The sequence below is a fragment of the Roseococcus sp. SDR genome, from assembly GCF_019083995.1.
Classification (GTDB): domain Bacteria; phylum Pseudomonadota; class Alphaproteobacteria; order Acetobacterales; family Acetobacteraceae; genus Roseococcus.
Genome location: NZ_JAHRCU010000004.1, coordinates 166,515 through 222,566, shown reverse-complemented (window position 1 = coordinate 222,566; position 56,052 = coordinate 166,515). Strand labels below are relative to the sequence as shown.

50 protein-coding genes (2 of these 50 running past the window's edge) are annotated in these 56,052 nt (G+C 70.3%); 21 read left to right on the top strand and 29 right to left on the bottom strand.

Annotation, left to right across the window (positions count from 1 at the left end; translation table 11 throughout):
• Positions 1-125, top strand: partial view of a glycosyl hydrolase family 8 gene (locus KTR66_RS06885; RefSeq protein WP_213611754.1) — the final stretch only. It extends 334 nt beyond the left edge of the window; only the last 125 of its 459 coding nucleotides appear in the window; its start codon lies beyond the left edge, outside the window; the stop codon is at positions 123-125.
• 4 nt (positions 126-129) lie between these two features.
• Here the strand turns inward: KTR66_RS06885 and KTR66_RS06880 are convergent, their stop codons facing one another.
• Positions 130-900, bottom strand: coding sequence for an exodeoxyribonuclease III (locus KTR66_RS06880; RefSeq protein ID WP_213611752.1), 771 nt, complete (start codon positions 898-900; stop codon positions 130-132).
• Between the two features lie 282 nt (positions 901-1,182).
• Positions 1,183-1,533, bottom strand: a complete 351-nt coding sequence (locus tag KTR66_RS06875; protein ID WP_213611750.1) for an iron-sulfur cluster assembly accessory protein — start codon at positions 1,531-1,533, stop codon at positions 1,183-1,185.
• A gap of 77 nt (positions 1,534-1,610) precedes the next feature.
• Here KTR66_RS06875 and KTR66_RS06870 point away from each other — a divergent pair, with 77 nt between their 5' ends.
• The 7 genes from KTR66_RS06870 to KTR66_RS06840 all read left to right on the top strand — a co-directional run bounded on the left by KTR66_RS06870 (position 1,611) and on the right by KTR66_RS06840 (position 7,753).
• A complete protein-coding gene (locus KTR66_RS06870) occupies positions 1,611-2,759 on the top strand; it encodes a deoxyguanosinetriphosphate triphosphohydrolase (protein WP_213611748.1) in 1,149 nt (382 codons plus the stop codon).
• A 293-nt stretch (positions 2,760-3,052) separates the two neighbouring features.
• Positions 3,053-4,033, top strand: a complete 981-nt coding sequence (locus tag KTR66_RS06865) for a tripartite tricarboxylate transporter substrate binding protein (protein ID WP_213611746.1) — start codon at positions 3,053-3,055, stop codon at positions 4,031-4,033.
• Between the two features lie 63 nt (positions 4,034-4,096).
• Positions 4,097-4,402: a hypothetical protein gene (locus KTR66_RS06860; RefSeq protein WP_213611744.1), complete on the top strand. Its 306-nt coding sequence runs from the start codon at positions 4,097-4,099 to the stop codon at positions 4,400-4,402.
• Between the two features lie 166 nt (positions 4,403-4,568).
• Positions 4,569-5,681, top strand: a complete 1,113-nt coding sequence (locus tag KTR66_RS06855; RefSeq protein ID WP_213611742.1) for an S-(hydroxymethyl)glutathione dehydrogenase/class III alcohol dehydrogenase — start codon at positions 4,569-4,571, stop codon at positions 5,679-5,681.
• 8 nt (positions 5,682-5,689) lie between these two features.
• Positions 5,690-6,316 (top strand): tyrosine-protein phosphatase, encoded by a 627-nt coding sequence (locus tag KTR66_RS06850; protein ID WP_213611740.1) that lies wholly within the window; start codon positions 5,690-5,692, stop codon positions 6,314-6,316.
• Between the two features lie 164 nt (positions 6,317-6,480).
• Positions 6,481-7,020, top strand: a complete 540-nt coding sequence (locus tag KTR66_RS06845; protein ID WP_213611738.1) for a hypothetical protein — start codon at positions 6,481-6,483, stop codon at positions 7,018-7,020.
• 208 nt (positions 7,021-7,228) lie between these two features.
• Entirely contained in the window at positions 7,229-7,753 is a 525-nt protein-coding gene (locus KTR66_RS06840) for a hypothetical protein (RefSeq protein WP_213611736.1), read from the top strand.
• Between the two features lie 79 nt (positions 7,754-7,832).
• On the opposite strand, the gene glgX is transcribed toward KTR66_RS06840, so the two are convergent.
• The 6 genes from glgX to KTR66_RS06810 form a co-directional block, all read right to left on the bottom strand.
• On the bottom strand, positions 7,833-11,720 hold the full coding sequence (gene glgX, locus KTR66_RS06835; RefSeq protein WP_249731927.1) for a glycogen debranching protein GlgX: 3,888 nt from the start codon (positions 11,718-11,720) through the stop codon (positions 7,833-7,835).
• A complete protein-coding gene (gene glgA / locus KTR66_RS06830) occupies positions 11,704-13,137 on the bottom strand; it encodes a glycogen synthase GlgA (protein WP_213611734.1) in 1,434 nt (477 codons plus the stop codon). The genes glgX and glgA overlap by 17 nt, the downstream gene beginning before the upstream one ends.
• The gene (gene glgC, locus KTR66_RS06825) at positions 13,134-14,414 is read right to left on the bottom strand and encodes a glucose-1-phosphate adenylyltransferase (RefSeq protein WP_213611733.1); all 1,281 of its coding nucleotides are present in this window, start codon (positions 14,412-14,414) and stop codon (positions 13,134-13,136) included. Before glgC ends, glgA begins: the two co-directional genes overlap by 4 nt.
• The gene (gene glgB, locus KTR66_RS06820) at positions 14,404-16,638 is read right to left on the bottom strand and encodes a 1,4-alpha-glucan branching protein GlgB (RefSeq protein WP_213611732.1); all 2,235 of its coding nucleotides are present in this window, start codon (positions 16,636-16,638) and stop codon (positions 14,404-14,406) included. The genes glgC and glgB overlap by 11 nt, the downstream gene beginning before the upstream one ends.
• A 5-nt stretch (positions 16,639-16,643) precedes the next feature.
• A complete protein-coding gene (locus tag KTR66_RS06815) occupies positions 16,644-19,052 on the bottom strand; it encodes a glycogen/starch/alpha-glucan phosphorylase (protein WP_213611832.1) in 2,409 nt (802 codons plus the stop codon).
• A 134-nt stretch (positions 19,053-19,186) separates the two neighbouring features.
• On the bottom strand, positions 19,187-20,104 hold the full coding sequence (locus tag KTR66_RS06810) for a PfkB family carbohydrate kinase (protein WP_213611731.1): 918 nt from the start codon (positions 20,102-20,104) through the stop codon (positions 19,187-19,189).
• Positions 20,105-20,238: 134 nt separating this feature from the next.
• On the opposite strand from KTR66_RS06810, the gene KTR66_RS06805 reads away from it, so the two are divergent.
• Genes KTR66_RS06805 through KTR66_RS06795 form a run of 3 tightly spaced genes read left to right on the top strand, consistent with a single transcriptional unit; the run spans position 20,239 to position 22,897 of the window.
• Entirely contained in the window at positions 20,239-21,261 is a 1,023-nt protein-coding gene (locus KTR66_RS06805) for a GDP-mannose 4,6-dehydratase (RefSeq protein WP_213611730.1), read from the top strand.
• Positions 21,262-21,284: 23 nt separating this feature from the next.
• Entirely contained in the window at positions 21,285-22,004 is a 720-nt protein-coding gene (locus tag KTR66_RS06800; RefSeq protein WP_213611729.1) for a sugar phosphate nucleotidyltransferase, read from the top strand.
• A complete protein-coding gene (locus KTR66_RS06795; RefSeq protein ID WP_213611727.1) occupies positions 22,001-22,897 on the top strand; it encodes an NAD-dependent epimerase/dehydratase family protein in 897 nt (298 codons plus the stop codon). The genes KTR66_RS06800 and KTR66_RS06795 overlap by 4 nt, the downstream gene beginning before the upstream one ends.
• 4 nt (positions 22,898-22,901) lie before the next feature.
• Here KTR66_RS06795 and KTR66_RS06790 read toward each other — a convergent pair whose 3' ends face one another.
• Genes KTR66_RS06790 through KTR66_RS06780 form a run of 3 tightly spaced genes read right to left on the bottom strand, consistent with a single transcriptional unit; the run spans position 22,902 to position 27,218 of the window.
• Complete coding sequence (locus KTR66_RS06790) at positions 22,902-23,639, bottom strand: glycosyltransferase family A protein (protein WP_213611722.1); 738 nt, start codon at positions 23,637-23,639, stop codon at positions 22,902-22,904.
• Positions 23,636-25,072, bottom strand: coding sequence for a hypothetical protein (locus KTR66_RS06785; RefSeq protein ID WP_213611720.1), 1,437 nt, complete (start codon positions 25,070-25,072; stop codon positions 23,636-23,638). Before KTR66_RS06785 ends, KTR66_RS06790 begins: the two co-directional genes overlap by 4 nt.
• A complete protein-coding gene (locus KTR66_RS06780; RefSeq protein WP_213611718.1) occupies positions 25,065-27,218 on the bottom strand; it encodes a glycosyltransferase in 2,154 nt (717 codons plus the stop codon). Before KTR66_RS06780 ends, KTR66_RS06785 begins: the two co-directional genes overlap by 8 nt.
• A 365-nt stretch (positions 27,219-27,583) precedes the next feature.
• Here KTR66_RS06780 and KTR66_RS06775 point away from each other — a divergent pair, with 365 nt between their 5' ends.
• The 4 genes from KTR66_RS06775 (at position 27,584) to KTR66_RS06760 (ending at position 31,802) form a co-directional block, all read left to right on the top strand.
• Positions 27,584-28,690, top strand: a complete 1,107-nt coding sequence (locus KTR66_RS06775; protein WP_213611716.1) for a DegT/DnrJ/EryC1/StrS aminotransferase family protein — start codon at positions 27,584-27,586, stop codon at positions 28,688-28,690.
• A complete protein-coding gene (locus tag KTR66_RS06770; protein ID WP_213611714.1) occupies positions 28,687-29,967 on the top strand; it encodes a glycosyltransferase family 2 protein in 1,281 nt (426 codons plus the stop codon). The genes KTR66_RS06775 and KTR66_RS06770 overlap by 4 nt, the downstream gene beginning before the upstream one ends.
• A gap of 72 nt (positions 29,968-30,039) precedes the next feature.
• Positions 30,040-31,155: a glycosyltransferase gene (locus KTR66_RS06765; RefSeq protein WP_213611712.1), complete on the top strand. Its 1,116-nt coding sequence runs from the start codon at positions 30,040-30,042 to the stop codon at positions 31,153-31,155.
• Positions 31,152-31,802: an acetyltransferase gene (locus KTR66_RS06760; protein ID WP_213611710.1), complete on the top strand. Its 651-nt coding sequence runs from the start codon at positions 31,152-31,154 to the stop codon at positions 31,800-31,802. The genes KTR66_RS06765 and KTR66_RS06760 overlap by 4 nt, the downstream gene beginning before the upstream one ends.
• 6 nt (positions 31,803-31,808) lie before the next feature.
• On the opposite strand, the gene KTR66_RS06755 is transcribed toward KTR66_RS06760, so the two are convergent.
• Positions 31,809-32,996 carry a glycosyltransferase family A protein gene (locus tag KTR66_RS06755; protein ID WP_213611708.1) on the bottom strand — a complete coding sequence of 396 codons (1,188 nt, stop codon included), beginning with the start codon at positions 32,994-32,996 and terminating at the stop codon, positions 31,809-31,811.
• Between the two features lie 138 nt (positions 32,997-33,134).
• On the opposite strand from KTR66_RS06755, the gene KTR66_RS06750 reads away from it, so the two are divergent.
• Positions 33,135-34,232, top strand: coding sequence for an acyltransferase (locus KTR66_RS06750; RefSeq protein ID WP_213611706.1), 1,098 nt, complete (start codon positions 33,135-33,137; stop codon positions 34,230-34,232).
• A gap of 4 nt (positions 34,233-34,236) precedes the next feature.
• On the opposite strand, the gene KTR66_RS06745 is transcribed toward KTR66_RS06750, so the two are convergent.
• The 5 genes from KTR66_RS06745 to KTR66_RS06725 are packed head-to-tail and all read right to left on the bottom strand — an operon-like array spanning position 34,237 to position 38,761.
• Positions 34,237-35,193: a GNAT family N-acetyltransferase gene (locus KTR66_RS06745; RefSeq protein WP_213611704.1), complete on the bottom strand. Its 957-nt coding sequence runs from the start codon at positions 35,191-35,193 to the stop codon at positions 34,237-34,239.
• A gap of 7 nt (positions 35,194-35,200) precedes the next feature.
• Entirely contained in the window at positions 35,201-36,121 is a 921-nt protein-coding gene (locus KTR66_RS06740; protein WP_213611702.1) for a hypothetical protein, read from the bottom strand.
• A complete protein-coding gene (locus tag KTR66_RS06735) occupies positions 36,118-36,816 on the bottom strand; it encodes an acetyltransferase (RefSeq protein ID WP_213611699.1) in 699 nt (232 codons plus the stop codon). The genes KTR66_RS06740 and KTR66_RS06735 overlap by 4 nt, the downstream gene beginning before the upstream one ends.
• The gene (locus KTR66_RS06730; protein WP_213611698.1) at positions 36,816-37,586 is read right to left on the bottom strand and encodes a bifunctional 2-polyprenyl-6-hydroxyphenol methylase/3-demethylubiquinol 3-O-methyltransferase UbiG; all 771 of its coding nucleotides are present in this window, start codon (positions 37,584-37,586) and stop codon (positions 36,816-36,818) included. The genes KTR66_RS06735 and KTR66_RS06730 overlap by 1 nt, the downstream gene beginning before the upstream one ends.
• Positions 37,587-37,624: 38 nt before the next feature.
• Positions 37,625-38,761, bottom strand: a complete 1,137-nt coding sequence (locus KTR66_RS06725) for an acyltransferase (protein WP_213611696.1) — start codon at positions 38,759-38,761, stop codon at positions 37,625-37,627.
• 169 nt (positions 38,762-38,930) lie between these two features.
• Here KTR66_RS06725 and KTR66_RS06720 point away from each other — a divergent pair, with 169 nt between their 5' ends.
• The 3 genes from KTR66_RS06720 to KTR66_RS06710 are packed head-to-tail and all read left to right on the top strand — an operon-like array spanning position 38,931 to position 41,417.
• Complete coding sequence (locus tag KTR66_RS06720; protein ID WP_213611694.1) at positions 38,931-39,872, top strand: alpha/beta hydrolase; 942 nt, start codon at positions 38,931-38,933, stop codon at positions 39,870-39,872.
• Positions 39,872-40,612: a glucose 1-dehydrogenase gene (locus tag KTR66_RS06715; protein WP_213611830.1), complete on the top strand. Its 741-nt coding sequence runs from the start codon at positions 39,872-39,874 to the stop codon at positions 40,610-40,612. Before KTR66_RS06720 ends, KTR66_RS06715 begins: the two co-directional genes overlap by 1 nt.
• Before the next feature lie 19 nt (positions 40,613-40,631).
• The gene (locus tag KTR66_RS06710) at positions 40,632-41,417 is read left to right on the top strand and encodes an SDR family NAD(P)-dependent oxidoreductase (RefSeq protein WP_213611692.1); all 786 of its coding nucleotides are present in this window, start codon (positions 40,632-40,634) and stop codon (positions 41,415-41,417) included.
• A 154-nt stretch (positions 41,418-41,571) separates the two neighbouring features.
• Here KTR66_RS06710 and KTR66_RS06705 read toward each other — a convergent pair whose 3' ends face one another.
• Genes KTR66_RS06705 through KTR66_RS06695 form a run of 3 tightly spaced genes read right to left on the bottom strand, consistent with a single transcriptional unit; the run spans position 41,572 to position 44,160 of the window.
• Entirely contained in the window at positions 41,572-43,206 is a 1,635-nt protein-coding gene (locus tag KTR66_RS06705) for an NAD(P)/FAD-dependent oxidoreductase (protein WP_213611690.1), read from the bottom strand.
• Positions 43,207-43,253: 47 nt separating this feature from the next.
• Positions 43,254-43,970, bottom strand: a complete 717-nt coding sequence (locus tag KTR66_RS06700) for a methyltransferase domain-containing protein (RefSeq protein WP_213611682.1) — start codon at positions 43,968-43,970, stop codon at positions 43,254-43,256.
• Complete coding sequence (locus KTR66_RS06695) at positions 43,963-44,160, bottom strand: DUF2007 domain-containing protein (protein ID WP_213611680.1); 198 nt, start codon at positions 44,158-44,160, stop codon at positions 43,963-43,965. The genes KTR66_RS06700 and KTR66_RS06695 overlap by 8 nt, the downstream gene beginning before the upstream one ends.
• A gap of 158 nt (positions 44,161-44,318) precedes the next feature.
• On the opposite strand from KTR66_RS06695, the gene KTR66_RS06690 reads away from it, so the two are divergent.
• Positions 44,319-45,314 carry a polyprenyl synthetase family protein gene (locus tag KTR66_RS06690; protein ID WP_213611828.1) on the top strand — a complete coding sequence of 332 codons (996 nt, stop codon included), beginning with the start codon at positions 44,319-44,321 and terminating at the stop codon, positions 45,312-45,314.
• A gap of 62 nt (positions 45,315-45,376) precedes the next feature.
• Positions 45,377-46,354, top strand: coding sequence for a tripartite tricarboxylate transporter substrate binding protein (locus KTR66_RS06685; protein WP_213611678.1), 978 nt, complete (start codon positions 45,377-45,379; stop codon positions 46,352-46,354).
• Here KTR66_RS06685 and KTR66_RS06680 read toward each other — a convergent pair.
• From KTR66_RS06680 to KTR66_RS06640, 9 genes are all read right to left on the bottom strand, one after another.
• On the bottom strand, positions 46,351-47,319 hold the full coding sequence (locus KTR66_RS06680; RefSeq protein WP_213611677.1) for a tripartite tricarboxylate transporter substrate binding protein: 969 nt from the start codon (positions 47,317-47,319) through the stop codon (positions 46,351-46,353). The two genes, KTR66_RS06685 and KTR66_RS06680, sit on opposite strands and share 4 nt — an antisense overlap.
• Before the next feature lie 48 nt (positions 47,320-47,367).
• Entirely contained in the window at positions 47,368-48,429 is a 1,062-nt protein-coding gene (locus KTR66_RS06675; RefSeq protein ID WP_213611674.1) for a ketopantoate reductase family protein, read from the bottom strand.
• A gap of 167 nt (positions 48,430-48,596) precedes the next feature.
• Positions 48,597-49,289 (bottom strand): urea ABC transporter ATP-binding subunit UrtE, encoded by a 693-nt coding sequence (urtE, locus tag KTR66_RS06670; protein ID WP_213611672.1) that lies wholly within the window; start codon positions 49,287-49,289, stop codon positions 48,597-48,599.
• 7 nt (positions 49,290-49,296) lie between these two features.
• Positions 49,297-50,061: an urea ABC transporter ATP-binding protein UrtD gene (gene urtD, locus KTR66_RS06665; protein ID WP_213611670.1), complete on the bottom strand. Its 765-nt coding sequence runs from the start codon at positions 50,059-50,061 to the stop codon at positions 49,297-49,299.
• Complete coding sequence (gene urtC / locus KTR66_RS06660; RefSeq protein ID WP_213611668.1) at positions 50,058-51,119, bottom strand: urea ABC transporter permease subunit UrtC; 1,062 nt, start codon at positions 51,117-51,119, stop codon at positions 50,058-50,060. The genes urtD and urtC overlap by 4 nt, the downstream gene beginning before the upstream one ends.
• A complete protein-coding gene (gene urtB, locus KTR66_RS06655; protein ID WP_249731898.1) occupies positions 51,116-52,651 on the bottom strand; it encodes an urea ABC transporter permease subunit UrtB in 1,536 nt (511 codons plus the stop codon). The genes urtC and urtB overlap by 4 nt, the downstream gene beginning before the upstream one ends.
• A 150-nt stretch (positions 52,652-52,801) precedes the next feature.
• A complete protein-coding gene (urtA, locus tag KTR66_RS06650) occupies positions 52,802-54,037 on the bottom strand; it encodes an urea ABC transporter substrate-binding protein (RefSeq protein WP_371819045.1) in 1,236 nt (411 codons plus the stop codon).
• A 287-nt stretch (positions 54,038-54,324) separates the two neighbouring features.
• Entirely contained in the window at positions 54,325-55,209 is an 885-nt protein-coding gene (locus tag KTR66_RS06645; protein WP_213611664.1) for a class I SAM-dependent methyltransferase, read from the bottom strand.
• Positions 55,202-56,052, bottom strand: the 3' portion of a protein-coding gene (locus tag KTR66_RS06640) for a glycosyltransferase family 4 protein (RefSeq protein ID WP_213611663.1). 184 nt of this gene lie beyond the right edge of the window; the window shows 851 of its 1,035 coding nt (coding positions 185-1,035); its start codon lies beyond the right edge, outside the window; its stop codon occupies positions 55,202-55,204. The genes KTR66_RS06645 and KTR66_RS06640 overlap by 8 nt, the downstream gene beginning before the upstream one ends.

Here is a 56,052-nt window from a genome sequence, read left to right as displayed (position 1 = left end):
CGGGGCAGGGGAACCTCACGCGCATGCCGCGGGTGGAAGCGGCGCAGGATTACTATTCCGCCGCGCTGATCCTCCAGGCGCGCCTCGCCTGGAACGACCTCTCGCTGAACCTCGCCGCGCCCTGAGAGGTCAGTCCGCGAGTTCGATCCAGACGGGCGCGTGGTCCGAAGGCTGGTCCTCCGCCCGCGCGGCGACATCCACCGCCGACGCGGTCAGCCGCTCGGCCAGCTCCGCCGAGAGCAGGGCATGGTCGATGCGCAGGCCGCGATTGGTCTCGAAGGCCGCGCCGTAATCCCAGTAGGTGTAGGGCGCATCCGCCGGGTGCAGCGCGCGCAGCGCATCGGTCAGGCCCAGATGCTCGAGCGCCCGCCAGCGGGCGCGGCTTTCCGGATGCACCAGCGCATCCATGGGCGGCAGGGCGCCGGGGGCGAGGTCGCGCTCGGTCGGGCAGACGTTGAAGTCGCCGAGGATCGCAAGCGGCGTGAAGGCGTCGAGCTCCGCAGCCGCCCAGGCGCGCAGGCGATCCATCCAGCGCCATTTATAGGCCATGCCCTCGGCGCCGCCGCTATTGCCGTTGGGCAGGTAGATGCCGGCCGCCGTGAGCCCCCCGGCGCGCACCGCGACGAAGCGCGCCTGCGCATCCTCGGCCTCGCCAGGCAGGGCCTCCGCGATCACTTCGAATTCGACGCGCCCCAGCACCGCCACGCCATTGCGCCCGCCGGGCTGCCCCACGGCATGCATGCGATAGCCGGTGCCGGCCAGCTCCAAAGCCGGGAATTCCTCGGTCTTGCACTTCAGTTCCTGGAGGAAGACGAGGTCCGGCTCATGCCGCGCCAGGAAGCGCGCCAGATGCGGCACGCGACGGCGGATCGAGTTCACGTTGAAGCTGGCGAGGCGCATATCCTCTTGTGGCCGGCCGCGGCGACGGGGGCAAGCATGGCCCTTTCCGTCGTCTTCAATGATGGGATGGCCTCATCCCATGAGGCAAAGCGTGAAATTTGAGGGGGATGGCAGGGCGCTCCTCCGCACTGGCTGCGCGGTCGAGCGGCGGTCTTTGGGTGGCCATGGCGCTGGCCTCCGCCTTCTGCAGCTTCGGCTTTGCAGCAGCGATCCTTCTGGGCCTCGTCCATGACAGCCCGGCCCTGACGACCGCCGTGCCGGCAACCTCCAGCGGGTTTGCCCTCAGGCGACCGCGAAGCTGACGCCGCAGCCGCAACCGCTCACCGCCTGCGGGTTGCGCACCACGAAATGCGAGCCGATCAGTGCTTCGTGCCAGTCAAGCTGCGAGCCATCGAGGAAGTCGAGCGAGACGGCGTCCACGAAGACGCGCGTGCCGCCTTGCGTCACGACCAGGTCATCCTCGCCCACCGCCTCTTCCAGGGCGAAGCCGTATTGCAGCCCGGAGCACCCGCCGGCCGAGACTGTCACGCGCAGGCCGGCCGCAGGGCGGCCTTCGCGCTCGGCGATGGCCGCGATCTCCTCGGCGGCGCGGGGGGTGACGTGGAAGGCGCGGGCGGGCTGGCCATCGGGCATGGGAAATCTCCTGCCTCCCAATCTAGGGCTGCGGGTTCAGGATTTCCACCACCGCCGGGGCCTGATACGGCTTGCCCATGCAACCTGTGCCAGCCCCGTGGGCGGTGTCCTCCTCGCGCGGCCGCCTCCATGCCGAGCCCGAGGATTCCCAGCGCAGCCCCTGGCAGCGAGACCGGGACCGCATCATCCACTCCCGCGCCTTCCGCCGGCTGCAATACAAGACGCAGGTCTTCGTCTTCCATGAGGGCGACCATTTCCGCACGCGACTGACGCACAGCATCGAGGTCGCGCAGATCGCCCGCAGCCTGGCCCGCCGCCTCGGCCTCGACGAGGACCTGGCCGAGGCGCTGGCGCTGGCCCATGACCTCGGCCATCCGCCCTTCGGCCATGCGGGCGAGGAGGCGCTGGATGCCGCCATGCGGCCCCATGGCGGCTTCGACCACAACGCGCAGAGCCTGAAGCACGTGACCCTGCTGGAGCGCCGCTATGCCGGCTTCGACGGCCTCAACCTGACCTGGGAGACGCTGGAAGGCCTCGCCAAGCACAATGGCCCGGTCCGCCGCCCGGCCCGCTACCTCGCGGAATACAACGCGCGGCATGACCTGGAACTGACGAGCCACGCGAGTGCCGAGGCGCAGGTCGCCGCGATCGCCGACGACATCGCCTACAACAACCATGATCTGGAGGATGGGATCCGCGCCGGCCTCTTCACCGTGGAGGAGGTGGCCGCGTTGCCCATGCCCGGCGCCGCCCTGGCCGATGCCCGCGCCGCCCATCCCGGGCTTCCGCCCGGCCGCGCCGCGCCCGAGATGGTGCGCCGGGTGATCTCCGCGATGATCAATGACGTGGCGGAGGAGACGGGGCGGCGCGTCGCGGCGCTGGCGCCGCGCTCAGCCGCCGATATCCGTGCCGCGGCGGCGCCCGTGGTGGCCTTCAGCCCGCGCATGGCGGAGGCCAATGCCGAGGTGCGTGGCTTTCTGTTCGAGCGGATGTACCGCCATTTCCGGGTGAACCGGGCCACGCAGAAATCCAAGCGCGCGCTGCAGATGCTGTTCCAACTGCTGCATGGCGGGACGCAGATGCTGCCCGATGAATGGAGGTGGCGGGCCGGCGAATCCGGCACGCCGGGCGCGGCGGAGGTGGTCTGCGACTACATCGCCGGCATGACGGACCGCTTCGCGCTGGAAGAGCACCGGCGCCTGACCGACCCCCATGTGGGCGGGTAGGCGAAGGGGGAGGAGAAATTCAGCGCGCGCCGCCGCGCATGTAGCGGCGCTCGGGCCGGTAGCCGATCCAGCGGCGGAATTTTTGCATCCAGGCGGCGAACATGGCGAAGGCTTCCTGTCGAACATCGCCGTTCTGGCCAGGGGATGCGGCGGCTCTTGGCCCGCTCCGGGGCGGTTTTGTGGCAAAATGGTAAAGAAGGGCCTGCCGGCCTGATCGGCCCCTCTCGCCCTTTGCGCGCGCCTGCCCCATGTTGCGTGACAGAAGATCAACAATCCGAGGAACCCCGACCGAGATGACGACCCGCCGCACCCTTCTGGCCGCCGGCCTCGCCGCGCCCGCCCTGGCACCTGCCGGCAGCCTCGCCCAATCCGCCTGGCCCGAGCGGCCGGTCCGCGTGATCGTGCCCTGGCCTCCGGGCGGCAGCACCGACGTGCTCTGCCGCATCATGTGCGAACGCCTGCAGGCCATCACCGGGCAGTCCTTCGTCATCGAGAACCGGCCGGGCGCGGGCGGCAATATCGGCGCCGATGCGGTGGCGAAGGCCACGCCCGATGGCTACACCATGGGGCCGCTGACGCTCACCGTCTGGTCCATCGCGCAGTTCCTCTACGCGCGCCTGCCCTTCGACACGGATCGCGATTTCCAGCCGGTCTCGCTGCATTGGGAACTGCCCAATGTCTTCGTGGTCTCCACCGCCCATACGCCGGCCCGCACGGCCCAGGAATTCGTCACCTTCGCCAAGGCGCGCCAGGGCGGCGTCTCCTACGGCTCCCCCGGCATCGGCACCACCGCGCATCTCTGCGGGTCGCTCTTCGTGGCGCGCAACGGGATTGACGGCGTCCATGTGCCCTTCCGCGGCGCGGCGCAGACCATTCCGGCCATGCTGTCGGGCGATGTGACCTTCGCGATCGACAACCTCGCCAGCTACGTGCCGGTGATCCAGGAGGGGCGCATGCGCGCGCTCGCCGTCACCAGCGCGACCCGCCATCCGGCCCTGCCGGACGTGCCGACCATGGCCGAGGCCGGCATCCCCAACTTCACCGTGCAATCCTGGTGCGCCTTCGGCATGCCCGCCGGTGTGCCCGCGCCCATCGTCGCCCGTGCCAGCGAACTCATGCAGCAGGTCGCCAACGAGCCGGCGACGAAGGAGCGTTTCCTGCGCACCGGCGCCCATGCGATCGGCTCCTCGCCCGACGGGGTGTGGGAACGCGCGCGGCGTGAGCGCCCGCTCTGGCAGGAGATGGTGCGGATCTCGGGCGCGCGCCTCGAGTAGCGCGCCGCGACGCTTGGCGGTGCGGCGCCGACTGTCCCATGATGTGGGACGGGAGGACGGGCCATGGAACGCATCGCCTTGCTGGCCATCGGGGTCGTGCTGCTGGCCGGCCCCGTGGCGGCCATCTGGTATTTCGCCATGGGCGCGCTGGGGATCACGCTGATGGTGGTCGTCATGGTCTTCGGCGGCGGTGCGCTGGCCGCGGGCTTCGGCTATGAGCCCCCACCGCCGCAGGTGGACCCCAATGCGCCGGCGGGCCCCGTGCCGCCACGCTATGACGGCGGCGGCGATACCGGCGCCGGCACGTCCGGTCACAGCGGTGGCGGAAGCGGCGGCAACGAGGGCGGTGGCGGCGGCGAGAGCGGTTGAGGGCCACATCTGGCGCCGTGTCCCGTCTCCAGGCACACTCGACCCCACGCCGAATCCGCGGCGAATAGCCGCGGCGCGCGGCGACCACCCGCTTCGCCAGCCCGCCATCCCTGCGGCGCGCGAGCCAAGCGCGCGGAGCGCGCGCCCGGCGCTTGAGGGCAAGAATATGAAATCACGCGCAGCCATCGCCTGGGCCGCTGGGCAGCCGCTCAGCATCGGCGAGGTGGAGATCGGCGGCCCCAAGGCGGGCGAGGTGCTGGTCGAGGTGATGGCCACCGGCATCTGCCACACCGACGCCTACACGCTCTCCGGCGCCGACCCGGAGGGGCTGTTCCCCGCCATCCTCGGCCATGAGGGGGCGGGCATCGTGCGTGAGGTGGGGGCCGGCGTCACCACGCTGAAGCCGGGCGACCACGTGATCCCGCTCTACACGCCCGAATGCCGGCAGTGCAAAACCTGCCTCAGCCAGCGCAGCAACCTCTGCACCGCCATCCGTGGCACCCAGGGCAAGGGCGTGATGCCGGACGGCACCAGCCGCTTCACCTGCGAGGGCACGCAGGTGATGCACTACATGGGCTGCAGCACCTTCGCGAACTTCACCGTCCTGCCCGAGATCGCGCTCGCCAAGGTCCGCCCCGACGCGCCCTTCGAGAAGATCTGCTATATCGGCTGCGGCGTCACCACGGGCATCGGCGCGGTCATCAACACGGCCAAGGTCTGGCCCGGTGCGACCGTCGCGGTTTTCGGCCTCGGCGGCATCGGGCTCAACGTGATCCAGGGCGCCCGGATGGTGGGCGCCGACAAGATCATCGGCGTGGACATCAACCCCGCGCGCGAGGAAATGGCCCGCCGCTTCGGCATGACGCATTTCGTGAACCCCGACGCGGTCGGCCGCGACAAGGTGATCCAGGCCATCCAGGACCTGACCGATGGCGGCGCCGATTTCAGCTTCGAATGCGTGGGCAACACCACGCTGATGCGCCAGGCCCTGGAATGCACGCATCGCGGCTGGGGCACCTCCATCATCATCGGCGTGGCGGCTTCGGGGCAGGAGATCAGCACGCGCCCCTTCCAGCTCGTCACCGGGCGCAACTGGCGCGGCACGGCCTTCGGCGGCGCCCGCGGCCGCACCGACGTGCCGAAGATCGTGGACTGGTACATGGAAGGGAAGATCGAGATCGACCCGCTCATCACCCACGTCATGCCGCTCGACAAGATCAACGACGCCTTCGACCTGATGCACAAGGGCGAGAGCATCCGCAGCGTCGTCGTTTATTGAGCGGCTCCATGGCCTGGCTGAACTCGCTCTTCGTGGATCACGCCTTCCTGCGCATCTCCTGGCGCAACTGGGGTGTCGTGGACAGCGGGCGTCTGTATCGCTCGAACCATCCGCTGCCCTGGCAGATCCGTGAGGCGGTCAAGCGCCATGGCATCCGCAGCATGATCAATCTGCGCGGCCACCGCACCACCTGCGGCTCGGATGCGCTGGGCCGGGCGGCGGCGGCGGAGCTCGGCCTCGTCCATGCCGACCAGCCCTTCGAAAGCCGGGGGGCGCCGCACAAGGACCGGCTGCTGAACCTGATCGCGCTCTATCGCAGCCTGCCGCAGCCCATCCTGATCCATTGCAAGTCGGGGGCGGACCGCACCGGGCTTGCGGCCGGCGTCTGGCATCTGCTGCAGGGCAGGGGGGCTGCGGCCGCCATGTCTGAGCTCTCGCTGCGCTATGGCCATATCGCGGCCGCGCGCACCGGCATCCTGGACGCCTTCTTCGCCGAATATGCCGAGGCCGAGGCGCGGGGGCTCGACTTCGAGACCTGGCTTGCCACGGAATATGATGAAGCGGCGCTGCGCGCGGGCTTCAAGCCGCAGCCCATCGCCGCCTGGTTCACCGATTCGGTGCTGCGCCGCGAATAGGCGGCGTTCCGCCTCGGCCCATCATGCTCTGGATCCTGCTGCGCTCCCTCTGGTCGCTTCGCCGGATCCAGCCTTTGGTGAGAGGATGATTCAGCGCCTCGGCGTTCCGCCTCGGCCCATCATGCTCTAGCCTCCGCCCGCCTCTTGCCGAAATGAGATCGCCGATGCGCCACCCACAGACCCGATGGACCCGCCTGCTGGCGCTCTCCGCCTTGCTCGTGAGCACCGCCTGCGCAGGCCATTACGGGGAGGAGCCGCTTTACGTGCTGCGCGATTCGATGGGCCGCTCGGTCGCGATGGCGGGCGCTTCGCAATTGGGCGGGGCGGCGCCTGGCACGAGGCTCAACGTGAACCTGGGCGGCGTCGAACAATCCGTGATGGTGGGCGAGCGCGTGGGGCTGGGCCCGGTCATCAGGTCGGGCACGGCCGGCGCCTCGCCCGTGCAGGCGGCGGACGCCTCGCCGGCGCAGTCGCTCCCCCCCGCATCGCCGGAGGCAACGGCCCCGGCTCCGGCCCTGCCGCCCGTGGCCGAGCTTCCGATCATGAGCGGCGTGACATCCGCGCCCCTCGACCCGCCATCGGCCGCGCCCGCCGGCGGCACCGCCGCGAATCGGCGCGCGCAGCGGGCCGTCGCTGCCGGCGAGAACCCCACAGGCCGCCGGCGCGGCCCGCCGCCACGCTCCGTCTCGCGCTCCGTGATGTAGCTTGGCGCGGCAACTGTGGCCCGAAAGTCGCGGTTGCGGCCAAATTGCAACGGTGACAGGGTGATACCGGCTTCCACCTTGATTCGGCGCTATTGCTGCCGCGGAACTTGGTGCTAGGCTTCCGCAAGGTTTGGGATGGTAGGCTGGAAGACCCTGCAGCTGGCCTTTTCCCGGAGATGAATTGCCAGGGGTTGGGATGATGAGAGAAATGAAGAAAGCCAACAAGTTCCTCGCGCTCGTCGCGGTTGCTGGCCTCGCCGCCTGTGCGCCCAGCGGCCCGCCGGAGGAAATGTTCCCGCTGGTCGACTCGACCGGGGCCACGGTCGCCATGGTGCGCGCCTCGGTCGTCCGCAACACGCCGCCCGGCACCGCCGTGCGCGCGAACATCAACGGCATGGACCAGCTCGTGACCCTCGGTCCGCGCGTCTCGGCCGGCGTCTCGGCCGGTACGGCCATCATCACCGGCACGGACGGCCAGGGCCGCCCGATCGTCGATCACATCGGCCCGGCGAGCGGCAGCTTCGCGCCCGAAGGCACGCCGGTCATCACCGGCACGGACGGCCAGGGCCGCCCGATCGTGACCTTCGTGCAGCCCGGCCAGCAGGCTCCGACGGGCACCGTTGCCGGTCCGCGCGGCAACCGCCGTGGCCCGGCCGTGGCCCCCGGCACGCTGCAGCCCGGCGTCTCGCCGGTTGTGAACCAGAACATCCCCGGCACCACCATCGGCCGGTAAGGAAACCAGGCGCGGTCCCTCGGGGCCGCGCCACGGCTCCGGGCCGCCTGTCCCTCGCGGGGCAGGCGGTTTTTTTCGTTCAGGGGGGGACGCGCCCGGCCACCGCCGCCAGGATCGCCCGCGCCAGCGGCAGCCCGCACAGCGCCGCCGCATCGGGCGCCATGCGGTGACGCCAATTGGGCCGCTCGCGATCCGTCCCCGGCAGGTTTACGCCCACGCGCTCGCCAGCCAGATCCTCCGCCTGGAGCAGCAGCATCAGGGAGGGGCTCGCCGCGACAAAGCCATGGATCGCCGCGGCCACCGATGCAGGCAGTGCCGCTTCCGCCGGCTCCGGCAGGCCAAGCGCCGCCAGCAGGGTGGAGCGCTCCGCCGCGCGCTCCGCCTGTGCCGCGGCGGCGCCGGCCGCATCGAGCAGCCCGAGCGCCCTGCGCTCCGCGATATCCGCCCCCTCCCACCAGCCGGCCAGCGTCGGGATGTCATGCGTGGCCACACAGGCGGCCGCCAATTCCGGATATTGCGGCGGCGGGCGGAACGCCGCGCCTTCCCGCTCGAACCAGAGCACCCGGTAAGAGAGGATGCGCGCTTCCTGCAGCGCCTCGCCCAACCCCTCCGGCACTGTTCCGAGATCCTCTCCCACCACGGTGCAGCGGGCGCGCTGGCTCTCCAGCGTGATCTCGCCCAGCGCCGCCTCGAAGGGCTGGGCGAGGTAGCATCCTTCGGCGGCGGTGGCGCCGTCCGGAACCAGGAAGAGGCGCTTCAACCCCAGCACATGGTCGATGCGCAGTGCCGCCGCGTGGCGCATATTCGCCCGGATGAGGGCCGCGAATCCGGCATGGCCCGAGGCTTCGGCGGCGAGCGGATCGGGCGGCGGAATGCCCCAGACCTGGCCGAGAGGCCCCAGTGGGTCGGGCGGCGCGCCGATGGAAAGCCCGGGCAGGAACTCCATATCGCCCGACCAAGCCTCCGCCCCATCCCCCGCCATGCCGACGGCAAGGTCGCGATAGAGCCCGGCGCCGGCCGCCGCCGCCTCCGCCATCTGGCGGTCCGCCAGGAACTGCAGCCAGGCGTGGAAGCCCACCGCCTCGGCCTCCGTCGCCTGCCAGGCGGCGATGCCCGCATCCCGCCCATGCCGCAGCCCGGCGGGCCAGCGCCGCGAATCGCTTGTGCCATGCCGCTCGGCCAGCGCGTTGAAGGTGGCGAAGCGGGCCAGCGCCGCGCCGCCCTCCGCGCGGAAGCGCAGGAAATCCGGGGTCATCCGGTCGAAGCGCGCCCAGGCGGCGGCCAGCACGCGGCGCTTGGCTGCCCAGGCTGCGGGGTAGTCCACATCACCCCCCTCGCGCAGCGCGGCGAAGAGCCCAGCCGCCCCCGCGGCCTCCGGCAGGCGCATGACATCGATCAGCAGCGGCTCCAGGAAGCGCCGGTCGGAGGGCTGATAGGGGCTGGCGCGCTCACGCTCCACCGGCATCAGCGCGTGCGGCGGGCTGATGCCGAGCCAGAGCGCTCCCGCCTGCGCCGCGCCGCGGGCGAGATCGGCGATGGCGGTGAAGTCGCCGATGCCCTGATCCGCCGCGTGGCGCAGCGCATAGCTCTGCGCCGTGATGCCGAAACGGGGCGCATGGATCGGCAGGAAGCACCGTGCGGGCGCGGCGGTGATGCGGCAGAGCGCGTCGCGCCAGCGCAATTCGTGCCGGCCTTCCGGCAGGGGCGGCAGGGTGATGTGCCCGGCTTCGACCTGCCCCTGGAAATCCCGCGCGCCGCCATCCTCCAGCGAGAGATGCAGCATGGCCCGTTCAGGCAGGCCGGGGCCGACGGGCAGGCGCATCGCCGCGCCCGCCCGGGCGGGGACATGCGGCGGAAGCAGCGGGCGCTGCATCCGCCGGGCGAGGCTGTCCCGCGCCTGCGCGGCGGTCTCGGCGGGGAGGCGAAGCGCGGCCAGCACCGCGCGCAGCGTCGCCTCCGGCACCTCATGCTCACGCCCGGTCAGGTCATGCCAATGCGGCGCGATGCCGGCGGCCGTGGCGAGCCGTCCGAGCAGCATCGCATCCGGCGCCTCGGTCCGGCGGGGCAGGGCGGGCTGCTCGGCCAGCAGCAGCACGCTGCGCGGCGGCAGCGCGTCAGAGGCTCCGGGGCGGCTGGCCGCCATCACCTGCCAGCGGAACCCCCAGCGCGCACGGGGCGGGCGGAGTTCCCGCGCCTCGTCTCCGCCATTGATCGCGATGGCCACGCGGTCCCCGCGCACCGCGAGCACGGCCACCAGCGCACGGGATCCGCCCCAATCTTCCGGACGCAGCGCATGGCCCTCGGGGTGTCGCCACTCCACATCGGGCAGGCCTGTCTCGGGGCATGGCTTGCCCGTCAGCGGTGTCGCGGCGTGCAGCGCCGCATGGGCCAGCCGCGCGGCGATCAGCACGGAGGTGAAATCCACCAGCTCCTGGTCAAGCTCTCGCCAGTCGAGCCAGGAGGTCGCGTTGTCCTGCGCATAGGCGTTGTTGTTGCCGCCCTGGCTGCGCCCGCCCTCATCGCCCATCGCCAGCATGGGCGTGCCGCGTGCGGTCAGCAGCGTGGCCAGCAGCGCGCGGATATCGGCCTGGCGGCGCTCCGCCAGCACCGGGTCCGGCCCCTCGGTGCCGTGGTTCCAGGAGAAATTCTCGCCCGCCCCGTCGCGCCCCTCCTCGCCATTGGCGAGGTTGTGGCGCCGCGCGTAGGTCACGAGGTCGGCGAGGGTGAAGCCGTCATGCGCGGTGATGAAGTTCACGCTGTCCGCGATGCGCTCCGGGAAGGCGTCGCTGGAGCCCGCGAGGCGGGTGGCGAGCGGCCCCAGCATCCCTGCATCGCCGCGCCAGAAGCGGCGAACATCGTCGCGGAATCGGTCATTCCACTCGCCCCAGCCAGCCGGAAAGCGACCGAGCTGATAGCCGTCGGGCCCGATATCCCAGGGCTCGGCGATGATCCGGCGATGGCGCAGCACCGGGTCCTGCCGGAGGGCGGCGAGCAGGGGGGCGTTGGGATCAAACCCGTGCGCGGTTCGGCCCAAGGTCGTCGCGAGGTCGAGCCGGAAGCCATCCACGCCCGCCTGCTCCGCCCAATGGCGCAGCGCATCCATGACGAGCCGCAGCGGCCAGGGGCGATCGAGCGCCAGCACATTGCCGCAGCCGCTTTCGTTATGGCCCATGCGATACCAATGCGGCTCGCCGAGGCCGCGCAGGCTGAGCGTGGGCCCCAACGCATCACCCTCGCCCGTGTGGTTGAACACCACATCGAGGATCACGCCGATGCCCGCCGCGCGCAGCGTGGCGACGGCGGCGCGCACCTCCGCCATGCCGCCGGGGGCGAGGCGTGGATCGGGCGCCAGGAAGGCGACGGGATTGTAGCCCCAGTAATTGGTCAGCCCGAGCGGCGGCAGATGCCGCTCATCCACCCAGGCGGCGACGGGCAGCAACTCGACATGCGTCACCCCCAGGCGTCGCAGATGCGCGATGGCAGCCGGATGCGCGAGGCCCGCGAAGGTGCCGCGCAGCGCCGCCGGGACCTCGGGGTGCAGGGCGGTGAAGCCCTTCACATGCATCTCGTAGATGATGGCGGGCCGGGCGGGCAGCGGGGTCCAGGGTTGGACGGGCAAGGGGGCCTGCACCAGCGCGCGGGTCACGTGCGGGCCGGAATCCCCGGCGCCGAAGGCCGTCGGGTGCAGCCTGAGCGGAGCTTCCAGCGCCCGCGCCCAGGGGTCGAGCAGCAGCTTGTCCGGATCGAAGCCGGGGCCTTCCGCCCGCAGGCCGTAAGCCGTGCCGGCCGCGATGCTGGGGATCACGCCATGGAAGACATCGCCCTGCCGATGCGGCAGCAGGGTCCGCGCCGCTTCGCAGGCGCCGTCGAAGCTGCAGAAGAAGAGCCGTTCCGCGCCCGGCGCCGGGATCGCCACCTCCACGCCATCGGCATGGAGGTGAACGCCAAGCTCAGCGGGCGCGGTCAGCGATCATGCCCCGGAAGAGCGCCGCGTAGCGCCCGGCGGAGCGCGCCCAGGAGACATCGCTCTCCATCGCATTGGCCTGGATGCGCGCCCATGTGCCCGCTTCGCGATAGAGCCCGATGGCGCGCGTGATGGCGGCGGCCAGCATCTCCTGGCTCACGGGCGCGAAGTTCAGCCCGGTGCCGGTGCCGGCGGCGACCGCCATCTCATTCGCGTCGATCACGGTGTCGGCAAGGCCGCCCACGCGCGCCACGATGGGCGGCGCGCCGTAGCGCAGCGCGCATAATTGCCCGAGGCCGCAGGGCTCGAAGCGCGAGGGCATGAGCATCGTATCCGCGCCCCCATAGCAGAGCCGGGCCAGGCCCTCGTCGAAGCCGATGAAGCTGCCCACGCGCCCGGGCTGCGCGCCGGTCGCGCCATGCACGCGCTCCTCCAGCGCCGCCTCGCCGCTGCCGAGGATGGCAAGCTGCGCGCCATTTTCCAGGATGGCCGGCAGCGCCTCCAGGATCAGGTCCATGCCCTTCTGCCAGGCCAGCCGCCCCACGAAGCAGAAAAGCGGCGCATCCGGCTCGATCGCGAGGCCCATGCGCGCCTGCAGCTCCGCCTTGTTCAACGCCCGCTGCGCGATGGAGCCGGCATCGTAGCGCGCGGCCAGATGCGGGTCCGTCGCCGGGTTCCATTCCTCGGTGTCGAGCCCGTTCAGGATGCCGCTGACATCGGAGCCCCGCCCACGCAGCAGGCCATCCAGGCCCATGCCCCAGGCGGGCGTGCGGATCTCGGCCGCATAGCCGGGCGAGACGGTGCTGATGCGGTCGCTGAACCAGAGGCCCGATTTCAGGTAGCCGACCTGGCCGAAATACTCGAGGCCGGCGGTCGCGAAAGCTGCGGACGGCAGGCCCAGCAGGCCGAAGAGATCGGCGCGGAACTGCCCCTGGAAGGCGAGGTTGTGGATGGTGAAGAGCGTGGGCACGCGGCTTTGCGCGAAGCGCAGATAGGCCGGCGCCAGCCCCGCCTGCCAGTCATGCGCGTGCAGTGCATCGAAGCCCATCGCATCGGCCGCATGCGCCGCCGCACGGCCCAGGGCCGCGAAGCGGATCGCATTATCCGGCCAGTCCATGCCCCCCGGCGCCAGATAGGGCGAGCCCGCGCGCGCGAAGAAATGCGGGGCGTCCAGCGCCAGGATGTCCCGTCCCGCCGCCTCGGCCCGCACCAGCCGCGCCGGCGCGCCGAACAGGTCCGCCAGCGGCTCCACCTGCTGCACGGGGCCGAGTGCGGCCATCACCGCCGGATAGCCCGGCAGCAGCGTGGTGACGGCGACACCCTCGGGTGCCAAGGCTGCCGGCAGCGCGCCCACCACATCGGCAAGCCCGCCCGTCTTGATGAAGGGAAACCCCTCGGAAGCGACGGCGAGGACCTTCATGCGAGCTTGTCGAGCATCGCCTGGGTGATCAGGCAGACGCCCTTCTCCGTGCGGCGGAAGCGGCGCGCATCCTCGACCGGGTCCTCGCCCACGACGAGGCCGGGCGGGATGCGCACATTGCGGTCCACCACCACCTTCGAGAGCCGCGCGCCCTGGCCCACATCCACGCGCGGCAGCAGCACGGCGCCCTCCACCCGCGCATAGGAGTGCAGGTGCACGCCGGTGAAGAGCAGCGAGCGCCGCGCCGAGGCGCCCGAGATGATGCAGCCGCCCGAGACGAGGGAGGAGATCGCCTCGCCCCGCCGGCCTTCCTGGTCATGCACGAACTTGGCCGGCGGCACGACCTCGCCATAGGTCCAGATGGGCCATTCCTGGTCGAAGAGGTCGAGCGGCGGCACCACGTCCGTGAGGTCGATATTCGCCTCCCAATAGGCGTCCACCGTGCCGACATCGCGCCAATAGGGCGTGAATTCCTGGGAGGAGCGCACGCAGGAGCGCTCGAAGCGATGCGCCGCGGCACGGCCGTGCCTCACGATGTAGGGGATGATGTCCTTGCCGAAGTCATGGCTGGACTCCGGGTCCGCCGCGTCGCGCTTCAGCTGCTCGATCAGGAAGCGGGTCTCGAAGACATAGATGCCCATGGAGGCCAGCGAGAGCTCCGGCCGGTCCGGAATGCCGGGCGGGTCGGCCGGCTTCTCGACGAAATCGGTGATCCAGGCCTCGGCGTTGACGGCCATCACGCCGAAGCCCTTGGCCTCCTCGCGTGGCACCGCCATGCAGGAGACGGTGACATCGGCCCCCTGGTCCACATGCTGCTGCAGCATGCGCTCGTAATCCATCTTGTAGATGTGGTCGCCGGCCAGCAGCACGATGTGGCGCGGCGCCAGATCCTCGATGATGTCGATGTTCTGGTACACCGCATCCGCGGTGCCCATGTACCAGTTGTTCTCCGAGACGCGCTGCGAGGCCGGCAGGATGTCGAAGCTCTCGTTGCGCTCGTGCCGCAGGAAGTTCCACCCGCGCTGCAGATGGCGGATCAGGCTGTGCGCCTTGTATTGCGTGGCGACGGCCACGCGGCGGATGCCCGAATTGATGGCGTTGGACAGCGCGAAATCCACGATGCGCGACTTGCCGCCGAAAAACACGGCGGGCTTCGCGCGCCGGTCCGTCAGCTCCATGAGGCGCGAGCCGCGGCCCCCGGCCAGCACGAAGGCCATGGCAGTGCGGGCCAAGGGGGCACTGCTTGGGGCGGCATTCTGCGCGCGATCAGGAGGCATGGGTTTTCCCGGACGTCGTTGCGACTGTGGTCGGTTTTGGCATTTCCCATGCCTCGGGCGCCAGATGGATTGTGCAGAGCGGCGGCAGGAAGACGCGGGCCGAGGCCGGCTGGCCGAAGGCCGGGACCGGCACCGCCTCCACGCGGCCGAGATTGCCCCGGCCCGAGCCGCCGAACTCCGCCGCGTCGCTGTTCAGCACCTCGAGCCAGCCGCCCGCCTGCGGCAGGCCGATCAGCACACCCTCGCGCGGGATGGGGGTGAAGTTGCAGAGCACGGCCACCGGCGGCCCGCCTTTGCCGTCGAAGCGCAGCCAGGTGAAGAGCGAGTGCTCCGCGTCGTTCGCATCGATCCAGCAGAAGCCCTCCGGCCGCGCATCGGCGGCATGCAGGGCAGGGGCCTCGCGGTGCAGGCGGTTCAGCTCCCGCACGAAGGCCTGCACCCCCTGGTGCGGCGCATATTGCAGCAGCCACCAATCCAGCTCCCGCGCCTCGGACCATTCGGCCCAGGGGGCGAATTCCTGGCCCATGAAGAGCAGCTTCTTGCCCGGATGCCCCCACATGAAGCCGAGATAGGCGCGCAGCCCCGCGAGCTTCTGCCAGGTGTCGCCCGGCATGCGCCCGCCGATCGTGCCCTTGCCATGCACCACCTCGTCATGGCTGAGCGGCAGGATGAAGCGCTCGTTGAAGGCATACATCAGGCCGAAATTCATCAGCTGGTGATGATGCACGCGGAACAGCGGGTCCTTCGCCACATAGCGCAGCGTGTCGTTCATCCAGCCCATGTTCCACTTGAAGGCGAAGCCGAGCCCGCCCTTGGAGACAGGCGCCGAGACGCCGCTCCAGTTCGTCGCCTCCTCCGCGATGATCATCGCCCCCGGCGCCTCCCGCGCCAGCATGGCGTTGGTGCGGCGCAGGAAACCCACCGCGTCGCGATTGTCGTTCCCGCCATCCTCGTTCGGCGCCCATTCGCCGGGGCCGCGCGAGTAGTCGAGGTGGATCATCGAGGAGACGGCATCCACCCGCAGCCCATCGGCGTGGTAGCGCTCCAGCCAGAACAGCGCGTTGGAGGCGAGGAAGGCCTGCACCTCCTTGCGGCCGTAATCATAGATCGCGGTCTGCCAGTCCGGGTGCCAGCCGCGCCGCGGGTCGGGATGTTCGTAGAGGCAGGTGCCGTCGAAGCGCGCGAGGCCATGCGCGTCATCCGGGAAATGCGCCGGCACCCAGTCGAGGATGACGCCGATCCCTGCCATATGCGCCGCATTGATGAAGCGCGCGAGGCCGGACGGGTGGCCCATCCGCGCGGTGACCGCATGCATGCCGATCGGCTGGTAACCCCAGGAGCCGTCGAAGGGGTGCTCCATGACGGGCATCAGCTCGATATGGGTGAAGCCCAGATCCGCGACATAGGGGATGAGGTCGGCAGCCAGTTCGTCCCAGTTCCAGAAACGGCCATCCGGGTGGCGCTTCCAGGAGGGGGCGTGGACCTCATAGATGGCCATGGGCGCGGCGCGCGGGTCGCGCTTCGCGCGCGCTTCCATCCAGGCCTCATCGGTCCAGGTGAAGTCGTCGATCCGGGCCACCACGCTGGCGTTCGCGGGGCGCAGTTCGGCGGCGAAGCCGAAAGGGTCGGCCTTGAGCGGCAGCAGCGCGCCATCCGGGCCGAGCAGCTCATACTTGTAGGCCGTGCCCTCGGTGATGCCGGGCAGGAAGATCTCCCAGATTCCGGAATCCACGCGTCGGCGCATCGGGTGCCAGCGCCCGTCCCAACGGTTGAACTCCCCCACCACCGAGACGCGGCGCGCATGCGGCGCCCAGACGGCGAAGCGCACGCCGGCCACCCCCTCCTGCGTGACGAGATGGGCCCCCAGCCGGTCATGCAGCCGGTGATGCGTGCCCTCGATCAGGAGATGGTCGTCGAGCGGGCCGAGGCCGGGGCCAAAGGCATAGGGGTCCAGCACCTCGCTTGTGGTGCCGCCCTCGGTGATCCGCAGCCGATAGGCCTCGCCCAGGCGGACGCCGGGAATGAACCCCTCGAAGAAGCCATTCGGATCGCGCGCTTCGAGCCGCTGGACGAGCCCGGTGAAGCTCGCCTCCACGCTGGCCGCCCCCGGCCGCAGCACGCGCAGGATCAGCCCGCCCGGTGCGCCATGCGGGCCCAGCACCGCGAAGGGATCGGCGTGCCGGCCGGCCAGCAGCGCCGCGACATCGCCTTCGCTGGCGTGCATCACCTCTATCCCGGTACAGGCACCCGCCAGATCTCCTGCGCGTATTCCGCGATGGTCCGATCGGACGAGAACCAGCCCATCTGGGCGGTATTGAGGATGGCGGATTTCTGCCAGGCGGACTGGTCCGCCCAGCGCCGCTCCACCTGGCGCTGCATGTCGAAATAGGCGTCGAAATCAGCGGTGACGAGGAAGTGGTCATGCTCGCGCAGCATGTGCACCAGCTCGCCATAACGGTGCGGATCATCGGAGGAGAAGACGCCCGAGGCGATGGATTCCAGCGCTTGCTGCAACCGCGGCGAGGCGTTGATGGAATCCTGCCCGCGCCAGCCCTCGCGCCGGCGGGCCGCCACCTGCTCCGTCGTCAGGCCGAAGATGAAAATGTTCTCCTGGCCCACATGCTCCAGGATCTCGACATTGGCGCCGTCCAGCGTGCCGATGGTGAGCGCCCCGTTCAGCGCGAGCTTCATGTTGCCGGTGCCCGAAGCCTCCATCCCCGCCGTCGAAATCTGCTCGGAGAGGTCGCAGGCCGGCACCAGCACTTCCGCCAGCGAGACATTGTAGTTCGGCAGGAACACCACCTTCAGCCGGTCCCGGATGGTGGGGTCACGGTTGATGGTGCGCGCCACGTCATGCGCGAGCTTGATGATGAGCTTGGCGCGGTGATAGCTCGCCGCCGCCTTGCCGGCGAAGATCTTCACGCGCGGCGCCCAGTTGTTGTGCGGCTGCGCGCGGATCTCGTTGTAGAGCGCCACCGTCTCCAGCAGGTTCAGCAGCTGGCGCTTGTATTCGTGGATGCGCTTGATCTGCACGTCGAAGAGTGCTGCCGGATCGATGCGGATGCCCATCTGCTGCCGCACGAGCTTGGCCAGCGCCTCCTTGTTCGTGCGCTTCACCTCGGCGAAGCGGCCCTGGAAGCCGGCATCGCCCGCATAGGGCTTGAGCGCCGTCAGCGCCTCCGGCCGGTCGAGGAACTCGGCCCCGATCGTCTCGGTCAGCAGCTCCGTCAGGCACGGGTTGCACTGCTGCAGCCAGCGCCGGAAGGTGATGCCGTTCGTCTTGTTCGTGATCCGCCCCGGATAGAGCCGGTTGAGGTCGTGGAAGACCGTCTTCTTCAAGAGGTCCGAGTGCAGGGCCGAGACGCCGTTCACCTTGTGCGAGCCGATGAAGGCCAGGTTGCCCATCCGCACCTTGCGGCCGTGATGCTCCTCGATCAGCGAGACGGAGGCGAGCAGGCCGAGATCGCCCGGATGCGCCGCCGCCACCGCATCGAGATGCACGGCGTTGATCATGTAGATGATCTGCATGTGGCGCGGCAGCAGCCGCTCCATCAGCGAGACGGGCCAGGTCTCCAGCGCCTCGGGCAGCAGGGTATGGTTGGTGTACGCGATGGTGCCCTGGCTGACGCGCCAGGCCTCGGGCCAGGGCAGCTTGTGGTCATCCAGCAGGATGCGCATCAGCTCCGCCACCACGATGGCGGGGTGCGTGTCGTTCAGCTGGATGGCGACGCGCTCGGGCAGGCTCTCGATGCCGCCATAGACGCGCAGATGCCGCCGGATCAGGTCCTGCAGCGCGGCCGAGCTGAAGAAGAATTCCTGCTTGAGGCGCAGCTCCTGCCCCTCGGGGCTGTCATCGGAAGGGTAGAGGAAGCGCGAGATCGCCTCGGCGCGGACGCGTTCGGAGAGCGCGCCGATATGGTCGCCGCGGTTGAAGACGTCGATCTTCAGCGGGTCGGCCGCGCGGGCGGACCACAGGCGCAGCGTGTTCACATGCTTGCCGCGCCAGCCCACGATGGGCGTGTCGTAAGCCACGGCCAGCACCGTCTCGGCCGGCTTCCAGACGTGATGCGTCTCGCCGTCATCATCCACGATCTCCTCGACCGTGCCGCCGAAGCCGATGCTGTGGCAAATCTCGGGCCGGGCGAATTCCCAGGGGTTCTGGAACTGCAGCCAGTCCTCCGGATATTCCTCCTGCCAGCCCTGGCGGATCACCTGCCGGAACAGGCCGTGATCGTAGCGGATGCCGTAGCCGAAGGCCGGGATGGAGAGGCTGGCCAGGCTGTCCATGAAGCAGGCGGCGAGCCGCCCCAGGCCGCCATTGCCGAGTGCGGCATCCGGCTCGCAGGCGGCGACCTTGAAGGCATCCACGTCGAGCGAGGCCAGCGCGGCCCGCACCTCGGCCATCAGCCCGAAATTCGTGATGTTGTCCCGCAGCAGCCGGCCGATCAGGAACTCGAGCGAGAGGTAATAGACCTGCTTCTGGCCGGTGTTGTAGGTGGCCCGCATGTCGTTCAGCCAGGGCTCGACCACGCGATCCCGGACGGCAAGCGCGGTCGCCATGAACCAGTCGCGATCCAGCGCGCCCGCCCGGCTTTTGCCGAGGTCGTAGGTCAGCTTGCGCAGGATGGCGTCGCGCATCGCCTGGCCATCGGGGCGCGGCGTCGTGATGTCCTCGGGGGGAAGCGGGGCGTCGTTCACGTGGGTCGCAATCCTGGTTCCGTGGGCGGGATCGAAGTTTTGCACGGATGCGCGCCCGGCCGGAAGCGGACATCTCAGCCGCTGGGATATTCCGCGATGAAGCGCTCCACCTCGGCCCGGTGGGCGGTCGCGGCATCGCGGGCGCGCAGGGCGCCCGAGGCGCTGGCTAGGCGCAGCGCGTCCTCCACCGCCATGCCCTCGGCCATGCCCAGCGCGAAGGCGCCGTGGAAGACATCGCCCGCGCCGGTCGTGTCCCGCGCCTCGATCCGGAAGGCCTTCATCTCGCGGGGCTGCGTTTCGCCGCGCATCAGCCAGAGCGTGCTGTCCTCGCCCCGCGTCACCGCCGCCATGCGCGTGACACCCTCCGAGACGGCGCGGCGCAGCGCCTCGGGGATGCGCTGGCCGGGCGCATAATTGTTGAGCCCCGTCGCCGAGAAGATCGCGTAGCGGACGCGGGGCACGAGATCGAGCAGCAGGCGTGTCTCGCTGCGCTCTCCATCCAGCACGGTTGGGATGTCTGCGGCTTCGGCCGCGGTGAGTGCCGCTGCCGCCCCCTCGGGCCAGCGCGGGTCGCAGAGGAAGGCGCGCGCCTCCCTCATCATGGCGAGCGGCAGCCAGGAGGGGTCGGTGCCAAGGCCCTCGCCGCGGAAGCCCAGGATGGCGCGCTCGCCGAAGCGGTCCACCAGCACGGCCGAGACCGGGCTGCGTGCGCCGGGGAAGACGTGCAGGCCGGTGAGGTCCACGCCCTCCTCCCGGAGCCCGTCGGTCAGCAGCTCCGCATTCGGGTCATCGCCCACGCGACCCCAGAAGGCGGCCCGCCCGCCGAGCCGCGCCACCGCGATGGCCGCATTGGCCGCCATGCCGCCGATCGAGAGCTTGTAGCCGCGCGCCTGGGCCTTGGCCGGCGGCTGCGGCACGTCATCCACGCGGAACACATGGTCCGCCACGACATTGCCGAGGCAGATCACCAGGGGCGGGGGGCTTTGCTGCATCGCAAGAGGCTAGCAGCGCACCGCCGGCCGCGTCACGGATTGTCGGTGTGGGAGGCTTCGCCACCACCACCGGCGGTTGGCCTTCCGGCGGCTTCGCGCTAAAGCGCCGTTACATTTTGCACCAGGAGATACACGTGAGCCACTTTGCCCAGCCCCCGGCCGCCGGCGCGACTCTGCGCGGCAAGCGCGTGCTGGTGACCGGCGCCGGAGGCTTCATCGGCAGCCACCTGGCTGAGCGCCTGGTCCGCGAAGGGGCGGAGGTGCACGCCATGGTGCACTACAACGCCCTCTCCAGCTGGGGGAATCTCGACCTCGTGGCGGCCGAGGTGAAGCCCGAACTGCGCGTGACGCTCGGCAACATCGAGGACAGCGACTACGTGGCCCGCGCCTGCAAGGGCATGGACGTGGTCTTCCATCTCGCCGCCCTCATCGCCATTCCCTATTCCTATGTCGCCCCCCGCAGCTATGTCCGCGCCAATGTCGAGGGCACGCTGAACGTGCTGGAGGCCGCGCGCCAACTGGGCGTGGGCCGCGTCATCCACACCAGCACGTCGGAGGTCTACGGCACCGCGCTGCGCGAACCGATTGACGAGGAGCACCCGCTGCAGGGCCAGTCGCCCTATTCGGCGAGCAAGATCGGCGCCGACAAGATCGCCGAGAGCTACTGGCGCAGCTTCGAGACCGAGGTGGTCACCCTGCGCCCCTTCAACACCTTCGGGCCCCGCCAGTCGGCCCGCGCCTTCATCCCCACCATCATCTCCCAGGCCTTCACGCGCGACGAGATCCGCCTGGGCTCGCTGGACCCGCTGCGCGACATGACCTTCGTCTCGGACACGGTGGCCGGCTACCTCGCGGCGGCCACCACGCCCGGCATCTCGGGCGAGACGATCAATCTCGGCACCGGCGCCACCTATTCCATCGGTGATTTCGCCGCACGCATCCTGAAGCTGATGGGCATGGACAAGCCCATCGTGCAGGAGGCCGCCCGCATGCGCCCGGCGCAGAGCGAGGTGGGAAAGCTCGTCTCTGACAACAGCAAGGCGAAGCGCCTCATGGGATGGTCGCCGCAGGTCTCGCTCGATGACGGCCTGAGCCAGACCATCGCGTTCGTCGGCGCGCATCGCCACCTGTTCCGCACCAACACCTATACGGTCTGAAGCAGGGCGCAGGGGAGACGACGATGCAGGTCCTGGTGATGGCGGGCGGCCGCGGCACGCGCCTCGGCCCCTATACGGCCACCTTCCCGAAGCCGCTGGTGCCGATCGGCGACATGCCGATCCTCGAATTGCTGCTGCGGCAGTTCAAGGCGGCCGGCGTGACCGAGGTGATCCTGGCCGTCAACCACCTGCACCACCTGCTGCGCGCCTTTTTCGGCGAGGGCGAGCGGCTCGGCATGAAGATCTCCTACAGCCTGGAAGATTCGCCGCTCGGCACCGCGGGGCCCATCGGCCTGGTGCGCGATGAGCTGCAGGAGACCTTCTTCGTCAGCAACGGGGACCTGCTGACCACGCTCGATTTCGCGACCATGCTGGCCGCCCATCGCGCGGCCGGGGCGGATGCGACCATCGCGAGCTTCCGGCGCGAGATGAAGTCGGAATTCGGCGTGCTCGAGACCGACGCCGAGATGCGCATGACGGGCTATCTTGAGAAGCCGGTGCAGACGCATCTCGTCAGCATGGGCCTCTACGTCCTGCAGCGCGATGCGGTGGTGCCGCATGTCACACCCGGCGCGCGGCTCGACATGCCCGACCTGATGCGCGCGCTGGTGGCCGAGGGGCGCAGCGTCCTCTGCCACGCGCCCGAATGCTTCTGGCTCGATATCGGCCGCCCCGACGACTACGCCCAGGCCCAGGCCCTGTTCGACACGGATCGCGGCCGCTTCCTGCCTGACGACCAGTGAGGGCGCTGGTCACCGGGGCCGGGGGCTTCGTGGGCCGGCATATGCTGGCCGAACTCGCCACCCGTGGCATCGAGGCGGTGACGCTCGGCCGCGGCGATCCGGCGGCTTCCATCCCAGGCCGGGCCTACCGCCTCCCCGACCTTGGCGACGAGGCCGCCATCGCCGGCGTGCTGCGCGAGATCCAGCCGGGCCTGATCTTCCACCTCGCCGGTACTGCCGCCGCCGAGCCGCTGGAGGAGGCCTATCGCGTCAATGTCCTCTTCGCCGCGCGCCTGCTGGCGGCCGCCCGCCGCCTGCCCGCGCCGCCGCGCATCCTGCTTGCCGGCAGCGCCGCCGAATACGGCCCGATGGAGGAGGCCCAATTGCCGGTGGCCGAGGACGCCGCCTGCCGCCCCGTCTCGGTCTATGGCATCACCAAGCTCGCGCAGACGCTGCATGGCCTCGCCGCCGCAGCGGACCTGCCGGTGGTGATCGCCCGGCTCTTCAACGTGATCGGCGGCGCCATGCCGGGGCATCTGGCACTCGGCGCCTTCGCCGCGCAGATCCGCGCCATGCCGGAGACGGGCGGCGTGCTGCGCACCGGCCCGCTGGCGCGCGAGCGCGACTTCGTGGAGGCCGCGCCCGCCGCCACCCTGCTGCTCGACCTGCTGCGTGACCCGCGCGCCGAGGGGCGCGTGGTGAACATCTGCTCCGGCGTGCCCACCAGCCTCGCCGATCTCACCGCAGCGCTGTTGCACGCCGCGCGCCGCCCCGTCGAGATCCAGGAGGCACCGGGCCGGGCCGGCAATTCCGACATGATCCGCCACTGGGGCTCGGCGGCGCTGCTGCAATCCTGGGGCTATCGCCTGGCGCCGCCCGATGCGGGGCGCGTCGCGGCGCAGCTTCTGGGCTGAGCCCTCAGCCGGCCTCTTCGGGCCGCAGCCAGCCGATCCGGTCGCGGAAGAGGCGGGAGGGCGTCATCAGCGACTGCGCGCTGATCGTCCGGCGCACCATGGAATCCGGCCGCACGCGAATCAGATGGGCCGTGTCGGGCACCACGCGATGGATCAGCCCGGCCGCCGTCGTCTCGCAGTTCCAGTTCCAATCCTCGTAGCCGAACTGCTGGTCGAGATTGGTCCGGCGATAGGGCACGCGCTCATAGACGCTGCGCTCGGCGAAGCTCGGGGAGGTCCAGTGGTTGCGCATGCCGAGCACGACCCAGTCCCCTTCCGCTTCCTCGCCATCCGGATGCGGCAGCCAGCTCGGCGCCACGTCCTGGCCGAAGAGCAGGCTCGCCTCCGGGTGCCAGACGGCCGGTTCGGCCGAGCGGATGGCGGCGCCATGGGCGCGCAGGATCCAGCCCGGACCCCAGAGGTCATCCCCATCGAGGAAGGTGACATAGCGGCCCTGCGCCTCGCGCACCCCCTCGTTGCGCGCGAGGCCGAGGTCGTTCACCTCGGTCTGGACCACGCGCACGCCGGGATGGCGGGCCAGGACGTCGAGCGTCGCCTGGTCCGTGCAGTCGGCCATGGCGATGATCTCGACGGCGAGGCCGGCCGCGCGCGCCTGCTCGGCGGCGTGCTTCATGCTGAGGAGCGAGGCCTGGGCGAGGACGCCCTCGCGATGCAGGTTCAGGATGGCGGTGACATCGGTCATCGGTCAGGCGGCTCCGCGCCGAGGAAGCCCTCCGCCGTGCGCCAGGCGTCGAGCGGCCGGAAATGCCCGCGCGCGCCCTCGGGCAGGCCGAAGCCGTCGGCCAGGGTATTGAGGGCGGCAAGGTCGGCCGCGTAGCTCAGGGAGACGAAGGGCAGGCTGCGGCGGAAATGGCGCCGCATCAGGTCGGCCACGTCGCGCATCGGCCCATCGGCCCAGGCGATGAAGAGCCGGGCATCCACCCGCAGATTCGCGCCATGGCGGGCGAACGCTTCGCCGCCCGCATGGCTGCCCCAGGCCATGATGGCCAAGGGCCGGAAGGCGTTCAGCAGGGCGGTGACCACCCGCGCGCGCCCTGCTTCGTCCAGCCCCGGGTTGATGGCCGGCAGCGAGCGCCAGGTGATGCCTGGCCGCAGGTGGCGCCCCACCGAGACCGCGCTGCCATCCGTCTCCAGGACCAGCAGGGTGGGGTCTTCCGGCAGGTCGGCCAGTTCGGGCACATCGTCCAGATGGCCGGCCAGCAGGATGCGGCGCGGCACCGTCTCGAGCGAGAGGAAGAGCGAGCGCCAGGCCAGTTCCGCCGGGCCCAGGGCGAGGGATGTGACGGGCAGCTGCTCCAGCGCCCCCGGCAGGTCGGCCAGGTCGGCTTCGATGCCGCCGACCAGCGCGATCATCGCCCGGGCTTCCGCGGCCACCCCGGGGCGGACGAAGCGCGATGGCATGTCCTTGGCCTGAAGGTCGGCCGCGCGCCGGCGCTCCGGCTGCGCCGCGAAGTGCCTCAGCGCGCCACGCCCATCGGGCAGGGCCAGTCGATGACGCGCCGCGTGGCGCCTGGGGTCGAAGCCCGGGGCCGGCTGGTAGCCTTTCGCCTCGCCCTCCAGCAGGTAGTGCAGAAGCGGGTTCATCCCGCGCCGGGCCACCTCGGGATACTGCGTGCCGTACCAGGCCACGTCGAAGAAGGGCGAGGGCGAGAGGCCGAGCGCGGCGCCGTGGTTCATGAAATGCGTGGGCGCGTCCATCCCGGGCGAATCCGCAAAGGGATAGGCGGCGAAGTACCATTTGTTGTGGAACAGCGGCGAGGCGTCGCGCCGCTCCGGCCGGCCGAAATGCAGGTAGTGGTGCAGCGGGTTGACGCCGGCGGCCGCGATGTCCGGATAGGTGCGGCAATACCAGGCGGTGTCGAAGAGCGGACCCGGATCGCGATGGGCGGTCAGGGCGTTCTCGCAGAAATCCTCGAAGACGGAGATGCCCTCGGCCATGGCCGCGCCATGGGTCGTGCGGTACCAGGCCGCATCGAACATCGCGTTCGGGTCGAGGCCCTCGTCCATGCCCTGCTCGGCGAAATGCAGCACGGGGTCGCCCATCGCCGCATCGCCATGCCGCACCCGGTACCAGTCCGGGTCCACCAGCAACTCCGCGATCTTCAGCCTATCCATGGGCCTTCTCCGGAGCGAGCAGCCCCGCCAGGGCCGCCTCGTACCCCGCCAGCATGGCCCGCCGGTCGAAACGCTCCTCCGCATGGCGGCGCGCCGCGCGGCGCATCTGATCGAGACCGGCCGGATCGCCCGCCGCGGCGGCGATTCGCGCGGCGAAGCCGGCAAGATCCTCCGCGTCGCAGAGCCAGCCGGTTTCTCCCTCGCGCAGCATGTCGGGCAGGCCCCCCAGCCGCGAGGCGAGGACGGGAACGCCCATGGCCGCGGCCTCCATCACCACGGTCGGCCGGCCGTCGAGGCGGGAGGGCAGGACCAGGAGGTCGAGCGCGCCCAGCACCGGCGCCACTTCGGGCACCTCGCCCAGAAGGTGGAAGCGGCCGGGCGGGAAACCGGCCTGGGCGATGGCAGCCTCGATCTCGGCGCGCTGCGGCCCCGTGCCGGTCATCACGAAGGTGACCGGCAGGCCTGCATCCACCCGGCGGGCGATCTCGATGAAGCCGAGCGGGTTCTTCTCCTCCGACCAGCGGCCCATGAAGCCGACGACCAGGCTCTCGGCAGGCACACCCAGCTGCGCCCGGAAACCTTCGCGCCCATCGCCCGGCCGCAGCGCATCGACATCCACGCCGCTCTCGATGAGGCGGATGCGCTCCTCGCTCTCGCCGGTCGCGAGCAGGTAGTCGCGCACCGCCCGGCTCTCGACCAGGTTGAGGTCGATCATTCGGCGCTGCCGCGCATTGTTCGCGACATGCCCCACGGTGTTGAACAGCAGGTCAAGCACCCGAAGCCCGGGCAGGGACTGCCGGAGGCGGGGCAGCAGGTCGTAGGTCAGGGCGCTTCCCACCACCCAGACGAGGTCGGGCGCGCGGGTCTCGGCCAGGTGCAGCAGGAAGTCGTCCTGGAACTCGGGCGGAACGGCGCGTGGCAGGTCGAAGATCTCGCGCGTGTGCTCGGCGAACCATGGCGTGCTGTCGCCCAGCGCCGGGTCCGGCATCAGGGTCGTCACGATGACGACACGCCAGTCCGCGGCCGTGAGATGGCCCACGACGGCGCTCAGAAGCCGCTCCGCGCCGCCCATCACGAGCCAGGGCAGGGCGAGAAGGAGCGTCGGCGGGCGAGGCCCGGCCGGGGAAATGGGCTTGCGGCGCCGGTGGGGCGTGCCCCGCCCGGCATGGGCGGAATTGGACACGCCACGCGTGGAGGCGAGCGGCCAGAGCAGATCCATGTTCGCGCGCTGAACGAGGATGCGCTGCTGCCAGGCGGGCAGCACGTCCTTTGCGTTGCTGAGGCTGGTCGGATGCACGCGATAGCGCAGCCAGGGCGCGCGCGGCAGGTTGCGGATGCGCGCGCCGAGCGCCGCGAGCCGGACCCAGAACAGCCAGTCCTCGTGCACATGCCCGATCGCGTCGCGCTCGATGTCGCGGAACCCGCCGCTCGCTTCCCAGAGCGCGCGGCGGAACACCGCGCAGGTCAGAACCTGGTTGCCCGCCAGAAGGTCCTGCAGCTCGGGGCGCTCGATCGGGAAGTACTCGCCCTGTCCCTCGCCCACCATGGTGAGCCCGCAGGAGACCACATCATAGCCCTGGCGATCGATCAGATAGACCGCATGTTCCAGATAGGACGGCGCCAGCGTGTCGTCGGCATCGAGGCAGCAGATCAGCGCGCCGCGCGCCTGGCTGATGCCGAAATTCCTGTTGGCGCCGGCCGGGTGGGGGCTGTCCTGGAAGAGGACGCGCACGCGCCCGCCCTCCAGCGCGCGTGCCGCCTCGCGCGAAGCGGCATCGGTGGAGCCGCCCTCCACGATGATGACCTCCAGGTCCTGGAAGGTCTGCCCGAGCACGGATTCGACGGCTGCCGCCAGAAAGCGCCCGTAATTGAAGGAGACGACGACCACGCTGACGCGCGGCGCCGTCGCCGGGTCGAAGGGCGGGCGGGGCCGATGGCCGGTCTCGGGCTTCAGCAGGCGTGTATTGCCGATGGCGTGGAAGAAGGACGCCGCATCGTCCAGCCCCTGCGGGTTCGAGGACGGGGCGAAGAGAGCGAAGCCGTCAGGCCCCGGCACGGCGCCGGCGTTCTGCACACGGCGGAGGAGGCGGCCGGCCAGCCGCCGCGCGCGCCGGAGGACGCCGCCCGCCAGCCAGCGGAGCCTCACGGCCAGGGCGGCAAAGGTTGAGACGCGGCGGAGGCTTTCCGATGCGGACGATGCCCCTGGCCTGTCTGACGATTCCATCACGCGGGCTTATGGCCGAGGCGCAGTGCGATCACAAGCGCGCAGGCCCGCCATTCCGGATCGGATATGGTGGGCGCCCGGTTGATTTCGGAACGGATTTGCCCGACACGCCACCGCAGAGAACGCGGCCCGGTTGCCGTCACGCCGGGGATCCCTCCGGATCAAGGACGCTCCTGCCAGGACGAGGAACAGCCTCACGTGAACACCCAGCCCCGCCACCCTTCGCGGCCCCCGCGGCAAGGCCGATCGATGGCCGCTCCCGACGCGGGGCGAGGGGAGGCGGCGCGATGAGCGGGCTCGCCGCGCCCATCGTCGTGCTGCGGCCCCTGCTGCCGACATCGGCGGAGGTGCTGCCCTTCCTGAACCGCATCGATGCGACGCGGATCTACAGCAATTACGGCCCGCTCTGCCTGGAGATGCAGCAGGGCATGGCGCGCTGGCTGGGTGCCAAGGCCGGCGTCGAGGGCGTGCGGGTGGTCACCGCCAGCAGCGGCACCACGGCGATCGAGATCGCGCTGCGCGCCCGCGCCCTGCCGGGGCGCCGCTTCTGCCTGATGCCCTCTTTCACCTTCATCGCCAGCGCGCATGCCGTCTGCAATGCGGGCCTCGAGCCGGTGCTGACCGATGTGGAAGAGGGGCGCTTCACCCTGACGCCCGCGCTGGCCGAGGCGGCAATGGCCGAACTGCCGGAGCCGCCCGCCGCCGTGCTCGTGGTCAGCGCCTTCGGCGCGCCGCCCGATGTCGCGGGTTGGGAGGCATTCGAGGCGAAGCACGGCATCCCCGTCGTCTTCGACGCCGCCGCCGCGGTCACCTCGCTGCGGCGCATTGGCCACCAGCCACTCGCCGTCAGCCTGCACGCCACCAAGGTCTTCGGCATCGGCGAGGGCGGGGCCGTGATCACGACCGACCATGCCCTGGCGGACCGGCTGGTGGCCAATACCGGCTTCGGCTTTGCCGGCACCGAGCGCGTCTCGGCCGAACGCGCCGGCAACTACCGCATCTCGGAATACGCGGCCGCGGTCGGCCTCGCCGTGCTCGCCGGCATCGACGCGAAGGAGCAGCGCCTGCTGCGGCTGGGCCAGCTCTATGCCGAGGCGCTGCGCAATTCGCCTTGCCGCCTGCAGCAGGGCGCGGGCACGGAATGGGCGACCATGACGCTCAACGTCGTCATCCCGCGCGACCGGCTGGAGGGCAGCCTCGCCCGCCTTGATGCTGACGGCATCCAATGGCGCCGCTGGTGGGGCCTCGGCACCCATCACCACCCAGCCTTCCGCGACCTGCGCCGCACAGCGCTGCCGGTGACCGAGGAACTCGCCCCCCGCGTGATCGGCCTGCCCTTCTACGAGGGCCTGACCGAGGGCGAGATCGCCCGCGTGGCGGAGGCCCTGCGGTGAGCGCGCCCAAGCTCTCCTTCATCGTCCTGTCCTACAACTACCAGGACTACATCCGGACGACGCTGCGCAGCATCCTCGACCAGACGGTCCAGGACTTCGAGGTGGTGGTGGTGGATGACTGCTCCACCGACGCCTCGCGCGATGTGATCCGCTCCTATGGCGATCCGCGCATCCGGCTGATCGAGAACGAGCGCAACCTGGGCGGTGCCGGCAGCTACAACGTCGCGGTGCAGGCCGCGCGCGGCGAATGGCTGGTCAATCTCGACGCCGATGACTGGATCGCGCCGCAGAAGTGCGAACGGCAGCTGGCCGCACTGGCCCGCGACCCCTCGATCGACATCCTGGGCGGCTGGATCTCGCTGGTGGATGAGACCGGCGGCCGGCATGCACGGGCCGAGGAGATCGAGCCGCTGATCAACCAGGACTGGCAGCTCAACCGCGTCGAGACATGGATCGGGCGCAACCCGCTCTGCCGCTCCTCGACCATGGTGCGGCGCGAGGCGCATCTGCGCATCGGCCTGGACGACACGGCCATGGTGCGCGCGCCGGACTACGAGCTCTGGACGCGCGCGCTGGCGCAGGGCTGCCGCTTCGGCCTGCTGCACGAGCCGGACACCTTCTATCGTTTGCAGTCGCGGGGCGTGACCCATGCCGACCCGGTCGGCACGCTCATCGAGATGAGCTACGCCACCATCCGCAACCTGGCCCCGCTGGCCGAGCGCCGTTGCCTGTTCGAAGCACTGAGCGACATGCTGGTCTGGCTCGCCAAAAACCCGCAGATCATCTCCGTCACCCCGCGCGAGGCCTCGCGCCTCGCCGCCTACATGCTCACCCTGCCGGCGCAGACCGATTTCCCGGCCTTCCGCGAGAGCCTGAAGGCGGAGGACCCGACGGGCGTGCTCGATCGCCTCGGCCGCTTCGGCCTGCTGCAGGGCAAGGCGCACGTGCCCTCGGGCCTGCTGGAGAAGCTCTACGCCGATCTCGACGCCTTCACCGAGGCGCGCGACTACTGGCGCAGCCAGGCCGAGGCCTGGGAGCGCGAGGCCAGGCTGCTGTCCGGCCAGGCCGCCGCTGCCGGGGACGACTCCATGGGCAGCGTCCTGGCCCGGCTCGGCGTGCTGCAGGCGGAACTGGCGCATGCGCGGGAACAGCGCGACGCCTATCTCGAGGATCGTGACCGCTGGAAGCTCCGCGCCGAGGCCGGCGAGGCCGCCCGCCAGGCAAGCCTGCTGCATCGCCTCAGGGCCCGGCTCGCAGCCCTGCGCGGCCGGTCGTGACGCCCACCCTCCGGACACCGATGACCCGCCCCGTCGCCACCCGGCGTCCGGGCGCCCTGCGAGACACACGACATGGCTGAAACCGCTTCCGCCGCGCGCGGCATCCTGGCCCTCTTTCCCTTCCTGGTCGTCGGCTCCCTCCCGGTCTCGGTGATGCGCGAGATGCGCGCGCGCGGCCATGACGTGACGGTGGCGCGCTACCTGCCGCTGGCGCAGGGCTACACCATGGACCCGCTCGACGACTTCGCGGCCGAGGATCGGCTGATCGACCTCTCCGACGCGATCGGGCCCTATGGGCCGGACCGGCTGGAGGCCATCGTGGCCGAGCGCGACATCGGGCTCATCCTGCAGATCGGCAGCCCCTGGGGCTATGCGCAGCTCGCCCGCCTGAAGGAGCGCCGCCCCGATCTGCGCCTGGTGGACACGCTCTACAACAACGGCCCGCATTTCCACGCCTTCGCCCATTACGGCCCCTGCTACGATGGCGTGCTCGTCGAGAGCCGGGAGATGGTCTCGCTGCTCGAGGGCGGGCCGCACGGCGCCTGGGTGCGGCAGGTGGAAAGCGGCGTGGACATCTCCCGCTTCGTGCCGGCCGGCCGGGCGCTGCAGCCGCCGGGCACCGAGCTCGTGCTGGGCTATGTGGGCCGCATGTCGGCCGAGAAGAACCCGCTTGGCTTCGTCACCATGGCCGAGGCGCTGCACGCCGCCCGCCCGGGCCTGCGCTTCGTCATGTATGGCGAGGGCGCCATGTCGGGCGAGGTGAAGGCGCGCATCGCCGCGAGCCCCGCGCGCGAGGCCATCGATTTCCGCGGTTTCGCCGACCATCCGACGACGGCGCTCGCCGCCATCGACGTGCTGGTCGTGCCCTCGGTGCTGGATGGCCGCCCGGCCGCGATCATGGAGGCCAATGCCTGCGGCGTGCCGGTCATCGCAGCCCCGGTCGGCGGCATTCCCGAACTCATCGAGGAGGGCCGCAGCGGCTTCCTCTGCCCGCCGCGCGACACTGCGCGCTGTGCCGGCCTCGTCGCCGCCCTGCAGGAGGGTCCCGCACGCTTCGCCGCCCTGCGCGAGAGCGCGCGCCAGGTGGCCGAGGCGCGGTTCGACCGCCGCCGCATGATGGACGCCTATGAGGCGGCTTACATGGACGCGCTGGCCGCCCCGGCGCGGCCCCTGCCGCATCTCGCATGAGTGCCGCCGCCGGCCCCGGGCGCGTGCTGATCTTCGGCGCGGGGGGCCTCGGCCGGGAGGTGCTGCAGATCCTGCGCGACATCGCCGCCGGCGGCCTGCCGGCCGAGCCGGTCGGCTTCGCGGTGGACCCGGCGCATCGCAGCGTGGCCACGCTCGGTGGGCTGCCCGTGCATGACGACGCCGAGGCCCTGCTGCGCGCCGACCCCACGCTTTCGGTGGTGGTCGCGCTGGGTGACCCGGCGCTTCGGGCCGCCACCGTCGCGCGGCTGGCCGGCGCCCGCTTCGCCACGCTGCGCCACCCCGCCGCCTGGATGGGGCAGAGCGTGACGCTGGGCGAGGGCAGCATCGTCTTCGGCCATGCCTCGGCCACGACCGATGTCGCGATCGGCCGGCATGTGCTGGTCAATCCCGGCTGCACCCTGGCGCATGACGTGGTGCTGGAGGATTTCGCGACACTCGCCCCCGCCGTGGCTCTGGCGGGCGGCGTGCATGTGGAGGCGGGCGCGGATCTCGGCACCGGGGCCCGCGTCATTCCCCGCCGGAGGATCGGACAGGGCGCCGTGGTCGGCGCGGGCGCGGTGGTGATCCGCGACGTGCCGCCGGGTGTGACGGTGGTGGGCGTGCCCGCGCGCCGCCTTCGGGGCTGACGCGCGTCAGCCTTTTTGCGCCATCAGCGCCTTGGCCTGCGCCTCCCAGGCCTCAGCCTGCTTCTGCCACCACTCCTTCGCCTCTTCCACCTGGCGGTGATACGCGACGAGTTCGGCATAGGTGGCCTGGAGCTGCGCCATTTGCTCCGAGCCGCCGGCTGTGGTCTGCAGCCGCGCGATCTCCTGGCTGCTCGCGGCCAGTGCGCGTAGCGCGCCGGTGCGCATCGGGTCCACCTCCGCGAGCGCACGGTAGAAATACGCGGCGCCATGGCCTGAGCGCTCCATCGCCGCCGCCGTCTCTGGCGTGTTCAGCGCGCGGTAAAGGGCCTCGATCCCGAAGTTGCGCGGCGAAGGCATCTGCGCGCCCAGGCCCAGCAGGGCAAGCGCCCCGGTGACGCCCAAGCCCTGCTCGAGATGCGCCGCCGCCTCCGGGAAGACGCGCAGGAAGAGGGCGGGGTCCTGCTCCAGCGCGAAATAGTTGCGCAGAACCTGCACGAATTCCCAGGCGACGCGCGCATCGGTCCCGGGGTTGCTCGCATGCATGTTGGCGCCGCCCGCGCGCAGGCGGTACGCCACCAGCGCCTCCTCGATGACATGGATCGGGAAGGCGAGGCAGAGCTTCACCCACATGTCGTAATCCTGGGTCTGCCAAAGGCACGGGTCGAAGACGCCGACCTTCTCGAACCCCTCGCGCCGGACCATGACGGTGGGGGCGGAGAGCAGGTTCCCCTCGAAGAAGAAATGGCGCAGCGCCGATTCCCGCGTCACGCCGGCTGGCCGGTAATAGGGGAAGTCACCCGCGATGGGCGCGCCGTCATCATCCACCGGCGTCATCCAGGAGAAGACGGCGCCGAGTTCGGGTTGCCGCTCGAAGGCCTCGACCTGGCGGCGGAGCTTCCCCGGCAGATACATGTCATCCGAGGGGAGGAACGCGAAGAAGCGACCGCGCGCGCGGGCCATGTTGCGCGCGGCGGTCACGCTGGGGCCGACATTGCGCTCATTGCGCTCGAAGTGGATGCGCTCGTCCTTCACGGCCAGCACCTCTTCCACAGTCCCGTCGGTGGAGGCGTCATCGGTGATGATGATCTCGAAATCCCCGAAATCCTGGCTCAGCACGCTTTCCAGCGCCGCGCGCACGTATTTCGCGTGGTTGTAGGACGGGATGCAGACGGAAACGATCGGCGCCGTGGCCATGCAGGCGTGCTCCAGAAAATTTGGCGCGGAGGGTTGGCGCATTTGCCCTGGGCGGGCAATAGGCATGTCCTCGGATCCAATCCGGCAAATAGCGAGCATGTCCGACAAAGTAAATGCAATAGTATTGGTTGTCATGTGATGCAAATCGCGGGGAAGCCCCAATCCCTGCCCGCGCCAGCGACGGCGCAGGGCCGCGTGGTCTTCCTCGACCTGCTGCGCATCTTCGCCTTCGCCAGCGTGCTGGCTGGCCACAAATTCTACCCGGCGATCGAAGCCGCGGCGCAGGACCCCGGCCTGCACGTAACGGTGCGCCTCATGGCACAGATCCTGGCCCCCTTCGTCTGGGCCGGCGGCGCGGGCGTCATCGTCTTTTTCCTGGTCTCGGGCTACATCATCACCCAGGTGCTGCAGCGCGAGGGCGCGGGCGAATTCGTGCTGCGCCGCATCTTCCGCATCTATCCTCTCTACATCGCCGCCGTGCTGATCGAGACGCTGCTGGCGACCGCGCTGCTCGGCCAGCCCGTGCCGCCGCTTTCGGTCATGATCCCGCGGCTGCTGCTGATCGGCGATCTCTTCGGCACGCCCTATGCGCTGGCTGGCGTGGAATGGACCCTGCGGCTCGAGGTGCTGTTCTACGCCATCATGGCGGTGCTGAAGGCGGCGGGCCTGATCGAGCGGCCGCGGCTGCTGCCCTGGATCTATCTTGGCCTCTCCGCGCTCGGCCTCTGGGCCGGCCCGATGCCGACCGCCTATGGCTGGAGCGACGGCTTCATCACCCTCTACCTGCCCTTCCTCTTCGTGGGTTCGATCGCCTTCCTGCATGAGCGGCGGCTCATCGGCGGCGGCGCGGCGCTGGCCTGCGCCGGCATCATCTACGCGGGCTATCTGCTGGCCGTGCCGGGCATCAGCCCGCGCGGGGCCAACTCGCATTTCCTGACGCTCGCCTGCCTGCTCTCGCTCGCTCTCTGGCTTGTGCGGGCCCGGCTCACCGGCGCGGCCTGGATCGTCTTCCTCTCCAACCTGACCTACGCGGTCTATCTCTTCCACAACTGGCTGTGGTCCTACCTGGACGGCGCGGTGCGCGGCCTGGGCCTGGGCGAGGGGGGATGGGCGGCGCTGGCCACCTTGCTGCTGCTTCTGCTGCTTTGCGCCCTGGCACACCGCGTGATCGAGCAGCCGGGCATCGCGCTGGGCCGCCGCCTCGTGGCCCGCCTCCAGGCGCGCGGCGGCGCCTGAGCGGCTAAAGCTTCAGCCGGAAATAGTCGTGCGCCACCGCGCGCCCGCCGAAGCCTTCCTTCTGCTCGATCAGCCCGTCATTCAGGTAGCGGCCCTGCTGCTCGGTCGAGTTGCCGAAGTCGAACCAGCGCTTCTGCGCGAAGACCTCATCCAGAAGATGCAGGAAGATGCGGTCCAGGCAGCCCATGGCGAAGCCGTCCGGCGTGCTCGCCGCATATTGCAGGTGCGCGACTTCGTCCGCCTCATAGATCACGACGCCCCCGACGAGCCCGCCCGCCTGGTCGCGTGCGGTGAAGAGACGGATGTTCTGCGGGAAGCCGGAATGGAGATACTGGATCTCCTGCACATTGTGCACCGGCTTCACATCGTAGCGCGCCTGCAGGTGCCGATCGAGCAGGTCCCAGAAGAGCGGGAAGTCGGTGTCCTCGCTCACGGTGATGCCCGCCTTCATCGCCTTGGCCGCGCCACGGCGCCGCCGCTCCTGCGGGGTGGGGCGGCGGGCCATGTCGATGGTGCTGAGCAGGTCGCGCCGGTAGAGCTCGGCATCGTGGCGGAACAGCGCGTAGCGGTCCTCCTCGGCCGGCAGGCGGTGGTAGATGTGCGGGATGCTCTTGTAGATGAGCGTCTTCGCCCCCTGCGCCGCCAGATGCGCCCGCACCACGTCGAAGACGCGCAGCATCATCGGCGTCGTCATCCGCGCATTGACGATGAAGCCGCCGAAGGTCAGGCCGTTATGGCTCGCCACCAGGTCGCCGTCGCGATGCGCGGGCAGCAGTGCGACGATTTCATCGCCGCTGCGGATGATGAGGGAGCAGTCGGCAAAGCGGTCGGCGTGGTAGTCCATGTAGCCGCGCAGCAGAAGGAAGGTGCCGTTCTTGCTGGCACGGACGAACTCGTCCCATTCCGCCTGCCGCTCGGCGGCGTAGCGTTCGACGATGAGGGGACGGACAGTGGCGGACATGCTGGTCTCAGTCGTTTTCGAGCACGGCGAGGCCGAGGCCGGAGCGGCCATAGCCATTGCCATTGTAGAACATGTAGAGCTCGCCGCCGATGCGTTCGACGGCGCCGTAGCAGAGCATCTCGCCATCCCATTCGCCGGGTGAGAGCGCGAGGCCGGCCTCGGCATCCCGCCGCGTCCAGGCCTGGCCGTCGGGCGAGGTGGCATAGCCCATGTCATAGCCGCGGGGTGAGCGCACTGCGTACCACATGCGCCAGTCGGCAGGGCCCACGCGCTGGATCCAGGGCCGCCCGAAGCCGATTTCCTCGCCCTCCGGCGCCATCAGTTCCCGGCCCTCGGACGGCCAATGGAGTCCGTCCTCCGAGGTCGCGTAGTGCAGGCTGTAGCGCGGCTGCTTGCGGCCCTCGACGAAATGGAACCCCGCACCGCCGATATACCAGGCCTCCCAGCCCGGCGCGTCGTCGCGCTGCCGTACATAGGGCGCGGTGCGGAAGATCGGCTCCTTCGGACCGCGGTCGAACACGGGCGTCACCGCCCAGCGCGTGAAATCCGCATCCCCGCGCGGTGCCGTGGCAAGGCCGGCGAAGAGCGTATAGGGCACCTTCGTCTGCAGCTGGTAGCCATTGTAATAGAGCCGCACCGAGCCATCGGGCAGGGTGACCGCGCTGCACGGGTTCACGCCATTGTCGTCGAAATGCCCGGGCTCGCCGATGTCGAGCACAGGCTTCTCCGCCACGGCCAGCACGCGGCTCGGGTCGCGCGCATCCACATCGATCCAGCCCGTGCGCGAGACGGTGTTGGCGTCACACACGCCGAGCAGCAGGCGGATGCGATCCTCCAGATAGACCGGCGTCGCCAGCATCGCATGCGATTGCGCCCAGGGCCGGCTTCCATCCGGCGCCCAGAGCAGGCCGAGCTTGCGCCACTTCATGCCGGCGGCTCGTCCCTGACGCGGAAGAAGCGCTTTGCCCCCACCTTCGCGGCCTCCTGCTCGGGAGGGCGGAACATCTGCCCTTCCTCGGTATCGCGCGAGATCACGACGCCCTGGCCGATCCAGTTGTCCGCCGCGACCTTGAGATTGTTCCCGATCGCGACATTCACGCCGAGGAAACTGTTCGCGCCGATCTCGCAGAAGCCCGAGACCACGACGTGGGAGGAGACGAAGACATTGTCCCCCACGCGGCTGTGATGGCCGATATGATTGCCCGACCAGAGGACGACATTCTCGCCGATCTCGGTGAAGGACTGCACGACGTTGTTCTCGAAGATGAAGCAATGCCGGCCCAGGCGCGCGCTGGGCGCGATGAAGGCGTGCGGGCTGACGAAGGAGGCGAGCGGATAACCCGCCGCCGCGACCTGCCGCACGAGGCGCGCGCGCAGCCGGTTCAGCTGGGTATAGACCACCGCCACATGCGCGTGGTGCGCGGCGGGCGGGTAGCGGGCAGGCAGTTCCTCAAGCGGCACCACCGGCAGGCCGCAGAGGCTTTCCCGCTTCAGGAAGGCGCGCTCCACCGCGAAGGCGACGACGCGAAAGGGGCTGAAGGCGGTGAAATACTCATGCGCGACTTCGGCAAAGGCGCTGTCGCCCACCAGGACCAGATCGTGCAGCTTCTCGGGCGCGCTCATCACGGCCTCCGCAGCAGCAGGTCTTCGCGGCGGTTGGCCATGGGCAGCTCCGGCGGCTGCGGCAGGACCCAGGCATCCACCCCCGCCGCCCGCGCGCGCGCAACGAGGGAGAGCAGGACGGCGTCATCCATCTCGCCCTCGCTCGGCTGGTTGAAGCCGGGCACGGGGTCCTCGTCGCGGCCGGTATAGCTGCGGTGGAAGGCGGCACCCGCCGCACTCGCCAGGAAGCGCCGCCGCATCGAGGCATTGGGCACGTCGCCGATCAGCATGGCCCCGCCGCCCGGCCGCAGCAGCGCCATGGCCGCATCCAGGAAGCCGAAGAGCGGGCCGGCCGCGAAGACATAATGCAGCACGGAGTAGCAGATGATGACGTCCACACCGCCGCGCAGTTCGCCAAGGGCCGGCGCGCATTGCGGAAAGGGGCCCTCCACCTTGCGGATGAAGTGGGCATCGGGCAGCGCCTCCAGCATCTCGGGCGAGTCCACCAGGATGATCTCGTGGCCCTGGGCGCGGCAGGCCTCGATGATGAAGGCCGGCAGGTCGCTGCAGCCGGGCCCGATATCCAGCACCCTGAGGCCCCGTGCGCTCTCCAGCGCCGGCAGCTTGGCGCGGATGTCGTCGAAGATCGCGGCCTCGCGCCCTGCCCGCAGGCTGTCGGGGAAGCCGATGCGCTGGTAGCGGCTGAGATCGGCGCGCCCGGCGAGTTCGCGGAAGCCCTCATAGGTGAGGTCTGCGAAAGACCTGGCCTGCCGGCGTTCTTCCTCATCCATCGAGTATTTCGCCCGTCACGCAACCGTTGCGCGCGTCATTAGGCCACCGACCCCGGGCCTGCAAGGCGCTTGGCACCCTGCCGGCGCTCGATCCGGCCCACCAGCCAGCGCTGGCAAGGCCGCTCCACCCCGTGATGCAGCGCCGCCGCGAGCAGCAGGCAGAGCGCCAGGATGGGCAGCAGCGGCAGGGTCTGGATCACCCCCTCCAGCTGCTTGATGAAGAACCATTTCATGACGAGCTGATGGACCATGTAGAGGCAGAAGCTGACGCCCCCGAGCCAGAGGAAAGGCTGCAGCGAGAGCATCCGCCCGACGACCCCCTGCGCGCTGGCGAAGGCCATCAGCAGGGGCGCGAAGACAAGGCAGCCCCCGCCGATCTCGAACCAGTAGGCGAGCCCGCCCGACCAGGCGAAGAGCGGGCGCAGCGCCGCCTGCCCGCCCAGGAACCAGCCGGCCAGCAGGGCCAGCGCCGCCAGTTCCAGCGCGGTGCCGCCGATGAGGCCCAGCCGCAGCCGCCCGAGCCGCGTCCAGGCGAGCCAGGCCACCATGCCCAGCACGAATTCGAAGCCCCGCGCGAGGGGCGAGGCATAGACGAGCATCCGTGTGCTGGCCTCGGTGATGCCGCCGGTCATCGGCAGCCCCGCCAGCGCGGCGATGCCGGCGACGCCGAGCAGCAGCGCCGCCGCCAGCAGCAGCTTCCAGTGCCAGTTCCGGTGCAGTTCGCGCAGCAGGAACAGGAAGGCGAGGTAGAAGAAGAACTCCGTCGAGATGGACCAGGAGACGGCGTTCCAGGAGAACACATAGAGCGGGAAGGGCGGCAGGGACTGGGTCAGCGTCAGGTTCGCGGCCAGCGCGAGCCAGGGGCTGAACCAGCCCGTCCCCGGAAATTGCCGGCTGTCGGGGCGCATGAGGAAGATCACCATCAGCGCCGTCACAAAATGGACCGGCCAGAGCCGTGCCAGGCGGAGCGTCACGAAATGCCCGAAGCCGATGGCTCGCCCGGCATAGGCGTGGCTCAGCACGAAGCCTGAGAGCACGAAGAAGAAGCTCACTCCCTGCTTGAACGGCCATTCGCCGAGATGCCGCAGCGCCGGGACGTAGCTCGCGGCGTGATAAGCCACGATCATCGCGGCCGCCGCGAAGCGCAGGCTGGTCAGGGGCTTCAGGTGATCCATGGCGTTGCCCCTCCCGGCGCGCGGCCCTCCGCCCCCAAGGGCGGGCTGCCTACCACATCCGCTTCGCGCCGTGCCAGGGCCCGTTGCCCACCCGCGCGCCCCGGGTCCATGCTGCGCCCAAGACCATCGGAGGAAGTCGCAGCATGTTCCAGACCGGCGAGGCGCGCCCATGACCGCCCCCCTGCATCCCGATTGCATCGCCCTGCTCGAACTGGTGAAGGCCAGCGGCCGGCCGCGCTTCGACACGATGGAGCCGCTGGCCGCCCGCGCCCAATATGCGGCCGGGCGGAACGTCGTGCAGCCGCCCTCCCCGGATGTCGCGGAAGCCCGCGACCTCAGCCTGCCCAGCGGCGTGGCCATGCGCCTCTACCGCCCGATCGGCAGCGCGGCGGGCGAGATCCTGCCTTGCCTCGTCTTCGCCCATGGCGGCGGCTGGGTCTTCGGCGACCTCGACACGCATGACCACCTGGCCCGCAGCCTCGCCAATGGCGCGGGCTGCGCCGTGCTGGCGGTGGATTACCGCATGGCGCCTGAGCACCTCTTCCCGGCGGCGGTGGACGACGTGGCCGAGGCGGTGCGCTACGCCGCCGAGAACGCGGCCAGCCTCGGCATTGATCCGGCGCGCCTGGCGGTCGGCGGCGACAGCGCCGGCGGCAATCTCTCGGCCGTGATGGCGCTGATGTCGCGCGACGGCACGCTGCCGCCGCTCCGCTTCCAGCTGCTGATGTATCCCGCCACCGACATGACGGCCACGCATGAGAGCTACGAGCGCTTCACCGAGGGCCTGCCCCTGGTGACGGCGGGCATGCACTGGTTCCGCAACCTCTACATCCCCGACGCCGGTCAGTGGACCGACTGGCGCGCCTCGCCCTTGCGCGCGGCCTCGCTGGCGAACACGCCGCCCGCCTTCGTGCTGACCGTGGGCCATGACCCGCTCTGCGACGAGGGGCGCGAATACGCGGCCCGGCTCGAGCGCGAGGGCGTGCGCGTGACCCACCTGCACGCGGCCGACATCCTGCACGGCGCGCTCACCATGTGCGCCATCATCAAGCCTGCCCTCGTGCTGATCGAGACCGCGGCGCGCGCGCTGAAGGAAGGCTTCCGCGCGTGATGCTCGCGGGCAAGGTGGCGCTGGTGACGGGCGGGGCCTCGGGCATCGGCCGCGCCACCGCGCTGCGCATGGCCGAGGAGGGGGCGCGCCTGCTGGTCGCCGACCGGGACGGGGAGGGGGCCACCCGCACCGCCGCCGCCATCGCCCAGGCCGGCGGCCAGGCGCGTGGCATCGCGGCCGATGTGACGCGGGAGGCCGATGTCGCCGCCATGGTCCAGGCCGCCCTCGAGACCTTCGGCCGGCTCGACTGCGCCTTCAACAATGCGGGCGTGGCGCCGGCCGAGGCGCAGCCGCTGGCCGAGATCGCGGCCGAGGAATGGGCACGGGTGATCAACATCAACCTCACCGGCGTCTTCCTCTGCCTGAAGCACGAGATCGCGGCCATGCGGGCCGGCGGCGCCATCGTCAACACCGCCTCCATCGCCGGGCGCATTGCGCTCCCCAAGGCGGGCGCCTATGTCGCCGCCAAGCATGGCGTGATCGGCCTCACCAAGGTCGCGGCGCTCGATCACGCGAAGGACGGCATCCGCGTCAATGCCATCTGCCCCGGCTATGTCGAGACGCCGCTGGCGAGCCGCAGCATCGAGCGCCGGCGCGAGGCCATCCTGGCCCGCGTGCCGCTGGGCCGCATCGGCACGGTCGAGGACATCGCCGAGAGCGTGGTCTGGCTCTGCTCGGACCGCGCGGGCTTCGTCACCGGCGAGGCCATCGCCGTGGATGGCGGCCATACGGCCAATTGAATTCCCAAGGGAGAGAGACATGCGCTTCAAGAACAAGGTCGTCATCATCACGGGTGCGGCGAATGGGCTGGGCCTCGACGCCGCCGGCGGCTTCGCCCGCGAAGGGGCGAAGGTGCTGATGGTGGACCGCGACCCGCGCGGCGCCGAAGGGGCCGCCGCACTCGCCGCGCAGGGCCATGACGTGCGCTTCCGCCAGGCCGATGTGACGCAGGACGCGGAGGTGCGCGGCTATGTCGCCGCCGCGATGGAGGCCTGGGGCCGGATTGACTGCTTCTTCAACAATGCCGGGATCGAGGGCCATGTCCGCCCCATCATCGAGCAGGAGGAAGCGGTCTTCGATGCCGTCATCGCCGTGAACGTGAAGGGCGTCTTCCTCGGCATGAAGCATGTGATGCCGGTGATGCTGGCCCAGGGGAAGGGGGCGGTCGTGAACACGGCTTCGACCGCGGCCTTGGTGGGCTCGGCCGGGCTCGGCCCCTATGTCGCCTCCAAGCATGCGGTGCTGGGGATGACCAAGACCGCGGCGGGCGAGGTGGCGCGCGGCGGCGTGCGCGTGAATGCGCTTTGCCCCGGTCCCACCGATACGCGCATGATCCACTCGCTGGAGGAGCAGGCGACGGCGCGCGGGGCGAATGACGTGCCGGAGAAGTACATGGCCTCCATCCCGCTCGGCCGCTACTGCACGCCGGCCGAGGTGACGGCGATGGTGCTGTTCCTCTGCTCGGACGAGGCCTCGGGCATCACGGGCGGGCAGTTCCAGGTGGATGGCGGCCGCACGGCGTGCCCCGCGGGGGCGCTGCGCTGATGTTCATGCCCTCAAGCGCCGGGCGCGCGCCCGGCGCGCTTGGCTTCGCGCCGCAACGGGTGCGCTGGCGGTCGGGGCAGTCTGGGCGCGCCGGCCGCTTGGCCGCCGGATTCTCACGGCGCGGTGCTGGTCCGTCCCGCTCGGTCCCGGCTGTTCACTCCGCTGCCCGGACCTGCTCGCCTGCCGTGAACACGAAGCCCGGATAACCCCCCGCCGCGATCTCGTCGCAGAGCTGCCGGTAGGTGCCCACCCCTCCCACATAGGGCATGAAGAGCTGCGGCTTGCCCGGGATATTGGCGCCCATGTACCAGCTGTTCGCCTGCGGATAGAGCGTGCGCTGCGCCACCTCGTTCACATGCGCCACCCAGTCGTCCTGCGCCTTCGGCGTCGTCTCCATCACGGAGAAGCCGTGCCGCTGCCGATGCGCCAGCGAGTCGCACACCCAGTCCACATGCTGCTCGATCGAGACGATCATGTTGGACAGCACCGAGGGGCTGCCCGGCCCGGTGATCAGGAACAGGTTGGGGAAGCCCGCCACCATCAGCCCCAGATGCGTGCGCGGCCCCTCGGCCCAGGCCTCGCGCATCGAGAGCCCGCCACGCCCGCGGATGTCGATGGCCAGGATGGTCCCCGTCATCGCATCGAAGCCGGTGGCGAAGACGATGCTGTCCGCCGCATGCGTGGCACCACCCGCCTCGACGCCTTCGGGCGTGATTCGGCTGATGGGGTTTCTCCGCACATCCACCAGCGTCACATGCGGCAGGTTGAAGGTCTCGTAATAGGCGGTGTCCACGCAGATGCGCTTGGCGCCGATCGGGTGGTTCCTCGGCAACAGGATCTCCGCCACCTCCGGGTCATGCACCAGGCCCCGGATCTTCTCGCGCACGAAATCGGCCGCCGTGTCGTTGGCTTCCCTGTTGGTCAGCAGGTCGCTGAAGGCGGCCATGAAGGCGGTGCCGCCCGCCGCCCAGCGCGCCTCGTATTCCGCCCGCCGCTCGGCCTCCGGGACAGCGAGTGCCGAGACCGGGTTCAGGTGGTACAGGATGCCCGTCCGCATCTGCCGGGCGGCCGCGCGCCGCGCCGGGTAATCCCGCTTCCAGGTCTGCGCGTAATCCTCCGTCATCGGCCCGTTGCGGGAGGGGATGCTGAAATTCGGCGTGCGCTGGAACACGGTGAGCTGCGCCGCCTGCTTCGCGATCACCGGAATGGCCTGGATCGCCGAGGAGCCGGTGCCGATCACCGCCACGCGCTGCCCGGTGAAATCCACGCCCCCATGCGGCCACTGGCCCGTGTGGTAGATGGCGCCGCCGAATCCCTCGATGCCCGGAATATCCGGCAGCCGTGCCGAGGAGAGGCAGCCGGTCGCCAGGATCAGTTGCCGCGCGCTGATCCGCCGGCCGGTATCGGTTTCGACCAGCCAGCGCGCCGCCGCCTCGTCCCACACCGCCGAAGTCGCCCGCGTCTTGAAGGAGATGTCCCGCCGCAGATCCAGACGGTCCGCGACGTGATTGGCATAGGCCAGGATCTCGGGCTGCCCGGCGAAGCGCTCGGACCAGTTCCATTCCTGTTGCAGCTCCTCCGAGAAGCCGAAGGAATACTGCATGCTCTCCACGTCGCAGCGGGCACCGGGATAGCGGTTCCAGTACCAGGTTCCGCCCACCCCATCGCCCGCCTCCAGAGCGATCGCGGCGATGCCGAGGCCGCGCAGGCGATGCAGCAGGTAGAGCCCCGCGAAGCCCGCGCCGATGACCAGCGCCTCGATCCGCTCCGGCGTCCCGTTCCCAGACATCCGCGTTCCCCCTGTGTTGGGTGCGATGATGCACCCCCGGGGGGCGGCTATGTCAACGCAGCCGCCTCGCGCAGCACGGCCTCGGCCGCGGCGGTGTAGCGCCCATCCGCCTCATGCAGGACGAGGCCGGGCAGCACCTCGTCCGGCCCCGCCCCGCCGCGCCGCGCCTGGATCAGGATGCGCTTGGCGGGCGTGCCGGCCCGGGGCCAGAGCGGCAGAAGGCGCACGGCGCCGCAGCCCGCCTCGCGCAGCGCGGCCGCGGCTTCCGCGAAGCGCGCGGCGGGCAAGACGAGGCTCAGTGTCCCCTTGTGCCGGAGCGGTCGGGCCATGGCCCGCACCCAATCCATCAGCGGCGCATCCTCATGCGCCGCCTGGCGCCGATCGGCGAAGGGGGAGGGGGTGCCGCCCGCCCAATAGGGCGGATTGGCGAAGGCATGGTGCAGCGGGGGCAGGTCGCGCAGGTCCCGCGCATCGGCGGCGCGGATCTCGGCCGGCAGCAGGTTCAGCCCGGCATTGCGCTGCGCGATGTCCACCAGCGCCGGGTCCCGGTCCACGGCGAGGATGCCCAGGCGCGGCACGCGGGCGGCGAGGCACAGGAACGCCGCCCCGGTCCCGCAGCCCAGTTCCAGCACGGAATCGCCGGGCCGCGCGGGCACGAAGGCCGCCAGCAGCACAGGGTCCAGCGCCGCCCGGAAGCCGTCCCTGGGCTGCAGCAGCTTGACCCTTCCGCCCAGCAGCGCGTCTTCGCTGAGATCCTTAGACACCGGCCTCCTTCAGCAGCCGCTGCGCGCGGGCCGCATCCTCGGCGCGCACGGCCAGCCGCTGCGGGAATATGGCGAGGCCGAGGCCCGAGAGGTTCCGGTCCAGCAGCACCGCCTCGATCCCGGCATCGCGCAGGAGCGAGGCCAGGAACTGCATCCGGATCGGGTCAGGGTCGGCCGCCACCACTTCCATCGGCTGAAATCCTTGATTTCCCTTGCCTTGCCGCCATGTCGCCCTCTCGGTATCCTGCACAGCCCGGGCCGGGGTCAAGTTTGGACCCTGGGGGCTGGGCCAGAGAGACAGGGAATGCGCGCGTGGCGGGTACGGTTCAGGTGAGGGAAGACGGCGCCATGGGGGCGGACCGTGGCGAGGACGCGCTGGCGCGGCTGAACCGGCTGGTCGCGGAGGACCTCAAGGCCTGCAACACCCTCATCATCCAGCGCATGCAAAGCCCGGTGGCGCTGATCCCGCAGCTCGCCGCCCATATCATCGCGGCCGGCGGCAAGCGCCTGCGCCCGCTGCTGACGCTCGCGACCTCGCGCCTCTGCGGCTATGAGGGCGCCCGCCATGTGGCGCTCGCCGCCTGCGTCGAGTTCATCCACACGGCCACGCTGCTGCATGACGATGTGGTGGATGAGAGCGCGCTGCGCCGCGGCCAGGCCAGTGCCAATGCGCTCTTCGGCAACAAGGCCTCCGTCCTCGTCGGCGATTTCCTCTTCGCCCGCGCCTTCCAGCTCATGATCGAGGACAAGAGCCTCGAGGTGCTGCGCATCCTGGCCGGGGCCTCGGCCACCATCGCCGAGGGCGAGGTGCTGCAGCTCATCACCCAGAACGACCTCTCCAGCACCGAGGCGCAGTATCTGGAAGTGATCCAGGGCAAGACCGCTGCCCTCTTCGCCGCCGCCGCGCGACTGGGCGCCGTGGTGGGTGACCGCCCGCAGGCCGAGGCCGAGGCGCTGGACGCCTATGGCAACAATCTCGGCATCGCCTTCCAGCTCGTGGATGATGCGCTCGACTACTCGGCCGAGCAGGCGCGGCTGGGCAAGACGGTCGGCGACGATTTCCGCGAGGGCAAGATCACGCTGCCCGTGCTGACCGCCTTCCACGCCGGCGACGCGGCCGAGCAGGAATTCTGGCGCCGCACGCTGGAAACCGGCGAGCAGACCGACGAGGATTTCGCCGAGGCGCAGCGCCTGATCGCGAAGCATCGCGGGATCGAACGCACGATCGAGCGCGCCGAGCTCTACGGCAACGCGGCGCTGGCCGCGCTGCAGATCTTCCCGAAGGGCGAGGCGCGCGAGGCGCTGGCTGACGTCGTTCGGTTCTGCATCGAGCGCGCCCGCTAGGCGGCGCGCACCAGGCCAGGCCCCGGGCAACAAGGGGCCGGCCGCACAGGGAGGAGTTGAGGATGGCATACACCACACGGCGTCTGGCGCTGGCCGGGCTGGGCACGCTGCTGGCCGCGCCCGCGCTGCGGGCGCAACCCTGGGCGCCCACGCGGCCCATCCGCATCATCGTCACCTACCCGCCGGGCGGCGTGAACGACATCGTGGGCCGCATCATCGCCGAGCCGCTCTCGCGCGAACTGGGCCAGCCCGTGGTGATCGAGAACCGGGCCGGGGCAGGGGGCAATATCGGCACTGTCGCCGCTGCCCAGGCCGAGCCGGATGGCCACACCATCCTCTTCGGCACCACGGCGCTGTTCGGCGTGAACCCGATCCTCTATGCCGCCTCCTCCGGCGTGGATGCGGTGCGCGATTTCACGAGCCTCGGCATGATCGGGGAGGTGGCGAACATCCTCTCCGTCGTGCCCGGCCGCGTGCAGGCGACGGACATGGCGGGCTTCATCGCGGAAGCGAAGCGCCGGCCGCTGACCTTCGGCTCGGTCGGCAATGGCTCCTCCTCGCATCTCTCGGCCGCGCTCTTCCTCAGCATGACGGGCATCGAGGCGACGCATGTGCCCTATCGCGGCTCTTCACCGCTGGTCGCCGCCATGCTGGCCAAGGACGTGGATTTCGGCTTCGACACCACCGCGACCTCGACGGCGCATATCCGCGCCGGCGCGCTGCGCCCGCTGGCGGTGACGACGACGACGCGCGCGACCGCGCTGCCCGACGTGCCGACCATGCAGCAGGCGGGCCTCGCGGGCTATGACCTTGGCATCTGGTTCAACCTCGGCGTGCCGCGCCGCACGCCAGCGCCGGTGGTGGCCCGCCTCGCCGAGGCGCTGGAGCGCGCCCGCAGCGCGCCCGCCACGCATGAGCGCCTGCGCACCGCCTTCGTCGAGCCCATGACGCTGCCCTTCGCGGAGAACGAGGCCTTCATCCAGGCCAGCGCCGCGCGTTGGCAGGCGATTGCGCGGGCTGCGCGCGTCTCGATCGACTAATCCGCATAGGCGCCGGCGGCCTGGATCACGGGCCGCCAGCGCTGCACCTCCTCCACCACGAAGCGCCGATGGAAGGCGATGCTGGCGCGTTCCTCCGTCGCCGGGTCGGTCAGCAATTCGGCGAATCGCTGGCGCAGCCGGTCATCCCGCAGCGCCTGGCGCAGCGCGGCCGAGATGTGCTCCTGCACCGCCTCGGGCGTGCCGGCGGGCGCGTAGAGCCCGTGCCAGGTGGACATGGAAATCCCCGGGAAGCCGGCCTCCGCCGTGGTCGGCACCTCCGGCAGGCCCGCGAGGCGCGTGGGGCTGCTGACGGCAAAGGCGCGGATGCGGCCATCGCGCAGATAGGGCACCGTGTTGGTCGCCTGATCGCACATCAGGTCGATGCGCCCGGCCAGAAGCTCCGCGATGGCGGGGCCGGTGCCGCGGAACACCACCACGGTCGCGCGCGCCTGCGCGTCGCGCTGCAGCAGCAACCCACACAGGTTGGAGGCGCCGCCCAGGCCCGAGGTGGCGAGGTTCAGCCCCTCGCCCTCGCGCCGCAGCACGGCCATCAGCCCTGCCATATCGCTGGCCGGAAAGCCAGGCCGCGCCACCACCGTCATCGCCGCGTCGGACACGAGGCCAAGCGGCGCGAAGCTGCCCGGCACGTCATAGGGCAGGCGGCGGAACAGTGTCGCACTCGCCGCCATGCCGATATTGTTCAGCAGCAGCGTGTAGCCATCCGGCCGCGCCTGCGCCACGCGCTGCGGCCCGACGACGGAGCCGCCGATCGCCTCCACCACCACATTCTGCCCGATGGTGCGGGAGAGCGCGTCGGCCGTGATGCGCGTGATGGTGTCGGTCGGCCCCCCCGCCGCACCGGCCGCCACCAGCGTGATGGTCCGCGACGGATAGGTCTGGGCGAAGGCCGGCGGCGCCAGCAGGGAAGCGGCCATCAGGCCCGTGGCGAAGGCACGACGCAACATCCGAATTCCTCCCCAGGTGACGCCCGCCCGTGAACCCGGCCGAGCGCTTCAGTTCAGGCGCAGTTCCAGGATGTGGCGCGGATCGGGCGAGATCTCGCCGCGCTCCAGCCGCAGCACGATCTCGGTCAGCGCCGTATTGGCCGGGGTCGCGATGCCGAGCGGCTTCGCCTTCTCCGCGATGAAGCCGTTGATGAACTCGATCTCGGTGCGGCGGCCCTTCACCATGTCCTGCCCCATGGAGGGGCGATGCGCGCCGCCGCCGGGCTTCGCCGCCTCGGCCAGGCGATGCGCGTCATAGGTGGCGCGCGCGGCCGCGTCCCCCTCGCCGGCGCGGGCGATGATCTCGGGGTCGAGGTGGTAGATCTCCTCCAGCGCATAGCCCAGCGCCTGGCCCACGCGGATCGCCTCGCTGCCCAGCCGCGCGCCGAAGGCGCGGAGCGCGTCATTCGTCAGGATGTCCTTCATGACGAGGCCGGTGGAGGCGGAAAGCCCGTTGCCCATGCCGTTCGCCACCAGCTTGGACCAGCGCTCGCCCCAGAGGTTCGACGTCACGGTCGTGCTGTCGGAAAGCCCCGTCAGGCGGCCCACTTCCTCCGCACGTTCGGTGATGCGCCCATGCACCTCGCCCACGCGATAGACGGTGTGGGCGGCGCCGCCCTTGCCCGAGGCGCGGCGGACATGGCCGGGCTCGCCCAGCTCCACCGTGATGGAGCTGGCGATGGCGCCGAGCGTGCGGCCCCAGCCGACGATCTCCGCGATCGCCTCCTCGTTCATGCAGTTCTGCAAGGACACCACGAAGCCGCCCGGCGCCAGGTATTGCCGGATCATCATCGTGGCCCAGGCGGTGTCGTAGGACTTCACGCAGATGAAGGCGATGTCGAAGGGCTTGCGCGCCACGGCCTGCAATTCGGTGAGGTGGATGGCGGTGACCGGGACGGTGAATTCGGGCACATCCTTCAGATGCGTCACGCGCAGCCCGTCGCGGCGCATCTTCTCGACATGCTCGGGCCACATGTCCACGAAGGTCACATCCTCGCCGGCCCGCGCCATATGCGCGCCGGCATAGCAGCCGACGGCGCCCGCGCCGATGATGGCGATGCGATGACCCATCTGCGTGTCCTTCCCCTTGGTCCGGGGGAGGCTAGCGCCGTTTCGGAGGACGCACGAGGGGGCTTTGCCCCCTCGACCCCCAGCAGGGCACAGGTGCCCTGCACCCCTATTGGTGGAAGGTGCAGGAAACTCAGTTTCCTGCCGGGGAGCTTGAGGGGCGGAGCCCCTCAAACCGTCAGCAATTTCCGCACCTCGGCCTCATCCAGCTCGCTCGTCTTGCCGGAGAGCGCCACCTCGCCCCGCACCATCACGGTGATGGTGTCCGCCAGGTCCCGCGCGAATTCGAAATACTGCTCCACCAGCACCACGGCGAAGTTCCGGTCCCGCGCCAGGTGATGGATCACCTTGGCGATGTCCTTGATGACATTGGGCTGGATGCCCTCGGTCGGCTCATCGAGGATCAGCAGGCGCGGCCGCGCCGTCAGCGCCCGCCCGATGGCAAGCTGCTGCTGCTGCCCACCCGAAAGGTCGCCGCCGCGCCGCCGCAGGAATTGCCGCAGGATCGGAAACAGCTCGAACACCTCTTCCGGCACGGCGGAACCGCGCGGGGCGGCGGCCAGCGCCGTCTCGAGGTTTTCCTGCACGGTCAGGAAGGGGAAGATCTCGCGCCCCTGCGGCACATAGCCGATGCCCGCGCGCGCGCGTTCGGCGGGCCCGAGGCCGCGCATCTCATTCCCCTCCCAGAGGATGGAGCCGCCCTGGATCTTCTCCAGCCCGATGATGGAACGCAGCAGCGAGGATTTCCCTACCCCGTTGCGCCCCAGGACCGCGGCCACCTGGCCGGGCCCGACCGAGAGCGAGACGCCGCGCAGGCAGCGGCTCGCGCCATAGGAGAGATCGATGTCGGTGACGTTCAGCATCGCGCCATCACCTGCCCAGATACACTTCGATCACGCGCGGATCATTCTGCACATGGGTGATCGAGCCCTCCGAGAGCACGCTCCCTTCATGCAGCACGGTGACGCGGCTGCCCAGCGCCTTCACGAATTCCAGGTCATGCTCGACCACGACGACGCTGCGCGTGCCCGCGATGCCGACGAGCAATTCCGCCGTCTGCTCGGTTTCGTGATCCGTCATGCCGGCGACGGGCTCATCCACCAGCAGGAGCTGCGGGTCCTGCATCAGCAGCATGCCGATCTCGAGCCATTGCCGCTGGCCATGGCTGAGCAGGCCGGAGAGATCATGCGCGCGTTCGGTGAGGCCGATCTCCGCCATGGTGCGCTCGATGCGCGTCCGCGCCTCGCCGCGCAGCACCCAGCGCAGGCAGGCGATGGGGCCGCGCGGGGCCTTCAGCGCCAGCTCCAGATTCTCGAAGACGGTCAGTGCGTCGAAGACGGTGGGCTTCTGGAACTTGCGGCCAATGCCGAGATTGGCGATGGCGGCCTCATCCATCCGCGTCAGGTCCCGCCCGCCGAAGCGCACGATGCCCGCACCTGGCCGCGTCTTGCCGGTGATGACATCCATCATCGTCGTCTTGCCCGCGCCGTTCGGGCCGATCACCGCGCGCAGCTCGCCGGGCTCGACGATGAGGGAGAGGTTGTTCAGCGCCCGGAACCCGTCGAAGACGACCGAGACGCCGTCGAGATAGAGGCCGGTGGTGGAATCGCCATCCGGCAGCGCGACCGCGTTCATGGCTTCGTCTCCCCGCGCCGGCGGATCAGGCCGATCAGGCCCTTGGGCAGCAGCAGCGGCACGGCGATGAAGAGGCAGCCCAGCACGATGAGCCAGAGATCGGGCGCCACCGAGGTGAGCCAGGTCTTCAGCGCATTCACCGAGAAGGCGCCCAGCACCGCGCCCACCAGCGTCCCGCGCCCGCCGAAGGCCACCCAGACCACGGCCTCGATCGAGTTGCCCGGGCTGAACTCGCCCGGATTGATGATGCCCACCTGCGGCACATAGAGCGCGCCGGCGAGCCCCGCGATCATCGCCGAGAGCACGAAGACGAAGAGCTTGTGGCGCGTGGTGTCATAGCCGAGGAAGCGCACGCGGCTCTCGGCGTCGCGGATCGCGGTCAGCACGCGGCCATATTTGGTGCGGGTCAGCGCGCCGCAGGCCAGGAAGACGGCGACGAGCGAGGCGAGCGAGGCATAGAACAGGATGGCCCGCGTATGGCCGCTGTTGAGCGGCATGCCCAGCAGCTCCTTGAAATCGGTGAAGCCGTTATTGCCGCCGAAGCCCATGTCGTTGCGGAAGAAGGCCAGCATGAGCGCATAGGTCAGCGCCTGGGTGATGATGGAGAGATAGACGCCCGTGATGCGGCTGCGAAACGCCAGATAGCCCACGATGCCGGCGAGCAGCCCGGGCACGATCAGCGCCATGGCGAAGGCGAAGATAAACCAGTCGAAGCCCAGCCAATACCAAGGCAATTCCGTGTAGCCGAGGAAGACCATGAAGTCCGGCAGCACCGGATGGCCATAGACCCCGCGGGGCCCGATGAGGCGCATCAGATGCATGCCGATGGCATAGCCGCCGAGCGCGAAGAAGGCGCCATGGCCGAGCGAGAGGATGCCCGCATAGCCCCAGGCGAGATCCAGCGCCAAAGCCAGGATCGCGTAGCAGATCCACTTGCCGATGATGCTGACCAGGAAGTCCGAGACATGCAGCGGATGCTCCTCCGGCAGCAGGTTCAGCAGCGGCAGGAGGGCCAGGACAGCGACGAAACCGAGCAGGATGAGACGGCGCGTGTTCATTGGTCGGCCGCGCGTCCCTTCAGCGCGAACAATCCCTTGGGCCGTCGCTGGATGAACAGCATGATGCCGACCAGCAGGAAGACCTTGGCCAGCACGACGCCGGCATAGGGCTCCAGCACCTTGCTCACGAGGCCAAGCGTGAAGGCGCCGATCAGCGTGCCGGCCAGCGAGCCCACGCCGCCGAAGACCACCACCATGAAGCTGTCGATGATGTAGCCCGTGCCGAGATTGGGCGAGACATTGTCGATCTGGCTCAGCGCGACCCCCGCCAGCCCCGCGATGCCGGAGCCGAAGGCGAAGGTCATCGCGTCCACGCGGCCGGTGCGGATGCCCATGGTGGCCGCGATGCGCCGGTTCTGCACCACGGCCCGCATCTCGAGCCCGAAGCGGGTCAGGCGGATGGCGGCGAGTGTGGCGAGCAGCACCGCGATGGAAAACAGGATGATCCAGGCGCGGTTCTGCGTGATGGCGATGCCGCCGGGCAGGATCAGGGTGCCCATCATCCAATCGGGGCTGATCACCTCGCGGTTCTGCGCGCCGAAGACCAGGCGGACGATCTGCTGCAGCACCATGCCCACGCCGAAGGTGAGCAGCAGCGTCTCGAGCGGGCGGCCATAGAGGTGTCGGATCAGCCCACGTTCCATGGCCGCGCCGATCGCGGCCGTCACCAGGAAGGCGGCGGGGATGGCGAGCGGCAGGGAATAGGGTTGGAGCGCCGGGATGTCGCGGCATACCTCCTGCACGACGACGGTCACATAGGCGCCGATCATCACGAATTCGCCATGCGCCATGTTGATCACGCCCATGACGCCGAAGGTCACCGCCAAGCCAAGTGCGGCGAGCAGCAGCACCGAGCCGAGCGAGAGGCCCTGGAAGAAGGTCTCCGCCGCGCGGCGCATCTGCAGGCGGCGATCAATGGCGGCGACGGCGGCCTCGATCTCGGGCAGCAGCTCCGCATTGGCGGCGCGGGCGGCGAGCAGCAGGTTGCGCGCCTCGGGCGAAGCGGAGGCGCCAAGGGCTGCGATGCCCGCGCGCTTTGCCGCGGCGTCGGGCGAAGCGAGGCGCGCGCCGCCGAGGGCCAGCTCCATGCGGGCGCGGATGTCGGCACGGGATTCGCGGGTGAGGGCGGCTTCCAGCAGCGGGATGTCCTCGGCGCTGCGGTTGCGCAGGATGGCGTCCGCCGCGCGCAGGCGCTCCGCCGGATCGGGCGAGACGAGCTGCAGCCGGCCCAGCGCGCCGCGCAGCGCCACGCGCACGCGGTTGTTGATGCGGATGACGGTCGCACCCTCGGCCGGCGTCGCGCCCTCCTGCGGGGCGATCCGCCCATCGGCCAGGCGCAGCAGCCGCGCATCGGCGAGCGCCTGCAGCAGGGGGATGGCGCGCGGATCGCCGAGCGCGCCGAGGCGCTCCACGGTTTCCGCCTGCTGCGCGAAGCCGCCGGCCAAGCCGGGCAGCAGCGCGTCGAAATCCTGCGCGCGGGCGGGGGAGAGGAAGAGCGTGACGCCGGCCAGCAGGATGGCGACGCGAAGCAAGAGGAACCTGATCAAATCGAAGCCGCCCCACAGAGGATCCGGCCGCAACGCGGCCGGCGCCGCCCAAATGACCGCGCCGCCGGGTGCTCCAGCGGCGCGGCGAGCCAAGCGCGCGGACGCGCGCGCCCGGCGCTTGAGGGCATCAGAAAACTACCGCCGACGATTGGCGTTCTCGGGGATGAACTGGCTCCAGTTCTCGGCCGGGATCGCGGTCGGCGTCTTGCTCACGATGTTGAACTGACCATCCGCCTGGATCTCGCCGATCATCACCGGCTTCGAGAGGTGATGGTTGCGGAACATCTCCACCTCATAGCCGGAGGGCGCCGCCACCTTCTGGCCGTAGAGGGCGGTGCGCACCGCGTCCACATTGGTGGTGCGGGCGGCGGCGACGGCCTGGGCCCACATCTTGAAGCCGATCAGCGTGGCTTCCATCGGGTCGTTCGTCACGCGGCGCGGGTTGCGGATGTAGTTGCGCCACATCGTCAGGAACTCGGTGTTCGCGGGCGACTGCACCGACATGAAGTAGTTCCACGCTGCCAGGTGGCCGACCAGCGGGCGGGTGTCGATGCCGGCCAACTCCTCCTCACCCACCGAGAAGGCGACCGAGGGGATGTCCTCCGCCTTGATGCCCTGGTTGCCCAGCTCGCGATAGAAGGGAACGTTCGCGTCGCCATTGATGGTGGAGACGATGGCGGTCTTCTTGCCCTCGCTCGCGAAGCGCTTCACGCGCGCCACGATGCCCTGCCAGTCGCTGTGACCGAAGGGGGTGTATTCCTCCATGATGTCGGCATTGGTGATGCCCTTGGAGTTCAGGAAGCCGCGCAGGATGCGGTTGGTCGTGCGCGGATAGACGTAGTCGGTGCCGAGCAGCGCGATGCGCTTGGCTTCGCCGCCATCGGGGCCGAGCAGGTATTCCACCGCCGGGATCGCCTGCTGGTTGGGTGCCGCGCCGGTGTAGAAGATGTTCCGGCTCTCCTCCTCGCCTTCATACTGGACGGGATAGAAAAGCAGACCGTTCAGCTCCTCGAAGACCGGCAGGACGGATTTGCGGGAGACCGAGGTCCAGCAGCCGAAGGTGACATCCACGCGGGAGACGGCGAGCAGCTCGCGCGCCTTCTCGGCGAAGAGCGGCCAGTTGGAGGCGGGGTCCACCACCACGGCTTCCAGGCGCCGGCCCAGCAGGCCGCCGCGCGCATTCTGCCATTCGATCATCATCAGCGCGGTGTCGCGCAGCGCGGTCTCGGAAATGGCCATGGTGCCGGAGAGGGAGTGCAGCACGCCGACGCGGATGGGCGCGGTCTGGCCGATGGCCGGCGCGGCCAAGGCCCCGGCCATGGGGGCGGCCAGCAGTGCGCGGCGGGAAATCGGGGGCAGGGTCTTGGACAAGGCATCCTCCAGGGGCGTTCAACCGCTCCGGAGCCTAGGGAGGCGCGATCCCCCAATTCCATGTCTTGGACATGACTCCCAGGATAGAAATGGCCCATTCAGACCGCGGAATGCTGAATGGCCGTGCAGCGGGCGGGAAAATGCCCAATGCACGGTCAGGCTCGTGTTTCCTTGCGCGGGCGTGCCTAGGGCATGATGCGTTGAGGCGGCATCGCCCAAAACGCTGAATCATCCTCTCAGCAAACGGCTGGACCGCGCGAAGTGCACGCATGTGAACGCAGCACGGTCTAGCCCGGCAGGCAGAGGATGTCCTGATGCTCCACCCGTGCCGAGAGCAGCCCGGCCTCGGCCTGGTCGGCCCGCGTCTCGGCCCAGGCCTGGATCTGCGCCGCCCCGCGCCGCTCGTGCCGCAGCGCCGCTTCCGCGTGGCCCAGCGCGAGTTCCAGCGCCATGTCGCGCGCCTGGCGCGGAATCAGCCAGGGGCTCGCGCCGCGCAGCACGCGATAGCCATGGCCCGCGAAGACGCGCGCGATGGTGTCGGTCGCCGAGGCCCCCAGCGCCATGCCGCCAAAGCCCTTCTCGCGCCGCTGGTCGCGTGCGAAGCCGCGCGCCACCAGCGCATCACCAGGGCAGGGGGGCATGAAGCGCTCGCGCCCCGTCACGTTCAGCGCCGCATAGAAGGGCAGCTTGCGGCGCGCGAGCTCGGCGGCCAGACGCGTGACCCAGGCTTCGGAGACGAGGTCGCAGAGCGCGCTGCAGGTCACCGCATCCACGTTCTGCAAGGGCAGGCCCTCGGGCGCTTCGACGAGGTTGGTCAGCACGCCCTCGATGCGCCAGGCGCCCTCCGGCGCGTGCAGCAGCAGCACCTTGCGCTGCGGCCAGGTCGCACGCCAGCCGATGGCCTCGGCCGCATCCATCATCGTGTCGAAGGCGCGGGCCATGAGTTCGGCATCGGCATCGGCCATCACCCAGGCATGGGCGCGGCCCACATAATGGCCAAGCCAGCGCGTGAGGCTGCCTGTGCCGGCGCCGAGGTCGAGAAAGCGCGGGCGGCCCTTCTCGTCCAGGTGGTCCATCAGGGCGCGGGCGAGCTCGGGGTTGCGCGCCCGCGCATCGAAGGGCTCGCGCAGCGAGAGCCAGTCGCCGTCGAACTGCTCGGTCTGCTCATCCATGGGCGGCGGCCTCCAGCTCCGCCGCGAAGCGCGCGGCGCGGTCCTCCCAGCGGGGCAGGGATTGCCCCGCCTGCCAGCTCGCCTCCGCCATCTGCGCGCGCAGCGCGATGTCGTAGATCGGCCGGCGCATCCCGCGCGAGAGGCTGTTGGCATCGCCGGGTGCCGCCAGGATCGCCGCTCCGGGCCCGACCAGATCGGCGATGGCGCCGCCGGTGCAGAGGATCAGCGGCAGGCCGCGCGCCTGGGCTTCCGCCGCCGCCATGCCATAGCCCTCGAACCAGGTGGCGAGCGCGAAGAGATCGGCCACGGCGTATTCGGCTTCCAGCGCCGCGCCGCTCACGGCGCCGAGGAAGGTGACGCGGTTGGCGAGGCCCAGTTCCTCCGCCAGGGCACGCAGCCCATCCGCATGCACCGGATCGGCCGGCGGGCCCGCGATGCGCAGCGTCCAGTCGAGATCCGTCAGGCGTGCGAGTGCCCGCAGCAGCACATCATGCCCCTTGCGCGGAATGAGCGAGCCCACGGCCAGGAGGCGCGCGCTCGGCCCGCCCGAGCCCGTCGCGCGTGGCGCGGGATCGGTCCCCGGCTCCACGACGCCGATCCGGGCCGCATCAGCTCCGAGCGGCGGCAGGCCCTTTGCAGTGTAAGGCGAAGTGGCGATCAGCCGGCCGCAGGCAGCGAAGAGCGCGCGCTCCAGCGCCGCCAGTTCCGCCTGATGCGGCCCAGGCTCGATGGAGGTTGGATGATGGATCAGCCCCACCGCCCGGCGCGCCGTCAGCTCGGGCGCCAGCGCGGCGAAGGCGGGGAGGCCGAGGCCATCCACCACCGCGATCTCGTCCTCGGCCA

What these genes read in the sequence shown, in the direction of transcription:
- KTR66_RS06880 (WP_213611752.1), bottom strand. Translation starts at nt 900, where the DNA reads ATGCGCCTCGCCAGCTTCAACGTGAACTCGATCCGCCGTCGCGTGCCG.
- KTR66_RS06875 (WP_213611750.1), bottom strand. Translation starts at nt 1,533, where the DNA reads ATGCCCGATGGCCAGCCCGCCCGCGCCTTCCACGTCACCCCCCGCGCC.
- KTR66_RS06870 (WP_213611748.1), top strand. Translation starts at nt 1,611, where the DNA reads ATGCAACCTGTGCCAGCCCCGTGGGCGGTGTCCTCCTCGCGCGGCCGC.
- KTR66_RS06865 (WP_213611746.1), top strand. Translation starts at nt 3,053, where the DNA reads ATGACGACCCGCCGCACCCTTCTGGCCGCCGGCCTCGCCGCGCCCGCC.
- KTR66_RS06860 (WP_213611744.1), top strand. Translation starts at nt 4,097, where the DNA reads ATGGAACGCATCGCCTTGCTGGCCATCGGGGTCGTGCTGCTGGCCGGC.
- KTR66_RS06855 (WP_213611742.1), top strand. Translation starts at nt 4,569, where the DNA reads ATGAAATCACGCGCAGCCATCGCCTGGGCCGCTGGGCAGCCGCTCAGC.
- KTR66_RS06850 (WP_213611740.1), top strand. Translation starts at nt 5,690, where the DNA reads ATGGCCTGGCTGAACTCGCTCTTCGTGGATCACGCCTTCCTGCGCATC.
- KTR66_RS06845 (WP_213611738.1), top strand. Translation starts at nt 6,481, where the DNA reads ATGCGCCACCCACAGACCCGATGGACCCGCCTGCTGGCGCTCTCCGCC.
- KTR66_RS06840 (WP_213611736.1), top strand. Translation starts at nt 7,229, where the DNA reads ATGAAGAAAGCCAACAAGTTCCTCGCGCTCGTCGCGGTTGCTGGCCTC.
- glgA (WP_213611734.1), bottom strand. Translation starts at nt 13,137, where the DNA reads ATGAAGGTCCTCGCCGTCGCTTCCGAGGGGTTTCCCTTCATCAAGACG.
- glgC (WP_213611733.1), bottom strand. Translation starts at nt 14,414, where the DNA reads ATGCCTCCTGATCGCGCGCAGAATGCCGCCCCAAGCAGTGCCCCCTTG.
- glgB (WP_213611732.1), bottom strand. Translation starts at nt 16,638, where the DNA reads ATGCACGCCAGCGAAGGCGATGTCGCGGCGCTGCTGGCCGGCCGGCAC.
- KTR66_RS06815 (WP_213611832.1), bottom strand. Translation starts at nt 19,052, where the DNA reads ATGCGCGACGCCATCCTGCGCAAGCTGACCTACGACCTCGGCAAAAGC.
- KTR66_RS06810 (WP_213611731.1), bottom strand. Translation starts at nt 20,104, where the DNA reads ATGCAGCAAAGCCCCCCGCCCCTGGTGATCTGCCTCGGCAATGTCGTG.
- KTR66_RS06800 (WP_213611729.1), top strand. Translation starts at nt 21,285, where the DNA reads ATGCAGGTCCTGGTGATGGCGGGCGGCCGCGGCACGCGCCTCGGCCCC.
- KTR66_RS06790 (WP_213611722.1), bottom strand. Translation starts at nt 23,639, where the DNA reads ATGACCGATGTCACCGCCATCCTGAACCTGCATCGCGAGGGCGTCCTC.
- KTR66_RS06785 (WP_213611720.1), bottom strand. Translation starts at nt 25,072, where the DNA reads ATGGATAGGCTGAAGATCGCGGAGTTGCTGGTGGACCCGGACTGGTAC.
- KTR66_RS06775 (WP_213611716.1), top strand. Translation starts at nt 27,584, where the DNA reads ATGAGCGGGCTCGCCGCGCCCATCGTCGTGCTGCGGCCCCTGCTGCCG.
- KTR66_RS06765 (WP_213611712.1), top strand. Translation starts at nt 30,040, where the DNA reads ATGGCTGAAACCGCTTCCGCCGCGCGCGGCATCCTGGCCCTCTTTCCC.
- KTR66_RS06760 (WP_213611710.1), top strand. Translation starts at nt 31,152, where the DNA reads ATGAGTGCCGCCGCCGGCCCCGGGCGCGTGCTGATCTTCGGCGCGGGG.
- KTR66_RS06755 (WP_213611708.1), bottom strand. Translation starts at nt 32,996, where the DNA reads ATGGCCACGGCGCCGATCGTTTCCGTCTGCATCCCGTCCTACAACCAC.
- KTR66_RS06750 (WP_213611706.1), top strand. Translation starts at nt 33,135, where the DNA reads ATGCAAATCGCGGGGAAGCCCCAATCCCTGCCCGCGCCAGCGACGGCG.
- KTR66_RS06745 (WP_213611704.1), bottom strand. Translation starts at nt 35,193, where the DNA reads ATGTCCGCCACTGTCCGTCCCCTCATCGTCGAACGCTACGCCGCCGAG.
- KTR66_RS06740 (WP_213611702.1), bottom strand. Translation starts at nt 36,121, where the DNA reads ATGAAGTGGCGCAAGCTCGGCCTGCTCTGGGCGCCGGATGGAAGCCGG.
- KTR66_RS06735 (WP_213611699.1), bottom strand. Translation starts at nt 36,816, where the DNA reads ATGAGCGCGCCCGAGAAGCTGCACGATCTGGTCCTGGTGGGCGACAGC.
- KTR66_RS06730 (WP_213611698.1), bottom strand. Translation starts at nt 37,586, where the DNA reads ATGGATGAGGAAGAACGCCGGCAGGCCAGGTCTTTCGCAGACCTCACC.
- KTR66_RS06725 (WP_213611696.1), bottom strand. Translation starts at nt 38,761, where the DNA reads ATGGATCACCTGAAGCCCCTGACCAGCCTGCGCTTCGCGGCGGCCGCG.
- KTR66_RS06720 (WP_213611694.1), top strand. Translation starts at nt 38,931, where the DNA reads ATGACCGCCCCCCTGCATCCCGATTGCATCGCCCTGCTCGAACTGGTG.
- KTR66_RS06715 (WP_213611830.1), top strand. Translation starts at nt 39,872, where the DNA reads ATGCTCGCGGGCAAGGTGGCGCTGGTGACGGGCGGGGCCTCGGGCATC.
- KTR66_RS06710 (WP_213611692.1), top strand. Translation starts at nt 40,632, where the DNA reads ATGCGCTTCAAGAACAAGGTCGTCATCATCACGGGTGCGGCGAATGGG.
- KTR66_RS06705 (WP_213611690.1), bottom strand. Translation starts at nt 43,206, where the DNA reads ATGTCTGGGAACGGGACGCCGGAGCGGATCGAGGCGCTGGTCATCGGC.
- KTR66_RS06695 (WP_213611680.1), bottom strand. Translation starts at nt 44,160, where the DNA reads ATGGAAGTGGTGGCGGCCGACCCTGACCCGATCCGGATGCAGTTCCTG.
- KTR66_RS06690 (WP_213611828.1), top strand. Translation starts at nt 44,319, where the DNA reads ATGGGGGCGGACCGTGGCGAGGACGCGCTGGCGCGGCTGAACCGGCTG.
- KTR66_RS06685 (WP_213611678.1), top strand. Translation starts at nt 45,377, where the DNA reads ATGGCATACACCACACGGCGTCTGGCGCTGGCCGGGCTGGGCACGCTG.
- KTR66_RS06680 (WP_213611677.1), bottom strand. Translation starts at nt 47,319, where the DNA reads ATGTTGCGTCGTGCCTTCGCCACGGGCCTGATGGCCGCTTCCCTGCTG.
- KTR66_RS06675 (WP_213611674.1), bottom strand. Translation starts at nt 48,429, where the DNA reads ATGGGTCATCGCATCGCCATCATCGGCGCGGGCGCCGTCGGCTGCTAT.
- urtE (WP_213611672.1), bottom strand. Translation starts at nt 49,289, where the DNA reads ATGCTGAACGTCACCGACATCGATCTCTCCTATGGCGCGAGCCGCTGC.
- urtD (WP_213611670.1), bottom strand. Translation starts at nt 50,061, where the DNA reads ATGAACGCGGTCGCGCTGCCGGATGGCGATTCCACCACCGGCCTCTAT.
- urtC (WP_213611668.1), bottom strand. Translation starts at nt 51,119, where the DNA reads ATGAACACGCGCCGTCTCATCCTGCTCGGTTTCGTCGCTGTCCTGGCC.
- KTR66_RS06645 (WP_213611664.1), bottom strand. Translation starts at nt 55,209, where the DNA reads ATGGATGAGCAGACCGAGCAGTTCGACGGCGACTGGCTCTCGCTGCGC.